General features: G+C 60.7%; 46 protein-coding genes and 6 pseudogenes (2 of these 52 only partly in view). 35 read left to right on the top strand and 17 right to left on the bottom strand.

Annotated features, from left to right (window positions below):
- On the top strand, positions 1–3,364 hold the 3' portion of the coding sequence (locus KY49_RS13880) for an indolepyruvate ferredoxin oxidoreductase family protein (protein ID WP_082062362.1). It extends 281 nt beyond the left edge of the window; only the last 3,364 of its 3,645 coding nucleotides appear in the window; its start codon lies beyond the left edge, outside the window; it ends in the stop codon at positions 3,362–3,364.
- 1,571 nt (positions 3,365–4,935) lie between these two features.
- On the top strand, positions 4,936–6,087 hold the full coding sequence (locus KY49_RS35605; protein ID WP_197083575.1) for a histidine decarboxylase: 1,152 nt from the start codon (positions 4,936–4,938) through the stop codon (positions 6,085–6,087).
- Between the two features lie 400 nt (positions 6,088–6,487).
- On the opposite strand, the gene KY49_RS13875 is transcribed toward KY49_RS35605, so the two are convergent.
- Positions 6,488–7,705 carry an IS110 family transposase gene (locus tag KY49_RS13875; protein ID WP_042585193.1) on the bottom strand — a complete coding sequence of 406 codons (1,218 nt, stop codon included), beginning with the start codon at positions 7,703–7,705 and terminating at the stop codon, positions 6,488–6,490.
- Between the two features lie 237 nt (positions 7,706–7,942).
- On the opposite strand from KY49_RS13875, the pseudogene KY49_RS13870 reads away from it, so the two are divergent.
- The 9 genes and pseudogenes from KY49_RS13870 to KY49_RS39265 all read left to right on the top strand — a co-directional run.
- A pseudogene (locus KY49_RS13870) lies at positions 7,943–9,328 on the top strand (BamA/TamA family outer membrane protein); the annotation flags it as partial.
- 145 nt (positions 9,329–9,473) lie between these two features.
- Positions 9,474–10,028 carry a transposase gene (locus KY49_RS38550; protein ID WP_231636410.1) on the top strand — a complete coding sequence of 185 codons (555 nt, stop codon included), beginning with the start codon at positions 9,474–9,476 and terminating at the stop codon, positions 10,026–10,028.
- Positions 10,025–10,516 (top strand): helix-turn-helix domain-containing protein, encoded by a 492-nt coding sequence (locus tag KY49_RS13860; RefSeq protein WP_042585192.1) that lies wholly within the window; start codon positions 10,025–10,027, stop codon positions 10,514–10,516. Before KY49_RS38550 ends, KY49_RS13860 begins: the two co-directional genes overlap by 4 nt.
- A 29-nt stretch (positions 10,517–10,545) precedes the next feature.
- Positions 10,546–10,755, top strand: a complete 210-nt coding sequence (locus KY49_RS13855; RefSeq protein WP_042585191.1) for a hypothetical protein — start codon at positions 10,546–10,548, stop codon at positions 10,753–10,755.
- Between the two features lie 155 nt (positions 10,756–10,910).
- Positions 10,911–11,186: a hypothetical protein gene (locus tag KY49_RS37240; protein ID WP_156162510.1), complete on the top strand. Its 276-nt coding sequence runs from the start codon at positions 10,911–10,913 to the stop codon at positions 11,184–11,186.
- Positions 11,183–11,428: a hypothetical protein gene (locus KY49_RS13850; protein ID WP_042585190.1), complete on the top strand. Its 246-nt coding sequence runs from the start codon at positions 11,183–11,185 to the stop codon at positions 11,426–11,428. Before KY49_RS37240 ends, KY49_RS13850 begins: the two co-directional genes overlap by 4 nt.
- Before the next feature lie 10 nt (positions 11,429–11,438).
- On the top strand, positions 11,439–11,882 hold the full coding sequence (locus KY49_RS13845) for a hypothetical protein (protein WP_156162509.1): 444 nt from the start codon (positions 11,439–11,441) through the stop codon (positions 11,880–11,882).
- A 4-nt stretch (positions 11,883–11,886) separates the two neighbouring features.
- A complete protein-coding gene (locus KY49_RS13840; RefSeq protein ID WP_042585188.1) occupies positions 11,887–12,234 on the top strand; it encodes a hypothetical protein in 348 nt (115 codons plus the stop codon).
- Positions 12,231–13,597 (top strand): annotated as a pseudogene (locus KY49_RS39265) (phage integrase family protein); the annotation flags it as partial. The gene KY49_RS13840 and the pseudogene KY49_RS39265, both read left to right, overlap by 4 nt.
- 478 nt (positions 13,598–14,075) lie before the next feature.
- Here the strand turns inward: KY49_RS39265 and KY49_RS13830 are convergent.
- The gene (locus tag KY49_RS13830; RefSeq protein ID WP_042585284.1) at positions 14,076–15,089 is read right to left on the bottom strand and encodes an IS110 family transposase; all 1,014 of its coding nucleotides are present in this window, start codon (positions 15,087–15,089) and stop codon (positions 14,076–14,078) included.
- A gap of 723 nt (positions 15,090–15,812) precedes the next feature.
- On the opposite strand from KY49_RS13830, the gene KY49_RS35590 reads away from it, so the two are divergent.
- The 5 genes from KY49_RS35590 to KY49_RS13810 all read left to right on the top strand — a co-directional run bounded on the left by KY49_RS35590 (position 15,813) and on the right by KY49_RS13810 (position 24,703).
- Positions 15,813–16,250, top strand: coding sequence for a C40 family peptidase (locus KY49_RS35590; RefSeq protein ID WP_197083574.1), 438 nt, complete (start codon positions 15,813–15,815; stop codon positions 16,248–16,250).
- A gap of 295 nt (positions 16,251–16,545) precedes the next feature.
- Positions 16,546–18,924 carry a penicillin-binding protein 1A gene (locus tag KY49_RS13825; RefSeq protein WP_082062358.1) on the top strand — a complete coding sequence of 793 codons (2,379 nt, stop codon included), beginning with the start codon at positions 16,546–16,548 and terminating at the stop codon, positions 18,922–18,924.
- A gap of 524 nt (positions 18,925–19,448) precedes the next feature.
- On the top strand, positions 19,449–19,700 hold the full coding sequence (locus KY49_RS13820) for a PAAR domain-containing protein (protein WP_042585186.1): 252 nt from the start codon (positions 19,449–19,451) through the stop codon (positions 19,698–19,700).
- A 334-nt stretch (positions 19,701–20,034) separates the two neighbouring features.
- Positions 20,035–22,308 carry a LamG-like jellyroll fold domain-containing protein gene (locus tag KY49_RS13815; RefSeq protein ID WP_042585185.1) on the top strand — a complete coding sequence of 758 codons (2,274 nt, stop codon included), beginning with the start codon at positions 20,035–20,037 and terminating at the stop codon, positions 22,306–22,308.
- A 58-nt stretch (positions 22,309–22,366) separates the two neighbouring features.
- Entirely contained in the window at positions 22,367–24,703 is a 2,337-nt protein-coding gene (locus KY49_RS13810) for a WD40/YVTN/BNR-like repeat-containing protein (RefSeq protein WP_042585184.1), read from the top strand.
- A gap of 465 nt (positions 24,704–25,168) precedes the next feature.
- On the opposite strand, the pseudogene KY49_RS13805 reads toward KY49_RS13810, so the two are convergent.
- Positions 25,169–25,764, bottom strand: a pseudogene (locus tag KY49_RS13805) (DDE-type integrase/transposase/recombinase); the annotation flags it as partial.
- An 83-nt stretch (positions 25,765–25,847) separates the two neighbouring features.
- Between KY49_RS13805 and KY49_RS38545 the strand changes: the two are divergent.
- Entirely contained in the window at positions 25,848–26,045 is a 198-nt protein-coding gene (locus tag KY49_RS38545) for a hypothetical protein (RefSeq protein ID WP_042585283.1), read from the top strand.
- Positions 26,046–26,149: 104 nt separating this feature from the next.
- Positions 26,150–26,380: pseudogene (locus KY49_RS13795) on the top strand (Tn3 family transposase); the annotation flags it as partial.
- A gap of 86 nt (positions 26,381–26,466) precedes the next feature.
- Here the strand turns inward: KY49_RS13795 and KY49_RS13790 are convergent.
- Positions 26,467–27,771 (bottom strand): site-specific integrase, encoded by a 1,305-nt coding sequence (locus KY49_RS13790; protein ID WP_082062355.1) that lies wholly within the window; start codon positions 27,769–27,771, stop codon positions 26,467–26,469.
- 38 nt (positions 27,772–27,809) lie between these two features.
- Between KY49_RS13790 and KY49_RS38135 the strand changes: the two genes are divergently transcribed.
- The 6 genes from KY49_RS38135 (at position 27,810) to KY49_RS13780 (ending at position 31,500) form a co-directional block, all read left to right on the top strand.
- Entirely contained in the window at positions 27,810–28,205 is a 396-nt protein-coding gene (locus KY49_RS38135; protein WP_197083573.1) for a hypothetical protein, read from the top strand.
- The gene (locus KY49_RS39260; RefSeq protein WP_442854618.1) at positions 28,099–28,398 is read left to right on the top strand and encodes a TOTE conflict system archaeo-eukaryotic primase domain-containing protein; all 300 of its coding nucleotides are present in this window, start codon (positions 28,099–28,101) and stop codon (positions 28,396–28,398) included. The genes KY49_RS38135 and KY49_RS39260 overlap by 107 nt, the downstream gene beginning before the upstream one ends.
- A complete protein-coding gene (locus KY49_RS38970; protein ID WP_442854620.1) occupies positions 28,322–29,491 on the top strand; it encodes a TOTE conflict system archaeo-eukaryotic primase domain-containing protein in 1,170 nt (389 codons plus the stop codon). Before KY49_RS39260 ends, KY49_RS38970 begins: the two co-directional genes overlap by 77 nt.
- Complete coding sequence (locus tag KY49_RS39145) at positions 29,383–29,670, top strand: DEAD/DEAH box helicase family protein (protein WP_331456549.1); 288 nt, start codon at positions 29,383–29,385, stop codon at positions 29,668–29,670. Before KY49_RS38970 ends, KY49_RS39145 begins: the two co-directional genes overlap by 109 nt.
- Positions 29,670–30,323 carry a DEAD/DEAH box helicase gene (locus tag KY49_RS38535; protein ID WP_231636409.1) on the top strand — a complete coding sequence of 218 codons (654 nt, stop codon included), beginning with the start codon at positions 29,670–29,672 and terminating at the stop codon, positions 30,321–30,323. Before KY49_RS39145 ends, KY49_RS38535 begins: the two co-directional genes overlap by 1 nt.
- Before the next feature lie 184 nt (positions 30,324–30,507).
- Positions 30,508–31,500 (top strand): DNA-binding protein, encoded by a 993-nt coding sequence (locus KY49_RS13780; RefSeq protein WP_042585182.1) that lies wholly within the window; start codon positions 30,508–30,510, stop codon positions 31,498–31,500.
- A 112-nt stretch (positions 31,501–31,612) separates the two neighbouring features.
- Here KY49_RS13780 and KY49_RS35580 read toward each other — a convergent pair.
- A pseudogene (locus tag KY49_RS35580) lies at positions 31,613–31,887 on the bottom strand (exo-alpha-sialidase); the annotation flags it as partial.
- On the opposite strand from KY49_RS35580, the gene KY49_RS39255 reads away from it, so the two are divergent.
- The 6 genes from KY49_RS39255 to KY49_RS13755 all read left to right on the top strand — a co-directional run bounded on the left by KY49_RS39255 (position 31,769) and on the right by KY49_RS13755 (position 36,909).
- Positions 31,769–32,173, top strand: a complete 405-nt coding sequence (locus tag KY49_RS39255; RefSeq protein ID WP_442854622.1) for a hypothetical protein — start codon at positions 31,769–31,771, stop codon at positions 32,171–32,173. The pseudogene KY49_RS35580 and the gene KY49_RS39255 sit on opposite strands and share 119 nt — an antisense overlap.
- Entirely contained in the window at positions 32,131–32,682 is a 552-nt protein-coding gene (locus tag KY49_RS38530; RefSeq protein WP_231636408.1) for a tyrosine-type recombinase/integrase, read from the top strand. Before KY49_RS39255 ends, KY49_RS38530 begins: the two co-directional genes overlap by 43 nt.
- A 645-nt stretch (positions 32,683–33,327) precedes the next feature.
- Entirely contained in the window at positions 33,328–33,717 is a 390-nt protein-coding gene (locus KY49_RS13770) for a hypothetical protein (protein WP_231636407.1), read from the top strand.
- A 150-nt stretch (positions 33,718–33,867) separates the two neighbouring features.
- On the top strand, positions 33,868–34,146 hold the full coding sequence (locus tag KY49_RS13765; RefSeq protein WP_042585180.1) for an HU family DNA-binding protein: 279 nt from the start codon (positions 33,868–33,870) through the stop codon (positions 34,144–34,146).
- Between the two features lie 743 nt (positions 34,147–34,889).
- Entirely contained in the window at positions 34,890–35,924 is a 1,035-nt protein-coding gene (locus KY49_RS13760; RefSeq protein ID WP_042585179.1) for a PDDEXK nuclease domain-containing protein, read from the top strand.
- 406 nt (positions 35,925–36,330) lie between these two features.
- Positions 36,331–36,909, top strand: coding sequence for a DUF4337 domain-containing protein (locus KY49_RS13755; protein WP_042585178.1), 579 nt, complete (start codon positions 36,331–36,333; stop codon positions 36,907–36,909).
- 96 nt (positions 36,910–37,005) lie between these two features.
- Here KY49_RS13755 and KY49_RS13750 read toward each other — a convergent pair whose 3' ends face one another.
- The gene (locus KY49_RS13750; protein WP_082062354.1) at positions 37,006–39,393 is read right to left on the bottom strand and encodes a two-partner secretion domain-containing protein; all 2,388 of its coding nucleotides are present in this window, start codon (positions 39,391–39,393) and stop codon (positions 37,006–37,008) included.
- A gap of 608 nt (positions 39,394–40,001) precedes the next feature.
- Here KY49_RS13750 and KY49_RS13745 point away from each other — a divergent pair.
- On the top strand, positions 40,002–41,702 hold the full coding sequence (locus KY49_RS13745; protein ID WP_042585280.1) for a ShlB/FhaC/HecB family hemolysin secretion/activation protein: 1,701 nt from the start codon (positions 40,002–40,004) through the stop codon (positions 41,700–41,702).
- On the opposite strand, the gene KY49_RS13740 is transcribed toward KY49_RS13745, so the two are convergent.
- Genes KY49_RS13740 through KY49_RS34470 form a run of 3 tightly spaced genes read right to left on the bottom strand, consistent with a single transcriptional unit; the run spans position 41,699 to position 42,660 of the window.
- Positions 41,699–41,908, bottom strand: coding sequence for a hypothetical protein (locus KY49_RS13740; protein WP_042585177.1), 210 nt, complete (start codon positions 41,906–41,908; stop codon positions 41,699–41,701). The genes KY49_RS13745 and KY49_RS13740 overlap by 4 nt on opposite strands.
- Before the next feature lie 32 nt (positions 41,909–41,940).
- A complete protein-coding gene (gene tnpB, locus KY49_RS13735; protein ID WP_269433297.1) occupies positions 41,941–42,231 on the bottom strand; it encodes an IS66 family insertion sequence element accessory protein TnpB in 291 nt (96 codons plus the stop codon).
- Between the two features lie 27 nt (positions 42,232–42,258).
- Entirely contained in the window at positions 42,259–42,660 is a 402-nt protein-coding gene (locus KY49_RS34470) for a transposase (protein WP_052495669.1), read from the bottom strand.
- 607 nt (positions 42,661–43,267) lie between these two features.
- On the opposite strand from KY49_RS34470, the gene KY49_RS13725 reads away from it, so the two are divergent.
- From KY49_RS13725 to KY49_RS13710, 4 genes are all read left to right on the top strand, one after another.
- On the top strand, positions 43,268–44,587 hold the full coding sequence (locus tag KY49_RS13725) for a hypothetical protein (protein ID WP_415867719.1): 1,320 nt from the start codon (positions 43,268–43,270) through the stop codon (positions 44,585–44,587).
- A gap of 512 nt (positions 44,588–45,099) precedes the next feature.
- Positions 45,100–46,731, top strand: coding sequence for a sensor histidine kinase (locus KY49_RS13720; protein WP_052495668.1), 1,632 nt, complete (start codon positions 45,100–45,102; stop codon positions 46,729–46,731).
- A gap of 264 nt (positions 46,732–46,995) precedes the next feature.
- On the top strand, positions 46,996–48,015 hold the full coding sequence (locus KY49_RS13715; protein WP_042585031.1) for an IS110 family transposase: 1,020 nt from the start codon (positions 46,996–46,998) through the stop codon (positions 48,013–48,015).
- A 286-nt stretch (positions 48,016–48,301) separates the two neighbouring features.
- Positions 48,302–48,562, top strand: a complete 261-nt coding sequence (locus tag KY49_RS13710) for a hypothetical protein (RefSeq protein ID WP_042585176.1) — start codon at positions 48,302–48,304, stop codon at positions 48,560–48,562.
- 63 nt (positions 48,563–48,625) lie between these two features.
- Here KY49_RS13710 and tnpC read toward each other — a convergent pair whose 3' ends face one another.
- The 8 genes and pseudogenes from tnpC to KY49_RS13675 form a co-directional block, all read right to left on the bottom strand.
- Positions 48,626–50,233, bottom strand: coding sequence for an IS66 family transposase (tnpC, locus tag KY49_RS13705; RefSeq protein WP_042585175.1), 1,608 nt, complete (start codon positions 50,231–50,233; stop codon positions 48,626–48,628).
- A 99-nt stretch (positions 50,234–50,332) separates the two neighbouring features.
- The gene (gene tnpB, locus KY49_RS13700) at positions 50,333–50,620 is read right to left on the bottom strand and encodes an IS66 family insertion sequence element accessory protein TnpB (RefSeq protein ID WP_082062352.1); all 288 of its coding nucleotides are present in this window, start codon (positions 50,618–50,620) and stop codon (positions 50,333–50,335) included.
- A 43-nt stretch (positions 50,621–50,663) separates the two neighbouring features.
- Positions 50,664–50,867 (bottom strand): annotated as a pseudogene (locus tag KY49_RS35575) (integrase core domain-containing protein); the annotation flags it as partial.
- 412 nt (positions 50,868–51,279) lie between these two features.
- Complete coding sequence (locus KY49_RS13695; RefSeq protein WP_042585174.1) at positions 51,280–52,521, bottom strand: O-antigen ligase family protein; 1,242 nt, start codon at positions 52,519–52,521, stop codon at positions 51,280–51,282.
- A 306-nt stretch (positions 52,522–52,827) separates the two neighbouring features.
- On the bottom strand, positions 52,828–53,874 hold the full coding sequence (locus KY49_RS13690) for an acyltransferase family protein (RefSeq protein ID WP_042585173.1): 1,047 nt from the start codon (positions 53,872–53,874) through the stop codon (positions 52,828–52,830).
- A 321-nt stretch (positions 53,875–54,195) separates the two neighbouring features.
- Positions 54,196–55,989, bottom strand: coding sequence for a hypothetical protein (locus KY49_RS13685; protein WP_331456548.1), 1,794 nt, complete (start codon positions 55,987–55,989; stop codon positions 54,196–54,198).
- A gap of 39 nt (positions 55,990–56,028) precedes the next feature.
- The gene (locus KY49_RS13680; protein WP_231636406.1) at positions 56,029–57,207 is read right to left on the bottom strand and encodes a polysaccharide biosynthesis/export family protein; all 1,179 of its coding nucleotides are present in this window, start codon (positions 57,205–57,207) and stop codon (positions 56,029–56,031) included.
- A 252-nt stretch (positions 57,208–57,459) separates the two neighbouring features.
- A protein-coding gene (locus KY49_RS13675; protein WP_157380403.1) for a helix-turn-helix domain-containing protein crosses the window boundary here: on the bottom strand, positions 57,460–57,671 show its 3' end. It continues 697 nt past the right edge of the window; 212 of the gene's 909 nt are visible here — the last part of the coding sequence; its start codon lies beyond the right edge, outside the window; its stop codon occupies positions 57,460–57,462.

Here is a 57,671-nt window from a genome sequence, read left to right as displayed (position 1 = left end):
GCACGTCCGGTTTGTTCCAGGTGTGAATGAGGACCTGGCGGCATCAGCCGTCTGGGGCACGCAAACCGTCGATCTGATCGGCCCGGCAAAGTACGACGGCGTGTTCGCCATGTGGTATGGCAAAGGCCCGGGCGTTGACCGTAGTGCAGACGTATTCAAGCACCTCAATCATGCGGGAACGTCGCGGCATGGCGGCGTAATGCTTGTTGCGGGTGACGACCATGCCGCCTATTCGTCCACGTTACCCCATCAGTCCGACCAAATCTTTGCGGCATGCATGATTCCCGTGCTGTATCCCTGCAGCGTACAGGAGTATCTCGATCTAGGCCTGCACGCTTGGGCGATGTCGCGCTATTCCGGCTGTGCGGTCGGTTTCAAGGCGCTCGCCGATACCGTTGAATCGGCTGCTTCGGTCGATGCTGACCCGTTCCGCTTGCAGATACACTATCCCGAATCCTTCGAGATGCCGGAAGGTGGCCTCAATACGCGGCTATCAACGGATTCCCTCGGCGTGCAGGCGCGAAAGCAAGAAGCTCTGATGCATGACTTCAAGATCGACGCGGTGCTCGCATACGCACGTGCCAACAGACTGAACCAGGTCACCATCGACAGCCCGAGGGCGCGTCTGGGGATCGTGGCGTCCGGTAAGTCGTACCTCGATGTGCTTGAAGCGCTGGAGGAACTCGGGATCGATGGGAGCGCGGCCGCCGATATCGGACTCCGGCTCTTCAAAGTGTCGATGCCATGGCCCCTTGAGCCAGAAGGCGTGCGTGGTTTCGCCCTGGGTCTCGATGAAATCCTCGTTATCGAGGAAAAACGCCAGGTCGTTGAACACCAATTAAAGGAACAACTGTACAACTGGCGCGACGACGTGCGCCCCTCCGTGATTGGCAAGTTCGACGAAAGTGGCGAATGGGGATGTTCGCGCGGTGAGTGGCTGCTGACGTCGAAAGCTGACTTGTCCGTCGCGACGATTGCGCGTGTCATCGCGGAGCGCATTGCGCGTTTCCATACAAGTGAGCGCATAAAGGCTCGGCTTGCCTTTCTGGAAGCGAAGGATAAGGCGCTGAATGAAGCGGTCAACACAGTCCCGCGCCCACCCTATTACTGTTCCGGCTGCCCGCATAACACTTCGACAAAGGTCCCCGAAGGCAGTATCGCTTTGGCCGGCATCGGTTGCCACGTGATGGCGACGGCAATCTACCCCGAATACAACAAGTTGACGACGCATATGGGTGGAGAGGGAGCTCCGTGGATTGGCCAGGCCCCGTTTTCGAAGGTGCCTCACGTGTTCCAGAACCTCGGGGATGGTACATATTTTCATTCGGGCTATTTGGCAATCCGCGCGGCTATCGCGGCCGGCATCAACATTACTTACAAGATCTTATACAACGATGCTGTTGCGATGACGGGCGGCCAACCCGTTGACGGCACGATCAGCGTGCCGATGATTGCGCAGCAGATGGTGGCTGAAGGCGTCAAGCGCATCGCCCTCGTCACCGAAGACCTGAGCCGTTATGCAGACCGTTCGGCGCTGCCGGCAATCGTCACATTGCACGTGCGCAAGCAATTCGACGCAGTGCAGCGAGAGTTACGGCAAGTATCCGGTGTTTCGGTCCTGATCTACGACCAGACCTGCGCCGCCGAAAAGCGACGCCGTCGCAAGAAGGGCGAACTCCCGGATCCGAACAGGCGCTTGTTTATTAACGATGCGGTTTGTGAAGGATGCGGAGATTGTGGAATTCAATCCAATTGCACCTCCATACTGCCGCTTGAAACGGAGTCTGGCCGCAAGCGCACCATCGACCAATCATCGTGCAACAAGGACTACTCGTGCGTAAAGGGGTTTTGCCCGAGTTTTGTTACGGTCCAGGGCGGTAAGCTGAAGAAACAAAGAGCGGATACCTGCGCTCTGGATGATCTGGGTGCTCTGCCCGTACCCAATCTGCCCGCCTGCGATGCGCCATACAACGTTCTCGTCACGGGCATCGGCGGCACCGGCGTCATAACGATCGGAGCACTGCTCGGCATGGCCGCACACCTCGAGGGCAAGGGTGCCTCGGTGCTTGACATGACCGGCATGTCGCAGAAGAACGGTTCAGTCACTTCTCACGTTCGAATTTCGCGACGCCCAGAACAGATTTTCACGCAACGTATCGCTGCCGGCAAAGCCGATCTCGTTCTCGGATGCGACATGCTGACTGCGGGCGCACACGATGTGGTATCGAAAATGCATTTTGAGAGAACACGCGCCATTGTCAATACGCATCAGCAGCCCACTGGCTATTTCACCAAGGATCCTGATTGGCAGTTCCGGTCGGCGGACGTCCAAGCCCTGATCGATGAAGCCGTTGGGGGGCGAACCCAATACATCAATGCGACACGCCTTGCCACGGCGTTGATGGGCGATTCGATCGCGACGAACCTGTTCATGATCGGTTTTGCTTACCAGAACGGGGCATTACCCTTATCCGAGGCTGCCATTCTGCGCGCTATTGAACTCAATGGTGTCGCAGTCGACGCCAATAAGAAAAGCTTTCTTTGGGGCCGTCGGGCAGCGGTGGACTTGGCACACGTAGAAAAAATAGCCTTACCAGAACAACCTGTTGCGATGCATTTTCCCAAAAGCGTGGATGCGCTGATCAAGTGCCACGTCGAATTTCTAACCGATTACCAGAGCTCATCTTATGCAGCGAAGTATAGAGACCTGATTGCCCGCGTAGGTGATGCCGAATCGAAACTCGGGCGCGGAGATAAATTGATTCGCGCGGTGGCGAATTCGTATTTTAAATTAATGGCATACAAGGATGAATACGAAGTGGCCCGGCTGTATACCGATGGGCGGTTCATAGAAAAATTGAAACGGGAGTTCGAAGGCGAATTCACGCTCAGGTTCCATTTTGCACCACCACTCATTGCACGGAAGGATGCGGATGGGCAATTGATCAAGATCGAGTTTGGGTCGTGGGTGGGGTACTGCCTCAGACTTCTTGCAAAATTCAAAATGCTGCGCGGTGGCCCTTTAGACCCGTTCGGCTACACGGCGGAGCGGCGGATGGAGCGTCAATTGATCGTCGACTACCGCGAGGCGATTCTCCGTCTGATTGGTCAGCTGGACGCCGAGCGCCTGCCTATCGCGATCGAACTCGCGACTCTTCCGCAAAGAATTCGCGGTTTCGGGCATGTGAAGGAAAAGGCCATAAAGCAGTATCGCGTCGAATTTTCGAGACTGATGCAACGATATGAAGGAATTTCAAGTGAATTCCACATATTCAATGAGAGCACGAAGGAGCCGATCGAGACAAGTTTCCCGCCACATAGGTCTGTATTGTCGCAACAGAACCGGACCACTCGAACGGCTTAAGTTTTCACGAATGGAACCAGCGCGCTCGCGCGTGTTGGTTCGCAACAATGGTCATTGCGGTCTTCGGTCCGACTCCTTCGATCTGTGCAATGCGTCGGCTTGCTTCACTTGCGCTGAATACCACTTCAAGCGCTAGTGCTCGGATGGTTTCGAATTTTGATGCGACAATGGCGAACCTTTGCGGGTGACGTTCGCGCTGGATTGCCGCAGCCATAAAGCGCAAAGATTGGTTGCCGCGACAGCGAGGCTATAGCGGCTACGTGGTGCGCGAAGTGATGTCGGCCGCCGTCGAAACCTACTTCGACAACGCGCGGGAGTCCCGTTAGAAATTGAGTGGCTGAGAGACAACGGTTCCGGTTATACGGCGGGCGAAACACGGCGCTTCATCCCCGCAATCGGTTTGAACCCATTGGCCAGGTTGGTATGGGATTCAAGGGTAACCGGCGCAGCCGAGAACTTCGTGAAAGCGACAAAGCGCGATTACGTGGAGTTCATGCCAAGGCGGGACGCCGCGACGGCCGTACAAAACCACCCGTCGTGTTCGATCATCACAATGGGCGGTATCTCCGTTATGCGCTGATATATCGCCAGCTACGCGAGTTTCACCGCACCATTAATTCACCAACCGTAGCATGTTGGTGTGTTCTGGACAGTGGGGACAACTCCAGGTACCGGTATTGGTGCGCAAGGGAGGTTGCTCCACGCCAATCAAGCGAAGTTGCAGTGATTGCTAGCGTCTCATGGAGGCGGGCGCTGCGTTACTTATGCGGTCGGCACCTCGGATCCAATCTGAAAGGCGGCAGGCTATGACAATTGCCAATACCGATAAGCCGTTTCTAATGAATGTATTCCGATTGCCTTTCAACTTGACTGGCTTTATATTGGCGATGTGCCAGCTCGTTGTCTGATAATCGTTTTGCACATGACGAAAAGCGATGTCAATTTTTGACTTGAGCTAAGCGCGACGGCGAGAGCTCTCCGCTGTAATTGGCAATCGCGGCCGATCCGGAAGGGACATCCTGCGGATCAGGTGCAGCAATCTGCGAAATTGATTATTTTGACAATTGTTGCATTGTGCTTCTCGGTCGCTTCGTTCAATATTTTATGCGAGTGGATGCTTTTCGTGTGAAAGAATTGGAGGGTAATTCTGGCCTGTTCGACAGATTGCTGCGCCACGGATTTTCGTCGTCATGGTAAGAATTCGTACGAAAATTGAGATGTTTTTGTTGTATTGGATTGATGTCGTCTTAGAAGCTGTGTGATATTTTCAGTAGGCTCAAAAGGCTTATATGGGGTGCGATAGACAGCCTTACAAGGCAATTCACGTCGCAATTGCTTGCCGGGGCGCCAAAAGTGCCTCGGCGATATCGTTGCAAATTCGATAGATCGTGCAAACTATCGCATCTCTATAACACTACGAGCGTACCGACGAGAAATTTCGCGACCTCAGTGCATGGCTGGAAACATAGGGGTTGTCTGAATTTAAAAAAAATATAGGCAACGCCGTCGCAGCTCGAATGGGTCAATATCGGTCTCGACTATATTTAATCTCATTCCGTGAGGGGGTGCATATGCTCAGTGCTGAAGATAAAGTGCTGCTGAATAATCTCTTTGTTTCAATTGGGCGGGCGAATTCGAATTGTCTTGGCTACCCATTTGCTCGCGGCTTTGAATGCGATCAGTTGGGTAAATTCACGCAACTTCCTGCAATTAATATGGGGGATCCATTTGAGTGTGGGAATTATGGGGTAAATTCTAAAATATTTGAGCGAGACGTGGTGGACTTCTTCGCCTCGCTATTCAATGCCGAAGCTGGGTCATATTGGGGGTATGTCACTTGTGGTGGTGCTGAAGGGAATTTATCGGGTTTATATCTTGCTCGTGAGATGTTTCCCGCTGCAGTGACTTATTTTACTCGCGAAACAAGAGGAAATATTAGGAACGCAACGCGCCTTTTAGGCCTGCGCCATGTCGAAATACGGGCCATGAAACACGGCGAAATGGACTATGACGATCTCAAGCTGCAGGCAATGGCAAGGAAAAGGCACGATGCAATTGTGGTTGCGAATATAGGAACTGCAATGAAGGAGGCGCGAGACGATATCGTAAAAATCAGAAGCACACTTGAGGAAAGCGGCATACGTAATATTTACATTCATTGCGATGCATCTCTCTCCGGGCCGTATGCGACATTCATAAAGCCACGTCCAAATTTCGATTTTTATCATGGCGCTGACTCAATTGCCATAAGCGGCCATGAATTTTTCGGCAGTCCGGTGCCGAGTGGGGTTTTGTTGACGCGAAAGAGTCATGTGGAGCACTTGACGGTAGATGGAGCTAATCCCCAAGGACGCGCCTCGGCGATTATTGTGGACTCGCGAAGCGCATACGCGATACTGGTACTTTGGTATGCCATCCGCAGCCTTGGAAAGGACGGCATTAGAAAGCGCATGGAAGTATGTGGGGATATCGCCTCGCAAGCCACACACTTAATGAACACTCTAGGGATTCCTGCATGGAAGAATCCCGGTGCAATTACCGTCGTTTTTCCTGCTGTTTCCGCTTTACTTGAAAAGAAGTGGCAAATCATGACCGCCGACGTCAGCCAAATTATCGTCACTCCGGGCACAAGTATTTTTCAAATCGAATCGATGGCGCGGGAATTGATTGTGGAGAGGCGGCGTGAATGTGGTTTGTCAATGAATTCAGAATATAATAAATGAAATTCTTTGTTAAAATCAAATGACTTGAATTAATGCCACGGGGATCTCAGTGTCTTGCGCGCGGTCGAGGTCGGGGCGCGGCCGGGCCGGCTACCGCACAAGACGAGTGTCCCGGCGTTGCGCATTGGCACAAATATGCCGCACACTGCGCGCGTGGTCGAACTGGTACGTTCAGCTTGGCACGGTATTCGGTTATGCGGATAATTTGCCTGCGGTGCCCCACCGTCAGGAGCCCATCTATGGCCGCGATCATCGGCATGCCACTGTCGCTTCCGAGCCTCCGTGGTCCGCTGCGTCATCGCGCAGCTTAGCCGGTGTCGCTGCGGTTCAACACGAACTAAAGTCGACGAATACGGGGTCGGAAAACATGAAAACAGGAAGCGGGGCGGGTAACGTGCCCCTATGTCTTTCGCCAAGCGTTAGGGGCTGACTTGGGTTGGTAAATGGTGCCGTCACGCAGCATGGCGAACAGGACGTCGCAGCGTCGCCGTGCCAGAGCGATGAGCGCTTGGTTGTGGCGTTTGCCTTGCTGGATCTTGCGTGAGTAATAGGCCCGTGAGACTGGGTCCCGTAAGGCAGCGAAGGCGGAGAGGAACAAGGCGCGCTTGAGCACCTTGTTGCCTCGCCTGGATGGGTGCTCGCCACGGATCGACGAGCCTGAGCGCCGGGTGACCGGCGCAAGGCCAGCGTAGGCCGCCAGATGAGCGGCCGAAGCGAAGGCCTTATGGGCAACTTCGGTCAGGAGTCTGGCGGCGGTCCTGACGCCGACTCCCGGCATGCTGGTCAGGACCGGCCAAAGAGGGTGAGCAAGCACCAGCCGCTCAACTTCGGCGGCGATTTCGTCACGCTGCTTGCGCAAGGCGGCGAGTTGCTGGGCCAAGCGGGGCATGACGATGGTGGCAGCCTGCGTGCCGGGCACGATCACGGCTTGCTCGTTCAGCGCTTGAACGATTTCGGCCGCCAAGCTTTTGCCGATGCGGGGCGCGAGCTTGGTCAGGCGGTTGGCGAGCGTCTTCTCGCTGGCAGCGGCGAGCGCGCTTGGGGATGGGTAGCGCTCAAGCAGATCGAGCACCGCCGGATGGTCAAGGCGCGGTCCGAGAACGCGTTCGAGCGCCGGATGGATCTGGGTGAGCAGGCCGCGAATGCGGTTACTGGTTTGAGTGACTTGAGCGGCGAGATCATCGTCGAAGCCGCACAGCATGGTGAGCTCTGCGAGCTGCTCGTCGGCCAATCGAAGCGAGCGCAGCGTATGCGGCATCGAGCGGGCGGCTTCGGCGATGATCGCGGCATCGCGGGCATCGGTCTTGGCTTCACCGGCATGCAGATCGGCAATGCGGCGCATGGCCAGTCCCGGCAGATAGGCGACGAGTATGCCTTCAGCGCGGGCGACGGCCACGGGAAGTGCGCCGATGGTGGAAGGCTGGTCGACGACGAACAGGAGTCGACCGTGAGTCTTGAGTTCGGCGATGAGGGCGCGCAGCTTGGCCTCGTCGTTGGGTAGCGCCTTGTTGTACAGGCGCTTGCCGTTCCGATCGAGTGCAACGGCGTGATGCTGGCCTTTACCGACATCGACGCCGACGAAGACATCGACGGCATCACGTTGTTGTGTGTCTTGCATCGCAGTTTGTGCAGAGTGAACGGATTGGCCTGCAACAACGGTGGCAAGTCTCGGCATCCACGTTACGGACGGCGTCGGGATATCCCGGCCAAACCCCTATCAGCGATCACCAGCCACCCACCAGGCCCGGTGACAACACCCCCCCGGATCATGACTGCGACTGGGGGCGGGAATCATGCCGGACCTGGCTGGCCAAAGCCCCGATTATCGGGGCGTGAAGATAGTAACGGGGGCACCGCGGGCGAAGCCGCCGCCATCGCAGCGTTGCCGCGGCTTTCGCGCTACGCGCTGTCGCCCGAGCAATACGACGCGTACCGGGCCGTGCACAAGAGGCCGCCGCCGCAGCCGATCCACATCACGTCGATCGAGATCCGGACTAACGGCTCGTCGGTGCCGAAGCAGGTCGTGCGCAACGCGCTGCACGTGAAGCCTGGCGACGTCTACGATCCGCAGGCGGTGAGCGCCGACCTGCTGTCGCTGACGACGAGCGGCAATTTAGAGAACGTCACGCAGCAGATCGTCAACGAATGCGACGAGCACCGGCTCGTGATCGACGCGCAGGAGAAGTACTGGGGGGCGAATTTCCTGCTGTTCGGGCTCGGGATGTCGAGCAGCTCGACGGACGAAGGCGGCTTCCGGCTGCATCTCGGTTACCGGCGACCATGGCTCACGCCGTCCGGTCTCGAATTCCGCGCGGACACGACGCTCGGCAGCGACATGCAATCGGCGTATGTCGAGTTGCGCCAGCCACTGTCGGACACGATCGGCTATTACGTCGCGCCGTACGCAGAATACGTGCGGCACCATGTAAACCTTTACGACGACGGAGACGATATCAAGAAAACGCGATATCGGTTGCAGACGGAGCGCGTCGGCATTGACCTCGGCTTACCGATCGGCCCGCTAGGTGATTTCCGGGTCGGTCTCGCGTATGCGCGTAGCACAGGCTCACCGACCTACAACTTGTGGACCTATGACGATGATCAAACTACGCAGCGGTCCCCGCTGTACCCGAATTTCGTCGGGTACGCGCTGACAGCGCGCGCAAAACTCGTGATCGATCAGCTCAATAACCCATTGTTCCCGCGCAGGGGCTACTACGCGGAATTCCGGATAGAGCGTTCGCTGTCGTCATACGGCGGCATTTCAGCTCCCGCGTTGGCCGACACCATCGGAAACACGCCGTACACCGAGGTCTACGGCAAGGCGATGATCGCACGGCAGTTCGGTCGACACAGCGTAAGCGCGACGATCGAGGGCGGCAAGAGCCTCGGCGGCGCGAACTTCGGCAATCCGCTCGGATACACGCTTGGCGGTTTCCTGCATTTGTCTGCTTATGCGGCAGATCAACTGAGTGGCGATGCACTCTTCTATGGACAAGTCACCTATATGAACCAGCTGGCGACGTTCAACGCATCGCCGATCAAGGCGTTCTACGTCGGCATGAGCGCAGAGTCCGGCAACGTGTGGACGCCCGGCGCGCCGATCGGCAGCGGGGCGCTCAAGCAGAGCTACACGCTCTTTACGAGTCTGATCACGTCGTTCGGGCCGGTATATGTCGGTGTCGCATTCGCGCCGGGAGGGCGGCGCAACCTCTACTTCCGACTCGGTCGCACGTATTGAGGCGGAAACGTCTGGACGTGGCGGTTTGCGCGACGAGGTGCGGGCCTGAGCGAACACTGTAAGGCGTCAATAAACGACGCCCTTCCAATGAAGGGCAGAAGGTCAGAAGCTAAGTGTCCGCGTGGACACATGCACTCAGACCGTGATGACCGAGAAACAAGACCTTCGAAGCAGGCTGGTGGTTGGCCGCAGGCGGGATGGCCGACGGGAATTTGATGAGGCTGCCGTACAAGAGCTGGTCGAGCTTTGCCTGAAGCCGGGCGTGTCGATTGCCCGAGCGGCCATGGACCACGACGTCAATCCGAATCAGTTGCGTCGCTGGATCTCGCGCTATCAGCAGCATATGCCGCGGGCGCCGAGAGATCCGGACCCGATAGTAATCGATGGCGCTTCGATCGACGTCTCCGGGTCGAGAGGCAGAAGTCCGGTGGATATGCGTTCCCCGTCGGACCGTTTTACGTGGCGCTTGACCCGACAAAATGTCGTGCTATGTTGTAGCAACATGACGTTTTGTCGGGTTTCTGGCCGGAGGGCCGCTTTGGAAAAGATCGGAGACGAGGTGTTGTACGTGTATCGGTGTCCCGCCTGCGGCCATCGCGGCGAGACGCGACGGCCGGAGGACGATGCGCACGAGACGGCGCGGCGGCCACCTGCGCGGGCTGCCACGGCCCGGTCACGCTCGAATGGGATGGCGGGGTGACGCTCTCCACCATCGGCGAGCGCGTCAAGCCGACGCCGGCGGACCTAAAAGCGCTGCGCGCGCAGGCCCGCCGCACCCAGGAACAGGTCGCCGAGCAGCTCGGCGTGAACGTGCGCCAGGTGCAGCGCTGGGAGGCCGGGCAGGGCACCATGCCCTACGCGACGTGGCGCCTGCTGCGCCTGACCTGCGCGTTCCACTATCCGGTCGACTTCGTGCGCGCGCCTGTCGTCACCGCCGCGTCGATCCAGAACGGCGACGCCGTCGAGCTGCACGCGCTGGACGGCACCCGCCTGCAGGGCGTGGTCTGGCTGGATCGTGCGCACGATGGTTTGATCGACGAGGAGTCGTACGGCGCGTTTGTCACGGGTTTCCCGGACCAGCCGACGGCCGCGCAAATCGGCCTGTTCCGCATCGGCGAGCGTGTAACCTTCGCGCGCGCCAACGTGATCCGCCTCGAGCAGCGCGTACCCCACGCGCCGGCCGCCTGACGCGAGCCTCGCGCCTTCACGGAGACCGCATGTCGACTTTGACCTACCAACGGCTCACGGCCCGCGCCGAGCGGACGATTCTCCGCTTGGTCGTGGAGAACCGTGAGCACGCAATCGGTGCACTCGAATTGTGGGAAGACTTGGTGACGGAGCTCAACGCGTTCGGGCGGACCATCTACGAGGCTGACCGTGTGCGCCTGCAGGCGCTGATCTACGGCGACGACATGCCGGCCACATAACCGCTTTCTCTTGGAGCCCTCCTCGATGGACCTGTTGAAAAAACGGATACCCGCGCTGGACGATCGACGCCCTTGGTACGGGCATCCTGCACCGCGCCTTCGTCGCGCTGCCGGACACTCTATGCGACCCGGGGCAGGTTGCGCAGGAGCGCACCGTGTTTTTTGAGGCGCCGAGCTCGGCGAGCGCGGCGGCGCACCTCGAGCAACTGCTGGCCGCGGCTTGGGGCGTCGACACGCGCGACTGGACCGCGCGCGGCTTCATCTGCAACCTGTTCGACGCGCGCGAACTGGTCGAGCGCGCGTACGGCCGACGTCGACCTGTCCGTGACGCCGCGTGTCGCCGCGCGATTACGCGCGTTGCTCGCGATCGTCGAGCAGATGTACGAGACGGCGCCCGGTGCGCCGGCGGCCTGACCGCGAGCGAGCCATGATCGACCAGATGCTCTACGCGGTTCGCGAGCGCGTTGTCGCATGGCGCCGGCCGACCGATCTGGAGGTGTGCGAGGAAGACGTCATCGCGCAGCTGCTCGACGCAATCGACGCCGCGCTGGCGGCCGTCGTCGCCGGCGTCGCGGCCGAAGCCGACAATGATGGGTTCGCCCCGCTCGAGCGGATGCTTGGCCAGCTGGCCTTCGTGATCCTGGTCACCCGCACGACGCGTTGCGGCAGTTGATGCAGGCTCAATGGCGATGGTTGACGGATGCGTGCGTGCTGACATGATCGACCGCCGATCCGCACGTGCTGCCCTGCAGACGGCGCTCACCGACGCGATCGCGCGCGACTTCGGTGACGCGCTTCGCATCCACCACTACGTCGACGCGCTGCCGGGCTGGGCCCCGACGCCTGGCTACTGCCACGACCAGGTCGACCGGTGGCTGCGGTCGCATCCCGGCGACACGCCCGTGCGCGGCTGGATCACCGATGTTTGCTTTGATTGCAGCATTCGGTTTGCCGCGCACTCGCTGGTTCGCACGGCTGCGGGCGAACTGCTCGACGTCACCTATACCGCGCCTGGCTACCCGCAGTACTTCATCGCACATCCGGCCGCCGCCGGCGAATTTTTCGCGCTGGTGCGCGGCGAGCCGCCGCTGCCCTTCGTCGTCGTGCCACGTCCCGACAGGAGTTGATTCCATGGCCCGTGCCTCCACCAAGCAATCGCCGGCTCGTCCGGCGCCCCGCCACGTCGATGCCGTGGTGTTCTCGGTCGCGATGCGTTCGGGCGACGTCGAGGTGATCGGCATCCCCTTCGAGCATCGCGGCCGCTCGTGGGCCGTGCACGGCATCGTCGGCTTGTCGGCCGAGGACGCGCCGTGCTACACCGTCTCAGACGTGTTGTCCGGCCGGCATGTGCCCAACAGTGAGGCGCGGACGATCGACAAAGCGCGCGCGGCCGCGATCGCAACGCTCGATGCTGTCCCTAACGAGGCGTGGGCGAAGGCCTTTGGTGCCGACCCGCCAGCGCAAGCCGCTATCGCTTGATCGACGATGGCCAAAACCGCCCGCAGCAGCTGACGCTGCCCCCGCTGCGTGCCTACAGCCGCACCGAATTCACCGCGCTGCGCGCGCGTGAAAGGCCTGCCTCTCGAGACGATCGAGCGGCTTACTTCGATCGCGACGCCGACGACCGGGTCGACGTCGCGCAACTGCTGCGCACGATGCGCGACGATCTGGTTGAGGCCGCGTTGCGCGACGGTTCGCTCGTACCTGCGGGCGGCGATCGACAAATTCGGCGAGCCGCGCCTCACGCCCGTGTCCCTGCAGCTGATCGAGCAGGTGGCGGCGCAGTGGGCGGTCGCCGCGCCGGCGGCCGAGCACCGGTCGGCCGGTGGTTCCGGTCGATCGTTGCAGTGCGACTGGCGGGGGAGGGGATTCGCACGCCCGGCGAGCTCGTCACGTTGGTGAACCGCCGCGGCGGGCAGTGGTGGCGATCGGTGCCGCGCATCGACGCCGGCCGGGCCCGCGTGCTGGTAGCTTGGCTGCGGCGTCACGCCGCGTCAATCGGCGCGGTTGTCGAGCCCAACGTCGACGCCGGCGACGCACTGGCGCCGACCACGACCCGCATCACGACCGGCGCGGGGCAGCTGACGCCGCTCGAGCGCCTGGCGCTGGCGGACGCACTGTCCGGTGCGCACGGTGCGAACCGCGCGCCGATGTTTGCCTATCTGGGCGCCGCACACGACCTGGATGCGGTGCGCGCGTACCTTCACCACTATGACGATCGGCCGGCCACGCGGCGCGCGTATGCGCGCGAGCTCGCGCGCCTGGTGCTAAGGTGCGTAGCCGAACGCGGTGTCGCGCTGTCGTCGATGCGGGGCCAGGATTGCGAGGCCTAAAAGGCGTTTCTGGTCACACCTGGCGAGCGTTTCATGGGCCCGCCCGTCGCGCGCACGAGCGGCCGATGGCGGCCGTTCGCGCCGGCGGTCTGGCGCCGGAGAGCCAGCGCTACGCGGTACGTACGATTCGCGCCGCGTTCACCAGGCTGGTCGCCGTGCGCTACCTGGCCGGCAATCCGCGGGCAGCTGTCACGGATCCGAGCGTCGTCAAGCGCGTGCGCAAGCTGCAGGTCGAGCGGGCCCTGCCGCTCGACCTGTGGACCCGCGTGTGCGCGACCCAGGCCGAGCGCGGCGAGCTGCAGGGGCTGAGCGGGCCGCGCTGGCGCGCCGCACGCGCGCTGCTGCTGCTGGTGATGGCCGACGGCGACACCCCGTCCAGTTGGCTGCTCGAGATGGTTGGCAAGGGCGACAAGCAGCGCTTCGTGCCGATCAGCGACGTGTACGTCGACGCGTCGCGTGCACACTTGCGCGATCGCGGGGCGGATTTCGACGCGGCCGCCGCGGCCGGGCCTGCCGTAGACCAAATAAAAGATGTCAACTCGAAATGCCCGCTGCACAAGGCGCTCGACGCTTGAGTTGACGCCCATTAGCGGGTCCGGTGTCAAGTGAGCAAACAACATCCGCGACTGTCCAATCAGCCGTTTTCTTCGATTCCAATACCCGCATGCAATGGCCGAGCGCGCCCGTTTCTTCAATTCTTGGCTGCGACGGATCGCGCCAGACACCCATCAGGATCAAGCGAGCGGCGTGCAACGAGTGCCTGTCGCCCTGGTGGCTTCGCCACCCCAGAAGAACTTTGGTACCACAATGCGTCCAACGGGTCGTGCAAATTTTAGGGCTGCAGACTTGTCGGCGCCAATCCATGGCTGGCTCGCATTGCGGGCGGTCCGCTTTACTGCACATCGGGGACGGCGACACGGCATCCCATTCAACTTATGGGGCTGCAGCTCCAGTCAACTTACGGGCTTGCCGGCTGCCGTCGAAGCTTCAAACGAAGCAGCGCGTCGTATCAAATGGTCTGCGCTCCTTCAGAATGTGGAAACACGCGCGCGCGAGCTTATGCGCCAGAGCCTTGCGCGCAAGAATCGGATTCGTCTTGGCTTTCTTGCGTTCATAGAATCGCTTGGCTTCGGCGCAAAAGCGCAGCGCGAAGTTGGCCGCCTCGATAAAGGCCCAGGACAGATACTTGTTGCCGTTCTTGGTGTTGCCTTCGCCTTTCTTCTTGCCGTTACTCATGTGCCGACTGTCCACGCAGCGCGCGTAAGAAGCGAAATTACCAGCGCTGTCGAAGCGCTCAATGGAGCCGACCTCGAGCAGAATGACGGTTGCCAGGATCGGTCCGATGCCAGGCACAGTCTTCAGCGACGCGTACTCGGCGCGCGCTTCGACATTTTCGGCAAGCCGATTTTCCAGCAGCCCGATCTGTGTGGACAACGTTTGGATCACCGCCAAGCTGCTCTGCATAGCCAGCGCGACTTCAGCGGGTAGTCCCATCTGGTCGATAGCCTCTGCCGTCAGGCGGTGGACCTGAGCGCCCGAAAGACGCATGCCATGCTGGCGAGCCGTGATGTTCTCGATGGCGAGGATGTGGGTCGTGCGGTTCTGTACGAGTTGCATGCGTTTCCTGGCCAGATCGCGCACGCTGCGCGCCTCGGGCGGCAAGATCGTCCCCGTGGGCAGTATCCCGAGGCGCAGCAGGTGAGCCAGGTAGCGCGCGTCGGTTTCGTCGCCGTTGTGCTTGAGCCCTTCGTATTTCTTGATCGCCGTGGTGTTGGCCAGATGCACGATAAAGCCGGCGGCCTGCAGCCCGTCGACAAGCCAGTACCAGTTGTACGTCGACTCGATCACGACGCCGGTAAGCTCCGCTTGCCATGGGTCGAGGAACGCCAGAATCTTCGCCAAGTCGTTGGGCAGTCGCTTCTCCGCGACCACACGGTCCGTTTCGTCGATCACACTAACAACGCTATTGTTCGAATGTAGGTCAATGCCGCAATATTTCATGTTGGCCTCCACATGGTTAAAGCGGTTGGGCAAACTCACTTTAACCCCGTCGCCCTTTAGGGCGGCGGTGGGAGGCCCGCTAGATGATTTTCAACTTTATTGACGGTCTCACCAAAACAATGTCGTCAACTCGCCTACGTCCGCAATAAATTTGTCAACTCGCGTAGTGGACCAAGTGTTCCGGCGGTAAGCTCCTGATTTCTAGACCGATTCCCGACGCACCGCACGGCCGGTCGAAACGCCGAGTTCCGACGGGACGCCCTCTGCCTCAAGCTCAGTTCGCCCATGCTGGACAAGCAGTGTTTCGGGACGTTCGGGGCCGACTGCGTCCGACTGATCTCGGCCCCCGCCAGTACAATCAACAATTGCAAAGTCGAACTTGTTGTACTGGACAGAGGCATCGACCAACGAGGATCATCACAAAGGTGATAGCAAGTCTCCTCGCCGCGAGTGTCCATGAGTTGGTGCGTGTGCGCGGGGCGCGCCATCCCGCACAACCGAGCAATTCGTAAGGGTTCGGACCATGATGGCTAGGCGATACGACGGCTCGCCCTCATAGAGAATGACCCACTTTGATCCGTGCTACTAAGATTCTTCAAAATCCACCGCAGAAGCCTGACGCGGATATCTGCCACAGCTTTGGCGGTAGCCGCCATTTTTGCGACCGGCAGTACCCAAGCGCAAACTGAGTCTGAAACGGTGAACAAAGTTGGAGACTTGTCGTTGTCCCCGGATTCCACCGGAAATGCGGCCGCTTCAACAGCCCTCGCGCGAGTTCAGGAAGAGGCACTTAGCTTGGTCGGCATACGTTACCGGTACGGTGGCAAGTCTCCCGTAAACGGGTTCGACTGCAGCGGCTTCGTTCAGTATGTTCTGCGTACTGCGATTGGCATACGTATCGGTCGTACGGCGGCGAGTCAGGCGGCGCTGGGCAGTACGGTAACTCGGGCTGACCTGCGTGTTGGAGATCTTCTGTTTTTCAATACTCGTGGTGGGCGTTTCTCTCATGTCGGACTTTATATGGGCAACGGGCGGTTCGTGCATGCGCCGTCTTCTGGCGGCTGGGTGCGCGTCGAATATCTTAATAGTCCTTACTGGACGACCCACTATACGACTGCAAAAAGGTTGAAGGTGCCTGGTGTGGAGGCGGATGATCGGTAGCGTCGCCGCGGATTGAATCGAAAGTGCATATTCGAAAACGAATTCTGATCATGAGCGGTCTGCCGTTACAAGCAGAAATATGCAAATATCGACGCTCGCCAGAACGACATCGCTTGTCGCAACTGCTTCGGGGTGGTGCATACGGCACGCCGGCCTAGGCCGATGACGGATGCTGAATGGAGCGACAGTGGGTCATGCTGAACCGCAATTGCCGACTCTCACAGATTCACGTCCGCATGCTTGGTCATAGTCGCTAGTGCGTACATTGTAGTGCCCCCACATCACGCTGTTGATCATGAGTCTTCGCAAATTCTATATTGCCGTAAAAAGGTCAGCGTCGATCGGCGTACTAGTAATTGCGTCGAGCTTTTCCGCCATGACACATGCCGCGAATGAACCTGTTGCTGCTGAACCAACAATCGACACGCTGACCGATTATCGACCAAAGGTGCCATTGCGTGTCTATACTGCCGATCATGTATTGATAGGTGAATTTGGTGCGGAGCGGCGCGAGCTGGTGCGCCTCAAAGATATTCCAGCCTCGCTGAAAAACGCTGTGTTAGCCATCGAGGACGCACGATTTTATGAACATAATGGCGTCGACTTCCTTGGCTTGCTGCGTGCGAGTATTGCCGATCTAACGCACCAGGGTGTACAGCAAGGGGCAAGCACGCTAACGATGCAGCTTGCGCGTAACATTTTTCTGTCGAGTGAGAGAACTTTTTCGCGGAAATTTCGAGAAATTGCACTCGCTTTCAGAATCGAGCATGCACTTACGAAGGATCAGATTCTCGAGATGTACATGAACCAGATCTATTTGGGTCAACGTACATATGGCTTTGCCGCTGCGGCTCACGCATATTTCGGAAAGGACTTGAAAGATCTGACGCTAGCGCAATGCGCTATGCTTGCGGGGCTGCCGAAGGCCCCCTCGACGTACAACCCGGTGGTCAATCCGAAGCGGGCAAAGGTCCGCCAAGAATACATTCTGCAACGCATGCTTGATTTGCACTACATTACGCGGTCACAGCACGATCAGGCGGTAAAGGAGACCATCGACGAAACGGTACCGGGCTCCAGATTTGGCGCACACGCCGAATATGTCGCCGAAATGGTGCGTCAGTTGATGTATTCACAATATAAGGACGAGGCCTACACACGCGGTTTGAACGTTACAACAACAATCAGGTCATCTGACCAAGAGGCCGCTTACAGAGCCGTGCGAAAAGGCATCATGGACTATGATCGGCGACATGGCTATCGAGGACCGGAGGGGTTCGTTCGCTTGCCCGGCGCAGGCGACGAGCGCGACGAGACAATTGACGACGCTCTGCGCGATCACCCGGATAACGGTGAGATCGTGGCTGCAGTCGTGACGGCAGTTACTCCCCAGAACGTGACAGCCCGACTGCCCGAGGGCAATGAGGTCCACGTCACCGGAGAGGGCCTGCGTTTTGCAGCACACTCACTCAGTATGCAGGGGTCTCAGTCGCAGCAAATACGGCCTGGCTCGATAATACGTATGATTGCCGATGCGAAAGGACATTGGAAGATTACGCAATTGCCGTTGGTCGAAGGCGCGCTTGTGTCGCTAGCGCCACAGAATGGTGCGATCCGTGCGCTGATTGGCGGATTTGATTTCAACAAGAGCAACTTTAATCACGTGACACAGGCGTGGAGACAGCCTGGCTCGAGCTTTAAGCCGTTCATCTATTCTGCTGCCCTTGAGAAGGGCCTTGGACCGGCAACAATTATTAATGATGCGCCGCTATATTTCCCCCCCGGAATGAAGGGTGGAGAGCCATGGGTGCCGAAAGATGACGATCAGCCGGACGGCCCGATGAGCATGAGGCTTGCGCTGGCGAAGTCGAAGAATCTCGTGTCAATCCGTATCTTGTCTTATATTGGAACGGGATTTGCGAAGGACTACGTGACTAAGCGTTTCGGATTCGACGCAGACAGGACTCCTCCGTATTTGCCCATGGCGCTCGGAGCAGGACTGGTCACGCCGTTGCAGACCGCGGGGGCATACGCGGTATTCGCCAACGGCGGCTACCGGATCACTCCGTATCTGGTAGCCAGTGTGACTGACGCGCGAGGCCTGCAGTTGAATCAAGCACGACCGGCGATAGCCGGCACGAATGCGCCACAAGCTATATCACCGCGAAATGCGTTCATCATGAACAGCTTGCTGCATTCCGTGGCGACGGTCGGTACAGGGGCCGCGACCAGCGTTCTGCATCGTTTGGACCTCCAGGGCAAGACTGGCACGACGAATGATGCGAAGGACGGCTGGTTCGCTGGCTATCAGCGATCGCTCGTTGCCGTCGCCTGGATGGGCTGTGACCAGCCGAAAAGCCTGGGTAGTCGCGAGTTTGGGGCGCAACTGGCGTTGCCGATCTGGGTCGACTACATGCAACACGCATTGGCCGGCGAACCGCATGCTGAGCCATCAATGCCAGAGGGTCTGGCAGAGATTCAAGGCGAACTGTTCTATTCGGACCGACTGCCGGGACGCGGCTTTGTCGCAACTCTCGGCGGGGGAACAACACGTCGTTCGCGTCGTCCGTTGGTGCAGCAGGAGAATGCCGACACGGACAATGATGAACCGCAAAGTGTTTCGCCATCCGAGCAGAAGGAGATCCTGGATCAGTTTAGATTGGACAATCTGTAGGTCCTATATTCTGGCATCCAACGCAGTTGGCGAAGTGTCTGCTCTCTATTTGGGCTAGCGTGAGGACAACGATGCTCAAACAGAGTAGCCCCAGGAGACAATCGATGTGACGGACAGCGAGGCGGCCACGCATAAAGGGTGCCTGTCGGCCAAGCGCCTCGAACTCATCGTCTACGGCGGGGAATCTTGCATCCGACCCAGTGGAATTTGGTCAAAATCGGACTGAATGGACAGTTTTTAAGATTTATATTCGATTAATAAACCGCGAAGTCATTTGAAAAATCGAAGTTAAATCGGTCGATCGTTGGCTTTGGTTCGCAGTCGCAGAGGATGGTGCCGGCCATCCCATAGCGCTTTAAGAAAGCCAGTGATCGTAGTTCCGGAAAATCAGGCAGGCGATGTGTCGATTAACAATCGGCAATGCTTACAACAATCAACGATCGTCAAGTTTGAGAGAAAGTATTGCGCCGTGATGTGGCCTTCGGTAGAAACGCTATTTTCAATTTCTCATACGGAGCCGCGTCATGCAGGATGCGCAGGGCCGCGACATGGTGCGCCTGGGCGACACCACCGACCACGACGGCAAGGTCATCGAAGCCACCGACGAATTGAAGCACTTGGGCATTGCCGTGGCGCTGGACGGCCACGGTGTGATGTGCGCGAAGTGCGGTGGCGTCTTTCCGCTGCCGGCAAGCGGCCCGCGCACGCATCGTGGCCGGCGCGTTGGCTATCTCGGCGATAAAACCGGTTGTGGCGCCGTCGTGATGCGCGCCTGAACGGCGAGGAGACCAAATCATGCTGACAATGACCCAATCGCGTACGCTGTCCATTTCGGGCGCCGTGCTCAGGTGTTTAGCTGGACCGCTGGTCAACGCGCTGGTCAGATTGCGACGCTGTGCCTAGGCGCCTCGCGCATTCCTCAATCCCCGCATCACCGATGTGACAAGTGCGTGTCATTGGTGAATTTATTATTTTCCGCTTGATTGGATCCCTATCACACTGGCTAGAATGCTACCCGTTTCTGATAAATACGGACTGGTTAGTACATTTTTGTCTGACTATAGCTAAAAAACTGGGGATCTAGACATGCCAGACAAGGGAGCACCGACGATGCTGTCCGAGGAAATCGTCCCACTCGACGACATCGAGAACATTGCACGACGCCATTTCGTGATGGGGCTCGGTGCAACGCTTCTGGCCGGATGCGGCGGTGACGGAGATAACGCGGTTACAGACGGTGAGCGTACATCGGCAAACAACAGCGCCCAGGCGTCCGGAGTTGCTCCGACTTCTGACGGTATCGACGCAGGTGCGACGTCGGCAGGCACTGCCCAAACCCGCACCTTCACGCATCCTGGCTTGCTGCATACCGAGGCGGATTTCGAGCGCATGCGCACTAAAGTCGGCGCGCACGCTTCCCCGTGGATCGATAGCTGGAACGTGCTCGTCGCCAACGGTCACACGCGCCTGACGAACGAGCCGAACCCGCAGGTCGGCATCTATCGCGGCAATGATCCCACGCATGGCCAGAACTACGGCGCCCTCTACAACGACATCGCCGCCGCCTATGGCGACGCGCTGCGCTGGAAGGTGTCGGACGACACACGCTACGCCGACAAAGCTGTGGAGTATCTGGACCAATGGGCCGCGAAGCTGACGACGCTTGGCGGCAGCGACGTGGCGCTCGCTGCCGGCATCTACGGCTACGAGTTCGCCAACGCGGCCGAAATCATGCGCGGCTACAGCGGCTGGAGTCCGGCCGGACTCGCCGCGTTTCAGGCGATGATGCGCAATGTCTTCTACCCGGTCAGCCATGCTTTCCTGACCCGTATCGACACCGCGATGGACACGCACTACTGGGCCAACTGGGGCCTGGCCAACGTCGCATGCGTCCTGGCCATTGGCGTGCTGTGCGACGATGCCGAGCTCGTCAACGAGGCCATCACCCATTTCAGGACCGGTGGCAGCAACGGCTGTATCCGGCAAGCCGTGTACTACATGCACCCCGGCAACCTCGGGCAATGGCAGGAAGCCGGCCGGGACCAGGGCCACAGCACGCTCGGCATTGCATTGACGGGCGCCATTTGCGAGATGGCGTGGAATCAGGGCATCGACCTGTATGGCTATGACAACAATCGCTTTCTGGCGGGCGCGGAATACGTAGCCAAGGCCAACCTGAAGCAGGCAGACGGCGCGTTTTACACGATGCCTTTCGTCACGTACCAGAACAGCGCCGGCGTCATCCAGACGCAGTTCGCCGCCGGCGGGCAAGGCGACGCCCTGGGGCGGCCCTGCTGGGCACTGGTGGCCAACCATTACATCAACCGCAAAGGCCTGGCGGCGCCTTACACCAAGCGCGCTGCCGAGCTTGTGGCGCCGGAAGGCGGCGGCGGCAACTATGGCCCCAACAGTGGCGGCTTCGACCAGCTTGGCTACGGCACGCTTACCTGCACGCTCGACCCCGGCACCCCTGCCGCAACGCCGACCGGCCTGACCGGCTACGCCAGCGCGGGCAAGGTGGTGCTGTCGTGGTGGGGCAGCAGCAACGCCATCAGCTACAACGTCAAGCGCGCTACCATTGCCGGCGGACCGTACAGCACCATCCGGAGCGGTATCACCGATCTGCTGACCTATACCGATATGCCAGCCGGTGCCGGCACGTATTTTTATGTCGTGACAGCGCAAACGATTACGGGCGAATCGGCGCTCTCCAACGAAGTGAAAGTGATCACGGCGCAGCAGCTGCTCGCGCACCTCGCGTTTGATGAAGGCGGCGGCATCACGGCCGCCGATCGCTCGGGCAACGGGCGCAATGGCACGCTCAACGGCGCAACGTGGGCAGTGGGGCGCAGCGGCAGCGCGGTCTCGCTCAACGGCTCGGGCGCGTATGTGGCCTTGCCCGACGATCTGCTGGTCGATGTGTCGGACTTCACCATCGCCAGCTGGGTGTTCTGGAACGGCTCGCAAACGTGGGCACGCCTGTTCGACTTCGGCACGGGCTTCCACCGCTACATGATGTTCACGCCGCGCGGACGGTTGCGCAACGGCTGGGCTGGCATGCGCTTCGCCATGACGGCCAACGGCCCCGGTGACGGTCCTCCGGAACAGATCATCGACGCCCCCACCGAGCTGCCGAGCAAGCGATGGGTGCATGTGGCCGTCACGCTATCGGGTTCGACCGGCACGATGTACGTGGACGGCACGCCCGTCAGTACCAACACGGCGATGTTCCAGGCGCCGTTCCGCTTGGGCAGTACCACGCAGAACTGGCTGGGCAAATCGCAATACAGTGCCGACGCCACGTTCAACGGCTTGATCGACGATTTCCGTATCTATCGCGGCGCGCTCAGCGCTGCGCAGATTGCATCGCTCATGGCGAATTGATCATGCAGGGCCCGACGGCGGGCCCTGCGATGGACCTCTTCCTTTAAGGATTTCTCCGATGACCGTGTTTTCTCAACGATGGATTGCCGCTGCGGCGATGGCGTGTACGTTATGGGGCTGTGGTGGCGGATCCGATAGCACGACAGGCGTGACCAATGGGGGTGCCAATGCAGCCGCCAATCGTGGCCAGATCGGCGGAAATGGCAGCGGCAGCAACCTGCCGGCGGCCAGCTGGACCAGCGTCAAGTGGGGTGGCGGCGGCTATGTCACCGGCCTGATCTACCATCCAGCCAACGCGAGCCTGCTGTACGCACGTACCGACGTCGGTGGCGCGTACCGCTGGAACGCGACTAGCTCGACGTGGACGCCCATCACCGACGGCATCGGTTTCGGCGCAGGCGAGGGCGATTTCCACGGCGTCGAAAGCCTCGCGCTCGATCCGAACAACGACCAGCTCGTCTACATGATGACCGGCATTACCGTGACGCAGGGTCACAATGGCCGCATCTACGTCTCGAGCGACCGTGGCAACACCTGGACGCACTACGACCTGCCGTTCCCCGTAGGCGGCAACGACAACGGCCGGGCCACCGGCGAGCGCCTGCAGGTGGACCCCAACCATCCGTCGACGCTGTTCTACGGATCGCGCACGGCCGGCCTGTGGAAGAGTGGCGATTCGGGCCGCACCTGGGCGAAGGTCACGGGTCTGTCCTCCGCCACGATCAGCGGCGGCAGTTCCCCGATCGGCGTCGAACAGGTGATCTTCGATACGTCGGGCAAGGGTAGTGGCCAGCCGACCTGGATCATGTGGGCCACCGTCGCCCCGGACTACGCCAACGCGGCTGGCCTGACGTCGACCCTGTACAAGTCCACCAACGGCGGCTTCTCGTGGACGCCGGTGCCCGTCCCGCCGGCGGTGTCCGGCTACTACATCCCGCACGTCGTGCGCACTTCCGACGGCACCTTTTACGTGGTGTTCAACGCGGGCGTCGGCCAGGGCATTGGCGGACCGAGCTATCTCTACAAGTTCGGCGGCAGCAACAACAGCAACTGGACGCAGCTCAACAGCTCCAGCAGCGACGGCTTTGGCGGCCTGTCCGTCTCAGGTCTGGGCTCGTCCGCCCGCATCGCACTGGGCATGACCGGCTGGAGCGACACCAGCAAGACCATCCAGCTATCCGACGACGGCGGCAGCACGTGGCGCGAAATCGAGGCCGGCATGCCGCATACCGGCATTGCCGCGGGTGGCTGCGCCGGCTGGGTCGAGGGCGTCACCATCGACCCGGCCAACCGCGACCACATCATGCACGTCCACGGCGGCGGCATCTGTGAAACCATGAATGCCTCGTCGCCCACGCCGACCTGGAGCCCCAAGGTCGACAACCTTGAGGAAACCGTGACGCTGGCCCTCGTCACGGCGCCGCCCGGTGCGTCGTACAACTTCATCAACAGCGCCGGCGACATCGGCACGTGGGTCAATACGGATCTCTCGACGAGGCCGACGAAAGGCCCCTTGAATACGTGGAGCAGCGGCAATTCGGCCGATATGTCGTGGTCCGATCCGACGTATATCGCCGCCGCGGGCGTCGACAACGCCAACGGCCATGCCACCAAGGGCTTCTGGTCGGGCGACAGCGGCAATAGCTGGTCGACGTTTGCGTCGCTGCCCAACGGCGCAGCGGCAAGCCAGAGCAACGTCGGCAACCTGGTCGTCCCGTCCCGCAACAACGTAATTTGGGCACCGCCGGACTCAGTGCCGTCGTACACGACAAACAATGGCGCCAGCTGGACGACGACCAACCTGCCGGCGTTCAGTGCCACTTGGAACGGCTTCCCGCGTGCCTACCGCCTGGCCGCCGACCGCAAGAACCCGAACAAGGTCTATGCCTACGACTCCGGCGGCGCATCGTGGAGCTGGCAGCGCGGCAAGATCTACGTCTCGAACGACGGCGGCCACACGTTCACGCTGAGCCAGGGCTCGGTGAATGCAAACCTCGCCTGGAATTCGTGGCGGGATACGTCGGTGGCGGTCAATCCGAACGTCGAGGGCGACCTCTGGTTGGCCGACGGCACGGCCGTGTACCACTCGGTGGACTCGGGGGCGACCTGGACGAAGCTCAGCGTCTTTGCGTCGACCAACGACACACCGGGCGCTACCGTGATCGGCTTGGGCAAAGCAAGGACCGGTTCGCCGTACTCGGCCGCGGTCTACGTAGAAGGCACGTTGAACGGAGTCTGGGGCATTTACCATTCCGACGACGGTGGTGCAACGTGGGCGCGCTTCAACGATGACGCGCACCAGTTCGGCGACTCCGGGGTAATGGCCGGCGACTGGAGAACATATGGGCGGATTTACGTCAATGGCGCCGCTCGCGGTCTGATCTTTAGCAATTGAGGTTGATCGGCCTGTCGACCGTCCGGTTGTGGTTTGCAACCGGACGGAGAGCGTGGATGAATGGGGTGCTACAGGCCGCTCGGGGCTTGCGATCGCCGTGGCAGCCATCGCAGCCTCCGCCGCTGGATTTCCGGCCATCGGTCAGCTTATGATGGGTCGAAAATCGGACATCTGAACGGGTTCCGGGTTCATGCGAACATCTCGAAAGTCGTCCGCATGCAAATCGAGCCGTGGACGGCGCTGAAAAAGTGGTCTCCGCGTGGAGTCGGAGCCTGGAGCGACATTCAACTGATTGAGCCGATGGCCAGCGACATTTGATGACGCGAACATCCGCACCACGCCAATCGAGACATGGGGGCGTCTAAAATCGGTTCGCTGTAGAGAGCAGGAGCAAACGGTCAAACAAAGCTACTGGCAAGATGTCCAGTTGACGGTGGACTTGCCCCTGCATGACCGGACACGCGGTCACGCTTGGGTTGGAGAATTTGCTCGCTGGCGAAACTCGGGTGGCGAGCGGTATTTCAATGCGCTGTGCGGATGCGATTCGTTGTAGTGGTCGAACACAATGGCCAAGTTCTGCAGCGCCGGTCTGGCGTAGGGCTTGGGCATCCACGAAACGTAATCACGCTTCTTCGTCTTCACGAAGCTCTCGGTCATCCCATTGCTCTGCGGACTTCTGACGGGTGTCGTGACCGGCTTCAGGCCGATTTCCCGCGAGAACGTCAGCGTCTCGTCGGCAATGTAGCAGGAACCGTTGTCGCTCAGCCACTCGATTTCGCTTTCAGCCTTCAATGCACCGGCGAAACGGTTTTCGACCGCCTGAACATTACGTCGCGCACCATGTCGCCAGTGTAGCCACCCGTGGTCGCAGCCCAGCTCATGGCTTCCCGGTCACAGCAGTCCAGCGCGAAGACGATGCGCAACGGGGCGCCGTCGTCGCAGCGGAATTCGAAACCGTCCGAACACCAGCGCACGTTGCTTCTGTCCACCGCGACCTTGCCGTCGTGCCGACGCGTAGACGCGGCATGACGAGGTCGGCGTTCGAGCAGCAGGCCCAACGCCAGTCGAACCATCGGCACACGCCTGCTTTGATCACGAGACTTATCGTAAGCGCCCGGCAATGTCACCTTGAACAGTCTGGGTGATGGAAGCGACGATCGTGACCACCTATTTTTTAAATGGACACGTGTACGCTATGGACGAGAATGAAACGATTTTGGAGGCGGTGGATCTGTTCGCCGTGATCACCGACTTCTACGGAGTCCAACTCCACGAACAGCTGCGCGAGCAGCGCACGTCACGACCGGGCATCCGAACGCGAAAGCCCGACCCGCCGTTCTGAACAGTACCGCTGTCGCAACACCTCAAAGGGGCCCGCGGGCCCCTTCGTACTTGAGAAAATTACTCAGCATTGCGCCGCCGTTTAAGCGCGGTTTTACACCGCCATCGACAACACTGTTGACGAACCTTGTGATCGCCTGGAACATGCAGCGCATGCAGGCGACGGTCGACGGCTGGCGACGCAAAGGACGACAGGTCGACGACGAGTGGTTGCGCCGGATGGGGCCTGCGCATTTTGCGCACGTGAACTTCAGGGGCACATTGAGCTTTCCCGTCGACCAATACAGCGACGTGCTGCTGGAAGCCGCGCCCTGGCAACGAGGCACGGGATCATGAGGCGTGCCGGATTGCCGGATAGAGACCGACGGCGTATCGGTACCGTTGGCGGACTGGCGTCCGTCCGATGAAGTCGACGTGCGCGATCAGCGCCAATACCGGTCTGCGACAGGATCGTGCAGCACCGCTTCTGCCATGCAGTCACACATCTCTGCGGTAAAATGGATTTCGCCGAGCAGTTCCTCGATCGCCGCTTCCAGTTCTGGGCCGTATGCAAACGGCATGGCGATCTCGTATCGCGTGCGCTGCCGGTTGACGCAACGCATCTCATACAGGGAATGACAGAAATCTTCGATCCAGCGGCGCGCCTTGGACACGCTTCGCACGAATTTGCTGTTGCGCTCGATGACCAGGTGCAGGCTCAGGTGCGTTTGTGGCGTCGACGATGTCGTCACCTCGTCCGCCAACGACTGCGTCTTCGCAGGTTCGGCGATCGCGGGCTGCGTGGGTGCCGGTGACGGCATCACCGTAAGTGCCGACTCGATGCGATGTTGTGCGAACGGATCGGCCGCGTCGATGTAGCGCATGGCCGAACGCACATCTTTCCAGCCAACATACTCCATCAGCATTTTCAAATCCCAGCCGTTCGAGTTGGCCCAGGTCGCAAAGCCTCGCCGCAATGAGTGGCTGCTGTAACTATTGGGCGTAGGTAGTCCAGCCTCGCGAAACAGCGTGCGCAACAAGGGAACCAAGCTGCCGGCATGCAACCCTTCGTCGCTCACGTTTCCCCAGCGGTCGACGCGTCGGAACACGAACCCGTCGGTCAGGCCAGAGGTGGCAATCCAAGCTTCATAGGCGGCCACCGGGCATAGCCGCGACAGCGCGGGCGCCTTGAACGTCGTGCCAAGCTGTGCGCGATCGCCTTTCGTGCGCGGCAGGAACAACGTCATGCCGCGGCCCGCCTCGACGGTCACATGCTCGATCCGCAATCGACTGAGTTCATCCGAACGAAAACCACGCCAGAAGCCCAGTAGCACCAGTGCTCGGTTGCGAATGCACGCGAGGCGGCTTCGCTCGTCTGCGGCGTGGGCGATCTGTCCATCAAGCCAGGCGGTAAGCTTTTCGAGCTGCGTGAGCTGCATCGGCCTGGCGCGCTTCTCGGTCGCAGGATGCAGTGCCGCGATCCCCTTGAGTACCTTGCGCACGTGCGGCGTCTTCGTCGGATCCGCGAAGCCCTGCGTCTGATGCCATTGTGCGAGTGCTGCCAGACGCGCGCGCAGCGTATTGACCGACAGGGTTTCGGCGTGATCGGCAAGGTACCGTGCAATTGCATCGGCGCTCGCTGGCAGGAAGCCACCCCATTCGACCTCGAAATGCCGGATCGCCGACTGGTAACTGCGACGGGTATTTTCGCGCGTCGCGGCTTCGACGTAGCGATCGATGGCAGACATGGCTCGTGGGTACAATCGGGCAATCAATATCGGAGACGATGATATGCAACATCGAGCATGTGCGCCAGTCGGGTTGCGAGATCGGGAATGCGGTTTCGGCCGATGAAGCGATGAACGAAGGCAAGCCGTCCCATGTGGGCTGGGAAAACTTCACACGCGAAGAGCCGCTCGCCGAGCTCGTCTGCCTGCATGCTGAAAATGTCAGACTTACCGCCTTGCTGCCGACCACCGTGCCGACGCCGGATAAGTCCGCGCCAGCGGTCCGGCACGAACCGTCACCGGTACGGCGAAACTCCAGTGCCCCCTGTACTTTCGCCAGACCAAAAAGTGCAACTCTTCCGGCGGCTGTTTCGCGGCCGCACGGACGTCTATCCGCTTCGCTGGGAAAGCCGCAATTCCGGGAAGTCGGGCTACGCGCCGGCCTGCGCCAATGAATGGCGAACAGGCATTTGCGACAAGCCCCGCATCTGCTGCGCGGACTTGTGGGCATCGCGTGCTGTTGCCACTGGAGGATCAGGTCATCTACGCGCATCTGGCCGGCGGTCATACGGTGGGCCTCTACCCACTGATGCCGGACGGCACCTGCTACCTGCTCGCCGTCGATTTCGACGAAGAAGGCTGGCGTGACGATGCGATGGCTTTTCGGCAGTCGTGTGAAGAGCTGGGCGTGCCCGTTTCGCTCGAGATTTCTCGCTCGGGCAACGGCGCGCATTCGTGGATCTTCTTCTCGTCGGCCGTCACCGCGCGCGACGCACGACGGATGGGGGCGGCCATCATCAGCCACACCTGCGCCCGGACCCGGCAGCTTGAGTTGTCGTCTTATGACCGGCTCTTTCCGAACCAGGACGTGCTCCCCAAAGGCGGCTTCGGCAACCTGATCGCACTGCCACTGCAGAAACTGCCCCGCGGGCGCGGCTGCAGCGTGTTTGTCGACGAGAGGTTCCAGCCGTATGCGGACCCGTGGACGTATCTGGCAGCCATCCGGATGATGGACGGGCGCGACATCGAGGGCGTGATTTTCCGGGCGACGGGCGGCGCCCATCCACTCGACGTCGCGTTCATCGCCGAAGAGGACCAGGTCGAGCCGTGGAAGCCCCCGCCCACGCTGCCGAAACGATTGGCCGGACCAATGCCGGCGTCGCTCACGCTGACGCTCGCGAACCAGCTCTATTTCGAGAAGGAGCAGCTTCCGCAGGCACTGCTCAATCGCCTCATTCGACTGGCAGCCTTCCAGAATCCGGAGTTCTACCGGGCCCAGGCACGCGGTTTCAGCGTATGGGACAAGCCGCGCATCATCGGTCGCGCCCGGAACTGCTCGCGCCACATCGCGTTGCCGCGGGGCTGCCTCGACGACGTCCTGACGCTGTTGCGCGACAACGACGTCACTTGCGACATCCGCGACGAGCGTTGCGCGGGCGAGTCGCTCGTCGTGTCTTTTGCGGGTACGTTGCGCGAGGATCAGCAGACGGCCGTGGCCGATCTGCTGCGGCACGACACCGGCATCCTGCATGCGCCGACGGCGTTTGGCAAGTCCGTGACGGCGGCCGCGATGATTGCCCAGCGTCGCGTCAACACGCTCGTGCTCGTGCATCGCCGGGAGTTGCTTGACCAGTGGCGCGAACGCTTGCAGTCATTTCTCGGGCTCGATCCGCGGGCGATTGGCACGATCGGCGGCGGCAAGTCGAAAGCGACCGGCCAGATCGATGTCGCGATGCTGTAGTCGGTGTGGCCCCCGATGGTACGCGCGGCGAGCTGTTGCGGCGTTACGGCCAGGTCATCGTCGACGAATGTCACCACGTCTCTGCCGATTCCTTCGAGGCGGTGCTCAAGGCGGTTCAGGCACGCTACGTGTTGGGCCTGACCCGACGCCGGTGCGGCGCGACAGCCAGCACCCGGTGATGTTCATGCTATGCGGGCCGATCCGGCATGCGGCGCGGCTGCCAGCCAACGCGCCGCAGCGGCTCGAGGTCTTCCCGCAAAGGCTCACCTCCACGGTGGACGGCGCGGCCGACGCGCCAATCCAGGCGGTGTTCGCACAGCTCGCGCAGGATACCCCGCGCACGCAAATGATCGCGACGGCCGCTCGTGAACAGTCCGGACAGGGGCGTAACGTGCTGGTGCTCACCGAGCGGACGGACCATCTCGAACGCCTGCAGCAGATGCTGCAAGTCACGGTGCAGTCGCTGTTCGTGCTGCATGGACGGCTCGGCAGAAAGGCGCGCGCCACCCAGTTGGCAGCCCTTGACGCGCTGGCCGGGGACGCGCCGCGCGTCGTGCTCGCACCTGGCAGGCTGGTCGGGGAAGGCTTCGACCACCCGGCGCTGGACACGCTGGTGCTGGCCATGCCGGTCGCGTGGAAAGGCACGCTGCAGCAGTACGCCGACCGGCTGCACCGCGAGCATGCAGGGAAGACCGGCGTGCGAGTGCTCGATTACGTGGACGGCGGCCACCCGGTGCTGCTGCGCATGTGGGAGAGGCGCCAGCGCGGCTACCGGGCGATGGGCTACCAGGTGTGCCCGCCTGGAGAGGTGCTCCAGCTGACGCTCGCCTGAAATCGGGCAAGCGATTCGCGTTCCGTACCGTTTCCGGCCGTTCGCGCCGGTTTTTGGCCCATCACATTGGATAACCACCGTTTATCGCATATGAGAAACCGCCATCTCACGCCGCACTTGACCAGCCGTTTCGGTACGTATATACATGGTATGTAATACGGTACGATATTCAAAGGAGGCCCCCATGGCTCGCGCCGGCCTGACCCGTGTGGACGTCAAGCGTGCGCGCGATTCACTGATCGCGCAGGGTCTGCACGCGTCGATCGACGCGATACGTATCGCACTTGGCAATACCGGCTCGAAAACCACCATCCATCGGTACCTGAAAGAGCTCGAGGAAGAAGAAGGCGCGTCGCTGACGCGCGCGGCGTCGCTGTCCGACGCCATCCAGGATCTCGTCGCCCGCCTCGCGGCCCGCCTGCACGAGGAGGCGCAGGCGCGCGTCGATCAGCAGGCGGCCGCCGCAGCCGCCCAGCGCCAGCAGGCCCAAGCCGAGATCGCTGAGCTCACTGGCGAGCTCGCCGCCCTGCAGGCGCAACTGGCCGACGCGACCGCCGCGCTCTCGAGCGAACAGGATGCGCACGCCGAGACGCGCTTGGCGGCGCAGCAACGTGCGATCGACATCGAGCGACTCTCACAGCAGGTGCATGATCAGACCGTGCGGTTGGCCGAGCACGAAAGCTTCCGCCAGTCACTCGAGGAGAAGCTGAGGCACGCGCACGACGCGCTCGAACACTACCGGACCGCCAGTCGCGAGCAGCGCGAACAGGAAGCGCGCCGGCACGAGGCGCAGGTCCAGCAGCTGCAGGCCGAGCTGCGCCAGGCCAACCAGACGGCAATCGTGAAGCAGAACGAAATTACCCAACTGAACAAGGACAATGCGCGGCTGCTCGCCGAGTCCGGCGCGGCGAGTAAAAGTCTGCGAGAAGCGCGGGCACATGGTGAGCAGATACGGGAGGCGCTCGACCGGATGCTGGCCGATCACGTCCGTCTCGAGACCGAACGCGATGCGCTGCGCGCGACGGTCAGCGCGCAGGCGGGGGAACTGGAAAGCGCGCGTGTGGCGCTCGGCACCGTGACGGCGGAGCGGACAAAGCTGGCGGCGCAGGTCGACGCCCAGCTGTTGCTGCTGGCGGACTATCGGGCGCGCTTGGGTCTGGACGGCGCAGCAGGCTGAAGCGCCAGAATTTGTATCCGGAGGACACGGTTTCGCGAAATCGGCCTCTTGCTAAACCCGTGATTTTGCGTGGAATTTCGAACGAAACCGCCAGATTGCACGAAAAGATTACCCCAATGAAGAAGCCGCCGGACAACGGTGCGATCTTCAGGTCGAACGGCCGCCCACGCGACGCTCGGTCGCGCCGCCGTCGAGCGAGATCTTGCGCCAGAAGTCGGTCGGCGGCGTCGTCGTGTCGCCGGCCGGCAGATCACAGAAATCGTAGTAGGTGACCATCACCGCATGCGCGTCGTCCACTTGCACCGATGGGTTGAAAGCCGCGTGCCCAGTTGGCGTGTTCACCTGCAGTGGCACGCTCCAGGTTGCGCCGCCGCCGCTCGACGTCGCCGCCGAGCAGGCGAGCACTGAGGGGGGGGGGGCCAATGTACGCGATGCGTTTCTGCTGCTGTTCGCGTACGCGACCCGCGCTGCGCCGCGCCGAGTTCGCCGCGGCGACCACCGGCGCCTGACGCGCAGCGCACTCGACGGCGCGTGGAGCTTGCGCGTGATTGGCAAGGGCCGACGCGCGCGGACCGTGCCGATGCCGCGCCTGTTGATCGATGCGCTGCGCGCGCAACTGCGCACGCGCCGGTGCCGCTCACGCTCGAAGCGGGGCCCGCCGACACGCCGCTGATCGCGCACCTCGCGACCGGCGCGGCGCTGCACTCGGACGTGGTCGGGCGGTTGTTCAAGGCGATCTGTGCGCGGGCCGCCGACCATCTGGCGACGACCTATCCGAACGCGGCCGCGGACTTGCGCCGCGCCAGCACGCACTGGCTGCGCCACACCTTCGCGAACCACGGGTTGGACGCTGGCGCCGACATCCGCGACATGCAGGAGCTGCTCGGCCACGCGAGCCTGGGCACCACCACGCGCTACACGAAGGCGGACGCGACGCGCCAGTTCCAGTCGGTCGAGGCGTTCTTCAATGCCGCCATCGATGGCGCGGATCCGCCGGCGGCCGCACCCGCGACGTCGTCGCCGGCGCTGGCCGCCGCGATCGCGGTGACCCAGCTGGTCGACGTGCACGTGACGCTACGCGTCGAACCGAACCGAAGTGAGCGGGCGGGCGTGGCCGGGCGCGCGTACTCGAGCGCGAGGTGCTGGCCGGCGTCGCGCGCACGCCGACCCGCGACGGAGTGACCGTGCTGCAGGTGCCGTCCGACACCGACGACGGGTTCGACGGCGCGTCGACGACCTGCCGGTCGCGATCGCGCTGACCGCCGAGCAGCACCGCTGCACGTCCGAGAGCGACGCGCGGGCGGAGGTGACGGGGCAGCGCTGGCACTGGTGAGAACAGGTGCCGTATCGCCGGTGGCATGATCGGATACGGCGTCAGCGCGAGTCGCGCCGACCAACGCACCGCGGCTCACGCACCGCTTGACCGGCGCGGTGCCGTACCCAGACGGGGGCGTCGGCTCGTCGCGGCAATCCTCGCGTGCGCGCCCAACTAACTGCTCAGCACCTATTCGGGGGACGTGGCCGATCCGCGCCTTGGGCCAACACGCACGGGCTGCCCACTCGCACGAACTAGCCGCTCGATGCAGGAAGCGATGTGCGTAACATGCAGGCGAGGCTCGGTCACGGCAGCATTGCGACGACAATGCGCCACACCCCGGACGCAAACGAGCATCGGATCCCACTCGCCGACCAACTGCCCAACGCGGTGATCGCGTCAGGCGGCGGAGCGCCGACGCGGAGATAATAGGGCCCCTGCCAAATCATTACAAAGGAGCCGGATTGCGCGCCAGTTCATCTCGAGGTCGACGGGCACTTACGAAGTCACAGTTGTTGCCGTTGCCGGCCGACCAGGTTCGACATCTTTCGCTGAAGCACCATCTCGCACTGGCTGTGCTCCGCGCTGGCCGTGGCGACTTACAGACGATCACGACGTTGATGCACGTCCTGTACCTTGCATTTTTTCTGCGTGACGCCGGTGCTGCGGATTCGGCGTCGTACCAATGTGCCGAAGCCGCGCTCGACGCGTGCGTGACGCGCGCCGAGCACGGCGAACCTTGGTCGTTAAGCGCCAGCGAACATGCGGCGATTGCCCAGATCGTTGTCGCCCATGATATGCAGCTGTCATCGACGCCGGTGTATCGCTACCTCGATGCGTGGGAGCGTGTGCAACACGCAAGCGTACCTGGCGGGTGCTCACCGATTTCGAAGGCCGGCTGACTGTCCTCAGCGCCGTGCAACGGCAGAGCGCACTTCAGTATTGGGCGAGATGGTGAGCAGCACGGCCGCGTTGCGATTGCGGTGAGCGTTTGCCCCGGCGTCGCTCAATGCGGTAGGGTTGACGTCCGATTCATCGAACGAGGTTGACTCATGAACAAGCAGGAACTCATTGACGCTGTCGCGGCGGATACTGGTCTTAGCAAGACTGCCGCCGGAGAAGCAATTCAGGCCGTACTGGACGCCATCACGCGCACTGTCAGCGAGGGCGGCACCGTGCAGCTCGTCGGTTTTGGCTCGTTCTCGCAAGGGCAGCGTGCCGCTCGGACCGGCAGAAATCCGACGACGGGTGCAGAGATCGCGATCGCAGCAGCGACAACGGTGAAGTTCAGTGCTGGCAAGGCGTTCAAAGATGCAGTGAACGCGCCTTGAGTAAGCGCGACGGTCGGCCAGACGGGTAAAGCAGATCTGCACGGCAGAACGTGCAGACATCTGCACAATCGCACGGCTGGTCGGCCATTAGCTGGATGCCGTGGCGGCGCGCATCGCCGATTCGCAGGTCAAATGGGCGAGCGCATCGCTTCGCGGGCCACGTCTCTCGTTCTAGACACTGTTGAACGTATCAACCCCCGCCCTGGGCCAATCGAATTCTGGGACAGGGAGGGCGTTGCGTGAGGGCATACCACTTCGTCGAAGTCGCGGCGCTCAATCGCAGAACTGAAGGGGAACATAGTAAGGACTATGTTACCCTTCATTTCGGGACATAGGCGAAGCCTCCGCGTGCGCGGCACACCCCTCGGGGAATTGCGCGCTCCCACCGCGGCGAGCGAAAAGCGGGGCCGGCACCGTTCCGGCGCCTCTGGAATTCTGGGGCGGGCGACGACGTGCCGGTGAGCGGGTTCATTGGGCAGTGCGTCGCACGCGGGCCTGGAGGTGCCTCGATCTGGGCGCGGCGACTGGAGGGTGGCTTTGTCTCTGGCGGTGCCGAAGCTCAATTGCGCGCGCACATTTAGCGCGGTGACAGACGAGGGCCTCGGCGGGCCGGTGGCTGAATTCTCTCCGCGGTGCGGAGAGAATTGGGCGAGCGCCTGGCAGGGTTCCGCCGTTGCCGAGATTCCGGTAACGTGGCCACTGCTGGCGCGCGCCGGCCCGCCGATTCCTCCCTTCCAGACAAGATGACCGAACTCGTCCCCGCATCCCTCTTGACCGACATCCGCCGCATGATCGATTCGGCACGCGCCCGAGCGGCGGCGGCCGTCAACGCGGAACTGACCCTACTTTATTGGCAGGTGGGTCGGCGCATTCGAGATGATGTGCTGGGCGGGGAGCGCGCGGGCTACGGACAACAGATCCTCCCCGCGCTCGCACGGCAACTGAGAGGCGAGTACGGCCGGGGGTGGAGCGAGGCGCAATTGCGCCACTGCATCCGCGCGGCCGAGGTGTTTCCGGACGAGTCAATTCTCTCCGCACTGCGGAGAGAATTGAGCTGGACCCATCTGAAGATGTTGATGTACGTCGACGACCCGCTCAAGCGCGACTTCTACATTGAGCTCTGTCGTCCCGAGCGCTGGTCGTCGCGGCAGTTGCAGGAGCGGATGCAGTCGATGCTGTTCGAGCGCAGCGCGCTGTCGCGGCAACCCGACGAAGTGATCCGGCGCGAAGTGGCGCACCTGCGCGACGCGCAGCAGATGACGCCTGACCTCGTGCTGAAAGATCCGTACATCCTCGACTTTCTCGGACTCAACGACCACTACCTGGAGCGTGATCTGGAAGACGCGATCCTGCGCGAGATGGAACAGTTCCTGCTGGAGCTCGGCGCGGGCTTTACGTTCGTGGCCCGCCAGAAGCGGCTGCCGATCGACGATGACGACTTCTATCTGGATCTGTTGTTCTACAACCGCAAGCTCAAGCGTCTTGTCGCCATCGAACTGAAGCTCGGTTCTTTCAAGGCCGAGTACAAGAGTCAGATGGAGCTGTACTTGCGTTGGCTCGCGAAGCACGAGCAGGAGCCGGATGAAGCGTCGCCGATCGGTATCATCTTGTGTGCGGGAAAAAAGCAAGAGCAGATCGAATTGCTTGAACTCGGCAAAAGCGGCATCCACGTGGCCGAGTACCTGACCGTGCTGCCGCCGCGTGAGACGCTGCAGGCGAAGCTGCACCAATCGATTGCCGCGGCACGTGCTCGGCTCGACGAAAAGGGGGAGTCGTGATGATGGACGCCTGCTTATCACGACAGCACGATTGTCAGTTCAAACTGGCGATCCGCCCAACGCGTGTCGACGACTGTCCTCTCTACAGCGGCGCCACGGGGAGTTGACACCGATCTTTGCGACGTCGCACACGGGGATGCCTTTATTTTCCTCTACAGCCGCCGGGCCCGATGTTCGCCGCGAAATCGATGCGCGGCAGGAGTGGCACGCCGATTGCGGACAGCGCCGCGCCGAAGCGCCCATTGGCCGGCGCGCAAACTGGGCCACCGCTGTGACGCACGCGCGTTCGGTGCCTAGGGTGTCGAATGTCGAGTGGATGGTTGGCTCTGGCGTTGCTCGAATTCGCCCTCGTGCCGGATAATCGCCGCGTTATCCCGACAAAGCGCGTATCACGCGGATGCCCCGGATGTCTGAAGAATACGAAGTTCATGGCCCTCACGACCATGCGGTGGAACATCACGCGGCTCACGGTGGCGATCAAGGTACGTCGCGCATCGCGGTGCTGACGGCCGTACTTGCCTGCTTCGGCGCGATATCTGCCTATCAGAGCGGTGCCGACGAGAGCCTCGCGCTGCTGTACAAGAATGACGCCGCGATCCGGAAAACCGAGGCTGCGAACCAATGGGCCTACTATCAGGCGAAGGGCAACAAGCAGAACCTCGCCGAACTCGGTGCAGCGTTGAGCCCGGAGATGTCGCCGAAGCGAAAGCGGTTCGAGACAGACGCCGCGCGATACCGCGCCGACAAGGAACCGATCCGGGCACGTGCCGAGGCGCTCGAAAAGGAAGTCGAGAAGAACAACGCCGCAAGCGAGGAGCGGATGCACCGACACCATCGATGGTCGCAGGCGACGACCGTCATCCAGATCTCGATCGCACTTGCGGCGATCACGATCCTCACGCGGCGGTCATGGATGCAGGGTCTGTCGATTGGCGTGGCCGCGATTGGCATCGTGATGGCGGGGTTGGCGTTCTTTGGGATTTGATTGATGGCGAGACCGTCACTGTCGGGGTCCCCTTGATTTTGCTGCGCTCTACCGGGGAAGACCTGACCGATGAGCGAGTGCGCGCCGGATCGCGGCTCAGTTTCCGCTGACTTGCCAGGCGAGAACGGGGTGCGTCGCACCGGCTGGCATCGCCCAGACACCACCGGGCGAGAAATCCCAACCTACGAAGCTTGCCGGGTTGGACATCTGCACCGTGGTCAGGCCGTTCGCGGCCGCTACGCCAGGACCACCGTATGTTTGCCCGCTCGTCTCTACGTTCCAATAAACGTCCGAACCAATCGTGCCGCCGTTCGCGATGCCCGCAAGTTGCGTGGGGTGATGCGGGTCGGGCTCTGAACCTTGGACATAGCCCGTCGCAAATGATTGAGTGATGACCCCGTTGTTGTTCGCGACGAGGCCTCCGGCGGCAAAAGAGTATGGGTTCCCGGTGGCGCGACCCGTCGCGTACGATTGCGAGATCGTGCCGTTGTTGGTGCCGACCAAACCGCCCGGGTCAGCGAAGCCCCAGGGCGGCACTACGCCGGTCACGTTGCCGGTCGCATAGGACTGCACGATTAGGCCGGAGTTCACGGCGACGAGACCACCATTCGTGCCATTGCTCCCTACCGTCGCGCTACTGCCGGAGCGCTCGATCGTACCTTCGTTGAACGCCACAAGGCCTCCGGCCGGGTAGGCATAGAGTCCGGGCTGGCCCACTTCGCCTGAAACGTAGACATTCGCGACCACGCCCTGGTTGACTGCTGCCAGAATGCCGCCGCCCATGGGGCCGCCGTCCCCGCTGCTGGAAGTCGCGAATGTGTTCGTGATGTTGAGATTGCGAACGACGCCGGTCTTGCCGATCGAAGCAAACAAGCCGTTACCGACTTGCGCGTCACTGATGGTATGCCCCATTCCGTCAAATTGGCCGGTAAATGTGTAGTACCCTTGCCGGCCGTTGCCAATACCTATGACGGGCTGGAAGGGATTTCCGCCTTGCGCTGCAATGTCTCTGCCCAGCGCGTAGTTGCCAGCATAGTTCGCACCCGGTCCGTTGAGACTATTGAGGTCATCCAGCGAATTGATCAACTCGTATGCGGTGAGTTGAGTCTGCAGCCCGCTATACGCAGGCGCTCTCCAGGCCGCATTGCCAAGCAGCGTGCCCGAGGTGTAGTGGCCGTTCATGTCGTAGAGCAGGTTCACGATGCCCGTGCTGTTCGCCCAGTCTACGGTGCCGTTGTTGATGACGCTGCCTCCGTTGTCGATGCCGGTCGCGTCGGCGCGCAGCGTCAGGTTACCGCTGCCCTGGTTTTTGATGGTCACGCCTTTGTCGACCCTGAGCGTGCGATATGCGCCGAGCGTGAGCGATGCCCCGCGTTTCCAGCGGAGATTCGACGCGACGGTGATGTCACCGCTCTGGCCATGGGCGCCCGTCGTCTGCAGGTTGACCGAGGTGCCCGCGTTCAGGCTGCGCACGAAGGCGGTCGCGGCGGGTGTGTCGATCGTGAAGCTCGGCGTCGAGATGTTCCAGATGCCGGCCAGCACGACCGGCGCGCAATGATCGAAGGCAAGCCTGCCGGCGGCGGTGTCGACCGTGCCGCCGCTACCATCGACGTTGGTCGCCCGGATCGGGTTGGCGAGCTTCACCGTGCCGCTGTCGGCGACGAGCCAGATGTGACCGTCGCGCGTGGTGGTGCCGGTCGCGCGCAGCACTTCATGGTTGCCGGCCAGCGCATAGACATTGCCATCCGCCGACTGCAGGCTGATCTGCGCGGCTTCGATCGCGCCGCGATTGAGGACCGTCCCGCCGCTGCCGGTCTGCACGAAGACCTGTCTGCCGCCCGACGAGTCCTGCAACAGCACGGTTTGCCCGGCAGCGAGCTCCGCGGTGCCCTTCGGCGCGCCGATGTTGCCGAGGTTGTCGACCTCGCGGCGAGCGATGAGGAACACGTCGCCGCCCGTCGAGCCAATCCTGCCGAGATTCACCACACTTGCATTCGAATTGCCCGTGAGGATCAGCGGACCGCCGTTCATGAACGCGGCGTTATTGGTGTCGAGCGTCGAGGCGACAAAGCGGCCGCCGGTCGAGACGACGCCGCCGGGTCCCACCACGATGCCTTGCGGATTGATCAGATAGACGCTGCCCGAAGCCGTGAGCGTGCCGAGAATCGTTGACGGGTCGCCGCCCGTGACGCGGTTCAGCGTCGCGCCCGTGCCGTTCTGGACGATGACGCGATTGCCGCTGCCGATCGAGAAGCTGGCCCAGTCGATGACGGCGCGACTCGACGTCTGGTTGATCGTGAGCGATGTCGCATTGCCGTTGATCGAACCGGTACCGGCGACGAACTGGCCGCCGCCCGGCAACAGCCCGGCCGCGTGGACGCGCGCCGGCAGGCCGAACGACAGGGCGATGACGATCGATGCGAGTGCCGGCAGCGTCGTGCGCCGTGGGCGGCGGGAGTGTCCTATCCATGAGGCGTGAGGCATCGTGGTTAATCCTTTTATCGGGTGCGCAGGCCGTTCCGGCCAGCGCACCCCTCGGTGCTGCCAATAGGGGGGCAATGCATCAATGTTCCAATAATCAGACCAATATGTGTAGGGAAAGCCGCGCCTTAATCGGTCAACATGTCGGTGTTTTCGGTTCTCGTGTGAAGTGAGGGAGCCGCCGGTCATGCGATCGAGCGTGGCAGCGCCCACGCATTGCCCGCGGTGGCCACGATGTCCTTCGGAATGGCATGACAAAGTGCCCCGTCTCGACAATGGGGGTACGTCTCGACAGTGGGGTACTTATCGCGTCGCTGGCACGGGTGGTCGACAGCAGCAGCGATAGTGCCGACGGGGAAGGCGACGCTTACGGTAGTCAGGCCTTTCGTAGCGCGTCACGCACTCCGCAATTTACGACATTCCTTCCAGATTTTCGGCCCTTTTGAGCGCCTTCATGGATTCGGCCCGATAACCTTTCGGGCAACTGTTGGCGGGCTGGTTCAGCAAAGCACAATCTATCAATGCGTTGTCTGCGGCTTCGATTCGAGCGAGCATGCATGAGGGTCGCGTCTGCGAGGCTGCTCGGGTGCGTATGGGCCGCGTTGCTCACCATGTCTACACTCGCCGCTGCACAGCAATATGAAGGCGTGGCGCCCATTCGGCCGCCGTCGCGACCAGCGTCGGCGTTGCCGTCCTTGCCCTTGCCGCCGCCTGACCAATCAGAGCGCATCGCGATCGCTGTCCTCCACGGCCTCGAATTCGTGGCGACCGACAGCACGGCTGGCGAGTCGGCCACCATGAAGATCGCGCACGGCTCCATCTTTTCGATTGGCGCTCCCGCGCTCGACGAAGGCTTTCTGCGCCGCTTCGATGCCGACCTCGGCAAGCCGGTCACGTTCGGCCGGCTCGCGGATATTCGCGCAGCAGTGGTAAAGCGATTTCGCGCAGCCGGCGAACCACTCGTCGACGTTTATCTGCCCGAGCAAGACGTGACGGCGGGCATCGTGCGGATTGCCGTCGTGAAGTTTCGCGTCGGCAATGTCGTCGCCCAAGGCAATCGCCATTTTTCCGATGCGTTGCTCACAGGCGAGATGCCGCTGCGCCACGGCGCGCTCATTCGCGACACCGACGTCGCGCTTGGGCTCGCGTTGCTCAACGCGAATCCGTATCGCCGCGTCGACGTCGTCTATACACCCGGCACCGCACCCAATACGACCGACATCGTGCTGCAAACAGAGGACCGCCTGCCGCTGCGTGTGAGCGCCGGATACGACAATGCAGGCGTCCCGCAGCTCGGCAGGGACCGCTTCTTCGCGGGGGTCGATTACGGCAATCTGTTCGGACTCGATCACGACATTGCATGGCAGACCACGGTCAGCAACGACTTCTTCAGCGGTAATCCCCCGATAGAAGGACGGCCCAACCGGCCGCGCTTCGTCGCGCATGCCTTCAGCTACGCTGCGCCGCTGCCCTGGTTCGATCGCGTCGAACTGTTCGGGCTCTTTGCGCAGTCCACGCCGAGACTGCCGGATAGTTACAGTCAATCCGGCATCTCTGCGCAACTGAGCTTTCGCTATGACTGGCTGCTACCCGCAGTAGCCGGATGGCAGCAGCAGGTGCAGTTCGGCTATGACTTCAAGCGCTCCAACAACGATCTCGAGTTCGGCGGCATGCAGGTTTTCGGTTCGAACACACACACCCATCAGGTCGTGCTGGCATGGCATGCGACGCGCACCGACTCGTATGGACAAGCGGACGCAAACGTCACGCTGGTCGCAAGCCCCGGCCATCTCGACGCCGACAACGAGCCCGCCGCCTACAACGCCGTACGGATGGGTGCCTCGCCGCGCTATGCATTCGCCAAAATCTCGGGACAGCGCGTCGTCACAATCGGCCGGGGATTCAGCCTCTCTGCGCGCGGACTCTTTCAGTGGACTGGGAACACGCTTTTGCCGGCAGAAGAGATCGGTCTTGGCGGCGACAGCAGTGTGCGCGGTTATGAACCCTATGCCGTCCAGGGCGATCGCGGCTGGAATGTCCAGACCGAGCTGCGGGCACCCTCGCTCGTCTTGGGCAACAGCGGTATCGTGCTGCAGGCATTCATGTTCGTCGATGCAGGACACGTGTGGAACCGCAGTGATCAGCCGACTGAGAACGGCAACGCGGCGCTGGCCAGCATCGGTGCTGGCGTGCGCTTCGAGCTTGAACGATTCATCAGCATTCGCGCTACATTCGGGCAGCCGTTGAAGGCCGCAACGCCTCATACCTCAAAAGCGCCGCTGGCGCAGATCTTTGTGGTGGTCGGCAACTAGTGTTTCCGCCGGCCCCGGGCCCCACCGACCCACCGCGTCTTCAGCCGAGTCGCGACATTCGCCGACAGCCCCGTAGTGTCTTCACTCGACAGGACGCGCAACGCTTCGCTCATGTCACCCGCCCCGCGCAAGGCATCGCGTTCGGCGCGCGCGGCGATCAGGGCCTGATACTCCTCGGCACTCAGCTTGACGATGTCGTTTGGCATGGCCGATTAGACCATGCCGACACGCCTGATGTTCAGCCGATTCGCTCGTAATAACGTTGGGGGTGCTTCTGGATCACGGCGAGATCGATTCCGTCGAGCAGCCAGTGCAGTTGCTCGACGCTCAACGACACCGTCGCGCTTCCAGTCGGCCAGATGATCCGATCGGCCTCGAGCCGCTTGAGGAACAGCCAGAAGCCGTTGCCGCCCCAACCGAGAATCCTGATGCGGTCGCGGCGCCGGTTGCTGGACACGAACAGGGCCGATGCCATCGGGTTCAGGCTCATCACCTGTTCGACGAGGACCGTTGATGCCCATCCGGAAATCGACGGGATCGCGATGCAGATGGACCTTCAATCCTTCGTCGAACTAGAACACGGCAGCCTCCCGAGCATCTGGACGATTGTCGTCAGTTCCTCAAGGGTAATCTTGCACAGCTCCAGTGCGACGCACCGGGACCACCGATAGCTCAATGTGAGTCTCGTGAGGCGGCTCTCGTGGGGCTTGACCATCTCGGTCCGGCCTTGCTCGCGCTGGTACTTGGAAATCCAGGTTCGGACGAGGTTCGGATTGATACCATGCTCCATGGCCGTCCGTGCGATCGATACGCCCGGCTTCAGACACGCCTCTATCAGCTCGCGCTTTGCAACTTCGTCGTATTTGCGCCGCCCGTCTCGCTTGCGATTAACCACCAGCCGGCTCTGCAAACCGTCTTCTTGCTCGTTCATGTGCACCTGCCCACGTTCATTGAACATGGACACGTAGCCTCTGTGAATCAGCCCGGCCGTGCAATGGCGTTCTTCAAAGAGCGCTTACGGAGTATCCGAATGATTCAGCGACATGTCTTTCGTCGAATGCCGCCAACTCGGCGTGCCTCGCCACATTTCGTTCTGCCGGTGCGAATGGTGCGTATCAGAAGAAGGGAACCAAACGGCCCATCTCGCCCCGCCGTTAGGGGAAGTCGTTCATCACATATTAAATATGGACTCCATATATAGGTATCGTGATCAGTTAATGTGTTCATCTATGTGACGAGGAAATTGTCCGTTCGGCCTGTCAGGAACGTCCTACAGATTGCTGATTGGGGGACTACGGAAATCTCGTCGCTTGCCTATTTCGCTCGACTGCGTCCGAGACGATACTGTATTCAACGGTAGCCGAGATTCATGTCGAAATGCCAAGGCGCGGATTGATCCGGAGACCGCAGGGGAATAGTTCGGATGCCGATGCAAACGTTTGCTTCGGATACCTATATAAATAATTGTTGAAGTTGTTCGAATATATCGTTGATTCCTTTGCCGGAGCGGGCGTCCAGGATAGACGAATTTTTTTGTCGAGCTTGTCTCGGCGATGGAGACCATCATGAAGCGTCGTCAATTTCTCAGTTGCGTCACGGCAGCGGCTACCAGCTATTTGTTGGTGGGATGCGGCGGCGGTGACTCCGATGGCAGTGCTGGTGCCGTGAACGTGCAGTCGGCCAAGGCCATGGCAGCAACGTCCTCCGTGTCGGCCAACGGTACGACCGTTCCGCCTGCCCCGTATATCATCGACAAGTCGAATATCCAATGGACCTTGTCGAACGGCTACATTTATAAGAACGGCGTGCGGGATCCGAGCTCGTACAATGTGAGCCTGCTGCTATGGTATGGAAGTCTCGTCTACCAGTGTGGAACGGGAAATCAGTTTTATGTATGGAGTCCTACAGGAAATTGGGTCAAGTGCGCAGATCCTCGCCTGACCGTCGCCGCTACGGCAGGCATGTTCTATGGCATGAACGGGCACTTCGACTATCCGTTCACGCCGGCCAGGGTCATCAGCACATTGCGGGACCTCGGCTGCACAACCTATCGTGTCGACTGCGCGAACACGTCGAATTACCTGGGGCCGGTAGTCGCGCTTGCACGGGCGTTCCAGCCAGTCGGGATGACACTGTTCCCGTGCATCCTCTGCGGCCTGTACGAGGCGAACGGTGTACTGTATACGAGTGAGCAGGCTGCCTACGATGCCGCGCACGCGAATGCCGCAGCGATTGCAACAGCGCTCAGTCCGTATGGCATTACGATGTACGAATGCGGCAATGAGCTTACGCGCGATCCGGCCGTCATTGTCAGTTTGACTTGCGCGGGAAACAAGACCACGGACTTCAGGAATAACGCCTGGGCTGTCATGCGCGGCGCCATGCGCGGAATGATCGACGGCGTGAAGTCCGTACAGCCGACGGCGAAGTGCGGAATCAACTTCTGCGCAGCGGATATTGCGGCGGCCGACATGCTGTGGGATGGCTTTCAGCCGGACGGCTCAGGCGGCCATCCGACCGTGCGCTGGGATATCACCACGTGGCACAACTACCAGTCGTACGGAGATATTTTCAACATCGGAACGGACGGCCAGAGTGCGGGTTTCAACTTGCCGATCTACTGCAAGGCGCGCTATGGTGTGCCGTTCATGATCACCGAGTGGAACACCGGCCCTGAACAGACGGAAACGTTCCGCGCGAACTATGTCACGCAGCAGATGGGCGAGTTCTATGCATCGCGTAAGAGTGCGGCCATTCAGTCCGTGATCTACTACGAACTGTGCAGCGGTGACACAACGTATGGAATTACTACCAACTCGCTGCAGCCGATCCAGCCGACCTACAATGCATTCCAGAGTTTTGTGGCGGGACATCTGGACAATTGAGATTGGCAATGCGCCGCTTGTGGAACGTTCCAAGCATGGTTGTGATGACGTCAACGGAACGGGAGGCATCAACATACCGCCGAGTCTCGCTCCCCGGCACCGCCAATGTCACGCCCAGCCTGCGCGGCGTTTCGTGTTGACCGGCGGCCTCGGAAAGCTTGGCCTGGTGAATTTCTCCATGTACGACCGCGTCAATACTGCGTTCTCCGCCTGTCCGCCTGCGCGCCGGCAGAAATTCGACGAAACTTTGTGGTAAGTGAAATCCGGGCAAGGTCAGGTGCGCTTTGTCCGGATTCTGACGCCAATCCCCCGCATTCCGACTTGCACCAATGTCGCGCGCGTACCGATTGCTCAGAAGAATGTATCATCGTCAATACTTGGGCCCACGACCACATCCACAACCGGCGCGGCAGGCACCGAGGCGGACACAAGTGGCGTGCAGGTTTGTCTCCCCTGAATTGCGCGAAAAGCATCCAGGCCGGGGTGGGGCAAGCGGCAAGAAGGAGGGGGCAATGAATGCGATCAACGAGTTCTTCGTCTCCGCAGGGTTCATGCCGCGCGGCTACGGCTTTCCTTCGTCACCCATCCAGTTGTGGGTTGACGCGATCTCGGACGTGGTGATTACGCTGTCATGCTACGCAATTGCCGTCGTGTTGTGGATCTTCGCGCGGCGACGTACTGCATTGTCATTCAGTCGGCCGCTCCTGATGTCCGCCTTTTTCGTTTTTGCCGACGGAACGACACACCTCACTTCGGTCCTGAACATCTGGCAGCCAGACTACTGGCTCGCCACCTGCGTCAAGGCTGTCACCGCGATTGCGTCGCTCGCGACGGTCGCGCTGGTCTGGCCGGTGACGCCCAAGGCACTAGCACTGCCCGGCGCGAATCAACCGCAGCGGGCGAACGACGACACGTTGCGCGAAGTTGCCGCACCCCGCAAAGCAACAGAACACCTGCACGCGCTTACCATCACCCCGATTCAAATCGTCGAGAGTCAGTACTTTAGTGGCTTTTTGCGCGATATTGCGGCGCGCAACGAAACCGAACGCGCATTGCGCGACAGCGAAAAGCGCTTTCGCGCCACTTTCCAGCAGGCGGCCGTCGGCATTGCGCATGTCGCACCAGACGGCCGCTGGCTGCGCGTCAACGAGAAGCTGTGTGACATCGTTGGCTACACGCGCGAAGAGTTGTTGTCGCTCACGTTTCAGGACATCACGCACCCTGACGACTTGGGGGCGGACCTCGCGCAAGTGCGTCAGGTGCTCGACGGTCAGATCGATACGTACACGATGGAGAAGCGCTACCTGAGGAAAGGCGGAAGCGAGGTGTGGATCGCGTTGACTGTTTCGCTGGTGCGCGACGATGCGGGCACGCCGGACTATTTCATTTCGGTCGTCGAGGATATCCAGCGTCGCAAGGTGGCCGAGGAGGAGCTGCGCGAACGGACAGCGGAACTGGCGCGCTCCAATCAGGATCTCGAGCAGTTTGCCTATATAGCATCGCATGACCTGCAGGAACCGCTGCGCGCGGTGTCGGGGTCGCTGCAATTGCTGAAGCGGCGGTACGAGGGAAAGTTGGACCCGCGGGCCGATGAATTCATTGGGCATGCGGTGGACGGCGCTGTCAGAATGTCGGCGCTGATTGGAGACCTGCTCGCCTATTCGCGTGTCGGAAGGCGAGAGGATCCGCGCCAGTTGACCGAATGTGACGAGGCCCTGAGCTCGGCGCTCAAGAATTTGAGCGTGGCGGTTCGCGAAACGGGGGCTCAAGTGACACGGGGTTCTCTGCCGACTGTCCTTGCGAATTCCACGCAGCTTACGCTGTTGTTCCAGAACCTGGTGGGAAACGCGATCAAGTTCCGCCGCCAGGACGTGCCCGTGCAAATCCACGTGGGAGCAGAGGCGCGCGATGACGCGTGGGTCTTCCGGGTGGCGGACAATGGAATTGGGATCGAACCGCAGTACTTCGAGCGCATCTTTCTTGTTTTCCAGCGTCTGCACACTCGCCAGGATTACCCCGGAACGGGGATCGGACTCGCGCTGTGCAAACGTATTGTCGAACGCCATTGCGGCCATATCTGGGTCGAGTCCGAACCCGGAAAGGGCTCCACTTTCCTCTTCACGTTGCCTAGAGACCCGGTATGAACGTTCGCAACGGATCTGTCGCCAGGCATCAGGTTTGCGAGTGACGTGAAAAAATCGTAAGCGCTCAATTCCCCACACCTTGAGGAATCGTGTTGTTACCGTGTAACGTTGAGTTACCGGGTAACGATTTCGAGGAGAATTGAAATGAACGCGTCCCACCCGAGGCAGTGAAAGCAGAGGAAGTGGGTGGATCCTCACGGGCCGACGGCATCGAAGTGCCCAGGTGGAAAATGCAAGCATTTCCCGGCAACCGGAGGATCCACGATGAACAGTATGGCCGTAGGCGTAGATATCGCCAAGCAGGTTTTCCAGGTGCATTACGTCGATCAGGAAAGCGGAGAGATCGTGAACAAGCCGATCAAGCGGGCAAAGTTTCTGGAGCACTTCGCCAACCGTGCGCGGTGCCTGATCGGAATGGAGGCGTGTGGTGGCGCGCACCACTGGGCCCGTCAATTGACGAAGCTGGGTCACGAGGTGAGGCTGATGCCGGCGCAGTTCGTGAAAGCGTTCAACATTCGCAACAAGAACGATGCGGCGGACGCGCGGGCGATTTGGCTGGCGGTGCAGCAGCCGGGCAAGCCGGTGGCGGTGAAGAGCGAGATGCAGCAGGCGATGTTGGCGCTGCACCGCATGCGTGAGCAGTTGGTGAAGTTCCGCACGATGCAGAGCAACGGACTGCGCGGTTTGCTGACGGAATACGGCGAGGTGATGAGCAAGGGCCGGGCGAAGCTGGACAAGGAAATACCGGCCGTGCTTGGCCGGATCACCGAGCGCTTGCCGGCGGCGCTGATCGAGACGTTGCGCGAGCAGTGGAACGGGTTGGCGAGGCTGGACGAGCAGATTGCCGAAATCGAGCGCCGGATGCGCGACTGGAAGAAGGAAGAGCGGGCCGTAAAGGCGATCAGCGAGATACCCGGCGTCGGGTTGCTCACGGCCACGGCGGCGGTGGCGATGATGGGCGATCCGAAAGCGTTCAGCTCGGGGCGAGAGTTCGCGGCATGGGCCGGATTAGTGCCCAAGCAGACCGGCTCGGGCGGCAAGGTGAACCTGCACGGAATCAGCAGGAGAGGCGACACATATTTGCGCACGCTGCTGATCCATGGTGCGCGAAGCGTGTTGACGCATGCGAAGGAGCCCGGCCCGTGGGTCGAGCAGATGAAGAAGCGGCGGCCGATGAATGTGGTGATCGTCGCGCTAGCGAACAAGATGGCGCGCACGATCTGGGCGGTACTGGCCCATGACCGGCCGTATCAGAAGGACTACTTGAGCGTGAAACCGGTCTGAACGGCTCAGGCGAGGTAGAAGACCAACGTTTAACACAGGGTGAACGTCGAAAGGTTGCGCAGCAATCGAGTGTGATGACAAGTCAGGTAGGACCGGGACTTGCTAAACCTGAATCACGTGACGAGCTTCGAGCTCGCCAGGAGAATGAGGGGCGAGTCAGCGGATTTCATAGAGGCCCGCAGCGGCAGGATCGGCTGCAACAAGGCCGGATATAGAGCTGCAGCCATCCTGTCTGTCTGAACATTCGAAAACTGTTGCAAACGGGACGCGTTCATATAGTTGCGTGATGGCGCAGACGACAGCACAGCGGCAGGCCGCCTATCGAGCGAGGCGAACCACGGCGGGCAAGGACGGCAACGGAGATCGGCGGCTGGACATGTGGGTGAGCACGGAAGCCGATCTTGCCCTGGTCCGCTTGGCGCGGCACTACGCATTGACGAAGCGTCAGATGCTGGAACGGTTGATCACGCGAGCGGACGATGCGATCGTGCGCCGGATCGAGCCTGACTCGCCGCAATGGGACGTCTATTTCGACGCCGGACGATAGCTTCACCGTCTGCCGTTACCGGGTAACAGCAGGCGAAGTGCGGATAGATCGTCGTCAAGTCACTCAAGAGGACGTCGGCATAGCCGCTTGTCGTCTGGCGAAGTTGAATGGCAACAGGTCAGTGATGTCGGCAGCCGGGGCACGCTGCGGCAACTCGGTCAGCACGTGCAGCAGCCAGGCGTGCGGTTCGACGTTGCAGGCGCGGCATGTGAGCATCATGCTGTAGACCATCGCGCTCGCCTTCGCGCCTGCGACCGTGTCGCTGAACAACCACGACTTCCTCGCGGTAGCGAACGGCCTGATGTCGCTCTCGATGACGTTGTTGTCTATGGGCAGACGGCCGTCGTCGACGTAGCGGATCAGATACTGCCATTGCCGGCGGCAGTAACCGATCGCCTCGCCGAGCAGGCTCTGCGGGAGAACCTTCGGTGCCAACTCGTCAAGCCATGCTTTGAAGGCGGTCAACAGCGGCACGCTGTGCTGCTGCCGCAGGCGATACCGGTAATCGGTCAGCATTTCGCCTTCGGGCAGCGTCTGCTTCGCCAGCGCCTCGACCTGGTACAGCGCCTGGAAGAACTCGAGTGCCTTTGTGATGCGGGGACTCGGCTTGTTCTTCTGGCCCTTGAGCGCGTCCGTAAACAGCTTCCTCGCGTGCGCGAGGCATCCGAGGTGAGTCGCTGTCTTGATCGTGCGCCAGGCAGGCCAGCCGTCCGTCATCAGCGTGCCAGCGTAGTCGCCAAGGAAGGCGCGCGGATGTTCGCCACCGCGTCCCGGCTGATACTCGAACAGCACGACCGGCTGCTCGCTATCCGCGTCGCTGCGGTACACCCACATATACGACGTGTCCTGTGCCTTTCGCCCCTGTTCCTTGAGGACCTGGACCGTCGTCTCATCGCCGTGGATCAGCCACTGGCCCCGCAGAACCTGCTTGAGGGCATCGTAGATCCGCGTATAGTGCAGCTCGGCCGGGCGGATGATCCAGCTCGCCAGCGTCCCCCGGCTGACCGCGATGTTCGAGCGCGCGAGTACGTCCTCCATCCGGTACAGCGGCGTGCCATCGACGTACTTGCCGGCCGTGACCGCGGCGATCATCGAGGGACTGGCAAGGCTGCCCGGCAAGGGCTGCGCCGGCATCGGCGCCACCACGATCGGCGTACGCACGCCGTGACGTTCGCAGTGCCGGCACGCATATTTGGCGCGTGCGTGCTGCAGCACCGACACCTTGGCCTCCATGTGCAGCCGCTCGCTGACTTCCTCGCCCATGCGGTGCAGGGACTTGCCGCAGCACGGGCAGGTCTTCTGGTCTTCGGGCAGCTCATACTCGATACGCTCGCGTGGCAGATCCGCGGGCAGCGGCTTGCGACCACGCTTGCGGGGTTCGGGCTTGTCGAGCCCCGGCAGCCCGGTGTCCGGCAGCGAAGGCACGTCACTGTCGTCTTCGTCGACAGGCTCGGCGTCGGCGGCCTGCTCGGCCTCGTTGAACACGCGGTCCCGCCGTTTCTCGCTTCTCGGCGCATACTGCCGGGCCAGCGCGAGACGATATTGCTCTTCCAGCGCATCGAGACGCTTGGTCAATTCCTCGATCCTGGCATCGCGTTCGGCAAGACCGGTTTCGAGTTCATGAATGTAGGCCTTGGCGGCCCGCGGCAATCCGGAGAGATCGGCTGTCATGCGCTCCACGATAGCGACGCGCGACGCCGCACAGGTTTACGGAGATTTGTAACAGCCGGGGAGGTCGTTGTTGACCCACAACATCCGCGACGCCTGGCCTCAGCTCGTGACGCAGTATTGCCGCGTGGGATGGCGGTGCACCGCGTCGACATCGACGCCGTCAAGCAGCAGGTGAAGTTGCTCGGTCGTGAGTTCGATCACGGCCTGCTGACGGCGGGGCCACACGAAACGGTCCACCTCGAGTCGTTTCAACATCAGCCAGAAGCGAGCACGGTCATAGAGCAACAGCTTTACGCGATCCCGTTTCCGGTTGTGGAACGCGAAGACAACCCGCGCGAGCGGGTCAAGCTGCATCGACTGCTCGACACTGAAGCGCTTGCGTTTCATCGTACGGCTCCTTTCATACTGAAAAAGTCCGCCGAAAACTCGCTTACATCATGGCACTGTTTACTGGGGGCCGCTCATCGGTTGCTTCAGTTGAACAATACCGCCGCTTGAACTCGTCGGGCGTCAGGTAGGCCAGACTTGAATGCGGCCGGATGGAATTGTAGTGACGCCGCCACTGCTCGATCACGACCTTCGCTTCCGTGCGCGTTCGAAACCATTCCAGGCTCAGGCATTCATCTCGGAACTTGCTGGTCGAAGCCGACGCTCAAGCGCATTGCATTGCGTGGGATCCGGTTGCTTCGGGCGACCGGGCGTCGTAACCTGCCGAATTACGCTCCGCCAATGAACGGTTGCATCCGACTGCTATTGACCGAAAATTCCGAGAATCCGGCTCATTACCGAGTCATCGAGGGTTGGGAAACGGGTTATGGTTTGCGTTCTGCTAGTGGTCGGCACAATTCGGATCGGCCGAACGATGGATGTCGCGGCGACGTGCGGGCACATTCTCCGGAATTTCGGTCCTGTCGAGCATGAACGTCTCGCGCACATGAGGTGGGGGAGGATACATAGAATCAATGCAGAGCGCGTGTTGCGCAGCCCTGTCCCGAGCGGAGCGCCGGTCGCGATTGGGCGCGACGCGAGAGGACCGGGCGCGGAAATCATGTCGGCTCCCCAGCTACCGGAGTGCGATGACGGGCGGGATGCACGCCGACATAGGCGCGCGATGCAACAAGGAGCGATATGACGAGCGACAATATGAGCACGTTCGACGGCGTTGTCAGGCGGTGTTCGCTAGTGGCCATCGCCAGCACACAAACGGCCGACAATTCCACAAACTGGAACGCGACAAAGTTGAATCGCCCATTCTCGAGCGCAAAGGCCGCGCCTCGCTGGCACCACGAGATCAACGCCCAATAGAAGCGAATGAAAAGGAACAATCCGACTATTCCAAGTTCAGCAAGGAAACTCATGTAAGAGTTGTGGGCATGAGAGTCCGAGTGCACGGTCACCGCGCCGACTGGACGCCCGAAAAGGCCGAAGTAGTTAATGACCTGTGGGATCTGATCGTCGAATGAGCCGAATCCCAGACCGACAATCGGACTTCGCAGAAAGTAAGCCAGAGCCCGCGGCCAGAGCCACTCGTACCTCACTTGCAGGTTACCTGCCTTGGGATTGGGGTCGTTGATGGTGAACGCATATCCCATATAGTTTATATTTGGATTTGTATAGTGAATGGCAATTGCGATTGACGCCGCAATAAAAATCGAAATCATCAAAGCCAGGATCCAGCGCCTCCTGCCGAGGATCAAGTACAAGAGCATCATGCCGACACCAACCATCGATCCCCGGCTGTAAGTTGAAACAAGCATCAGAAAATTCATGACCAGCAGTGCAAGCAGAACACGGCTACGGTCATTCACGTAACAAGCAACGCCGAGACAAAACAGCATCGCGAGAAAGCCGCCCGCTGCGTTGCGCGCTATGAAATAGCTGCCAAAGGTATCGGCCGGGTGAATGAATATCGACAGGAGACCGTTTTGCGCGAGGTACCAAAAATAATATGGCAAATTCACCAACACGGCCGAAACGAAGAACCACTTGAGAGTCTTGTTCAGGTCCCAGCGATGTGTGTATGCGCAGCCGGCGAAAATGGGAGCGTAGGATACGAAGAAATTGCCATCGTACCGGTAGAAATCATATTCGATAAGTGACACCGGGTCGTAAATCAGAGTCGATATCAACGCATATGCGCTGAATGCGACAAGAGGCCCGATGAAATCCGGATAGGTTCTGCCAAAAAAACGCCACCAGCAAAACACGATAGGTGCGAACCCGATCGCGCTGATCGGGACCAGGTTGGTTACCGAAAAATACAGGGCAATCAGGGATATGTAGGGCACGGCATTAGCTCAACAGTGGTTCAATTGTCTGGCGTCGAGATGGTGTTTGGGCGTCGTGGAACTCCCATGGTTTTTGCGCATGATGAATCGCCCCATGCATGCCCGACCGCGCGGGCCATTTTTGTCGCTCAACGCGTCCTTTCGAAAAACGTACTTCGCCATTGCCCGTTTGCGGTTGGCGAACCCAGTAGTCTCCCCGAACCAATGCACATAGACGCCATCGTCGCTGCGCTCCAACGTCAACGCGACACGTGGCGGTTGCTCTTGGGTCGACTGCGTGGTTGACGTTCAACCAGAGGATCTTCGTCAGTCGACCGCCCCCATCGGGGTCGCAGGCCGGGCAGGTTTTCGATCCGGGAACCACCTGCGAACGGAGCGTTTTGCCGCGGCATGCACCGGCTTGTCAACGAATACATACAGTGCTGCACCGGCGCCTAGCGCGAAGACAAATGTGAACGTTGCGCCCGCAGCGGAGGTGATGGTCATTCCGTCAAAAATAATCGGGAATACTTTTCGAAGCCCCTCCACCACGTAGGGGTGACTAAGATACGTTGCATAACTCGCATCACCGACGAAAATAACCAATTTGGCGAGCCGGCCATTTGAAAACCATGATTCCAGGCTGGTGGCCAAGACAACAATGATGAACGACGGAATTCCATTTCTGACAATCGGGCTGAATGGAGCGTGACTCCACTCAATGTACGCCATCAGGGAGTATGAGGCAATGATTGTCGCGGCTGCTATGATTGGATTTACCTTGTAGCCCCTCCTAAAAAATTCCCAAGCGAACATGCCGATCACGAACTCCAGCATGCGCTCCGACGAATAAAAAGCTGTTGCGGTGATCGAGTCTGCTGAAGCTCGGCACAACTCGAAAATTACAAATACAAGGCCGGAAATAATCAATGTCCTATTGTTCTTTGCAAGCAGGGCCGCTGACGCGATGACGTAAAAAAACATTTCGTAGTTCAAAGTCCACCCAACGAACAGCAACGGGTGTACGAGCCCGCTCGGCTTCTTGTATGGGATGAAAAATAACGACATCAGAAGGTCAGGCAGTCCGCCGCTCGGCGAATTCAACAGATTCGGCCGCACAATGGCGATGACAAACACCAGCAGCGTGAGGAACCAGTAGAGAGGTGCGATCCGGACGATTCGCGATGCCAGGAAGAACGACGGCGATTGGGTTCCGGTGTTGACTACCATTGCGATAACGAATCCGCTTATCACAAAAAAAATGTCGACGGCAAACTCGCCGAACGCATTTCCCGTCGGAGACATGATATGAAAGTACACAACAGTGGATGCTGCGACGGCGCGAAGGGCAGTGAGTGATCTGATATTGTCCATGGCGTTACCGACGACGAATTGATTCGTTACCCGCCAGACCGGGGTGACGGTCGGGGCCGCTGACACTTCGATCTTTCGACCGTTGGCCTGAGCAGTATGGCGGCATTAACATAACGGTGACAATCGGTGCCGATTGAAGGCGGCGTGAAATCCAGAAGTTTTGACGTATTTTTCCGATGGGTGCGGGCCGATATCATTTGACTGATACAGAGAAAATACCCAGCTGCCTGATTCTTTTCTAAGTAATGATGATAGGAATGAGTCAGCTCCACGGGAATCAGGAATCGTTACGCAGACGCGATCAACGGGACCTTTGGCAACTTAAGCCATAACAGGCCTGACAACTAGATAAGCAAGATGTTTCAGCGGCATCTCTCCCGACGAGTTTCCGTTGGGCAAGTCCGGAACCCTGAAGGATATCGACAAGCGGTTGGCACTCAAATTCGTCGTGACCGCATCGGGTGGCTCGGGGCGCCCCGTCAACGCATCGATAAACGACACCTCGAACCGATTCTTCGACAGCTGCGGGAGCCCGCGCAGGTTAATCGATCGCCAACCAGGCTCGGACTTGATCTGCAACACGACGTTTTCGCCTGCAGAAAGCACGAGCCCTGTCACTTTCGGTCCGAATTCGGTGCTGCCTTCGAATGACCGAAGCGCTCCGGAAGCGGTCCTGTGAAGCACGACCAATGACAATCCTGAAACGTTGTAGTCACGCGGGTTGCCGCGGTGGGTCAGATGGAACGGTTCGTGGCCCTCCCAGTGGTAAACCATCGAAACGTACTTGTCGGGATGGTTCCAATTGTGCTCGAGCGCCCAGACAGCAAAGCGGAAGTAATAGGTTGGCAGGTAATGCGGGTCAATCATGTACCGATCGCCAATTTCCGTCTGCCAGATCCCCATTACTTTGCCATCCGCAACATATCGGTCATGGAGGATGGTGAGCGCATCGATTCCGAGGTAGTGAGTATCGAGGTAGTCTACCCAGTCGATCATGCGTGCGTTGAACAACGCACTCCGGTACTCGAGCCATTCCACAAAGGTTTCGATTCCCCCTTGGTCTGGCCACCCGCCATAGACCACAAGCGCACCATGCTTCCTAATGATGCGTGCCGCAGGAATGTGGATGCGCTCTACGTAGTCCTGCAGGGCAAAGTCGTACGATTTCGCAAGCCTAGGATTGGCGTTGAACCCCGGACCATGCCAGAAGCTCGATTGAGATTGTCCGCCGGACATCCTGCCCCCGGCTTCGTTCCAGACCTGGAAATGCGTGATGTTGTACGGGGGGGCGGAATATTTCCTGACCGCCGCCTCAACGTAGCGTTCCCAGGCTGCTACGTCCTTGGGTGCCGATTTGCTGTCGCCAGGCAGACTCGCGTTCCATATCGGCGTGTAGCCCAGCATCAAGAGCGTCTTGATGCCACCCCGCTTTTCGCGCAACAGAGCGGCTGGCAGATCAGCGTCGTAGGCCGGGCCGGTTTTGTCGACGTCAATCCGGGAATTGGCTGAATAACGCTGACCGGGGCCGACGGAATCGCGTGCCCAGCTCAGCCCCATCTTCTGCCACATCATGACGTCGTCGTGCGTTCCCGGGCCGCCGTTGGCTCCGATTAGTTGCGTCATGCTTCGTTGGCTGGCGACCCGGTGCGCCATCCGTGCCGGTGCGAGTTTGGTCGTGGCGAAAGCCCCGTTGAGCGCGGAACCAGTGATCGCCGCAAGCGCGAAGAGTGCGCTGCGACGACCGTGCGAAGGACCATGTTGCTTTGTCATCGAGCTTCCTTTTGACGGGTAAAAGTCGATTCGGAAAACGTCCGCGTTCGACTTCATGTACCGACGAAAACAACGGTTCGTGTCAGACTGCGTCCAATCTTGTCGGCCGTGGGTGATGCAGCTGCAGACGCGCTTGTCGCTCAGGAACTGTCGACGGATTTGGCGCCATGTCGGTGAATTCGTGCCAACCGAGCGAATATCGCGGCGGAATGTCTGCGATAGCAAAAAGCTCGGGGCAGACGCCGATTCGATGCGAAATGTCGCCGGGCCGACCAGCGGCGCTGAAATGGGCACGTGACGTCGCCGCGTTTTGCGCCAGCCGTATTCCGGGTTCCGGACCGACATGGGCGTTGCGTTTGTTGCGGGGCGCCCACGCATGGCGCGTCACTTCGCAACGATCCCGCCTGTGAGGCCGGCGTTGATCGCCGGAAGCAACAGGCTCAGCACCCGGTTGAAGCGTACGAGGCCACTATTGTCGACATAGACGACATCCTTCGACTGGAGATCAAACTGGTTCGCGAGCAGCATCGACACCGGCGAGCTTGCATCGAGGTGGTAGATCTCCGGCGTGACGCCGGTCTGACGGATCACATAAAGTTGCTTCGCATCAGAGGTCGTCGCACTGATGAAGCCCGCCTGATTGAGCGCCTCGCCGAGCGTGAGGCGGCCGTCCTGATCGGGGAGAACGGCCGTCGGCCTGTTGACCTCGCCCATCACGAATGCGGCGTTTTCGCCACGCGTGCCTACACGCAGCACGTCTCCCGGTTTGAGCATGATGTTCGCGGGGTTGTTGCCGCGGGCAATCATGTGTGTGATGTCGAGCGCGTGCGATTTTCCGTTGCGCGTGATGATCACGTGGCTGCGATCGGCGTCGGGACCGAAGCCGCCTGCGCGGTTAATGGCCTCGGTCAGCGTCATCGGTATGTCGTTGATGGCCTGCGCACCGGTCGAGCGCACCGCACCGTCCACATAGATCTGCGAGGCGCGATAAGAGGCCACGCGAACGGTGACCTCCGGGTCCTGAAACGTGCCGCTGAGCTTCGCGCGGAGCTCGTTCTGAACTTGGTCTGCAGTCTTGCCCGCCGCATGAATCTGCGTTGCGTACGGGAACGTGACGTTTCCTTCGCTGTTGACCACGAAGCCGGAGGCCGGGTCTGCCGATTTGGCCACCTGGACTTGCTGACCGGCCGCAGCCGCAAGCTCCGGATGATCCCAGACGACAATCTGGAGGATATCGCCCGGTCCGATCTTGTAAGGGCCGGGTTTTCCGGAGAGTTCGTGATCGCCTGCGGCATCGTTGGCGTTCACCTGCGGGGCGCGCAATCGCTGGATCAACGTCAGATCGATCGGAACGATCGGGATCTGCTGGGTGCTCGTGACACTTCCGTTTTCGGACGTTGTGACTGGCAGCGTGGGGGGCGTCGCCATGTGCTGGCCTGGTGCGACCGAACACGCGCCAAGTGCTGCGCACAACGTCAGGGCAAGAGCCACTCGCACGCGGGCGTCCCCACGAATCCGCTTGGTTTCAAGCATTGCAAGCTGTACGTATCTTGTTTCGTTCATGCCTGTGTCTCCCGAACACGGGTCAGCGTGAATTTCGTATTGGACTTCTCGGATCGTTGCCGCAGGCGCGCATACCCCTGAACAATGAATACCGAGACGTTTACAGATTTGTGTAAGTATTCCCGGCCGCCAAATGCAATGAGGGTCGGCTTCTCTCAAATCGTGTTCCATGGACCTGGCCAGAGGGCGCTGATCTCGCTGATTCGGCGCGGGCGTCAGACGGTCGCGAGTTGTGTTGGCAGCTCCACGCGCCTACTGGTCACGGGAGAGCTTCCGGTAGGTGGTAGGCGACACGCCATAACGTTTGCGAAAGAGCCGTCCCAGCCGGTCGCCATTACCCATGCCGCAGCGGCGCGCAATCTTGTCGACGGGAAGTGTCGTATTGACCAGCATCGCGCAAATGGCTTCGAAGCGAAGCTGCATCAGATATTCGAGCGGCGTGACATTGAACTCGGTCTTGAAGC

The sequence above is a fragment of the Burkholderia sp. MSHR3999 genome (assembly GCF_000833595.1).
GTDB classification, from domain to species: domain Bacteria; phylum Pseudomonadota; class Gammaproteobacteria; order Burkholderiales; family Burkholderiaceae; genus Burkholderia; species Burkholderia ubonensis.
Note: the sequence above shows the minus strand (reverse complement) of the source record. Positions and strands in the feature narration are given on the sequence as shown.

Coding starts and splice junctions, on each gene's coding strand:
- KY49_RS35605 (WP_197083575.1), top strand. CDS start 4,936: ATGCTCAGTGCTGAAGATAAAGTGCTGCTGAATAATCTCTTTGTTTCA.
- KY49_RS13875 (WP_042585193.1), bottom strand. CDS start 7,705: ATGCAAGACACACAACAACGTGATGCCGTCGATGTCTTCGTCGGCGTC.
- KY49_RS38550 (WP_231636410.1), top strand. CDS start 9,474: ATGACCGAGAAACAAGACCTTCGAAGCAGGCTGGTGGTTGGCCGCAGG.
- KY49_RS13855 (WP_042585191.1), top strand. CDS start 10,546: ATGTCGACTTTGACCTACCAACGGCTCACGGCCCGCGCCGAGCGGACG.
- KY49_RS13850 (WP_042585190.1), top strand. CDS start 11,183: ATGATCGACCAGATGCTCTACGCGGTTCGCGAGCGCGTTGTCGCATGG.
- KY49_RS13845 (WP_156162509.1), top strand. CDS start 11,439: ATGGCGATGGTTGACGGATGCGTGCGTGCTGACATGATCGACCGCCGA.
- KY49_RS13840 (WP_042585188.1), top strand. CDS start 11,887: ATGGCCCGTGCCTCCACCAAGCAATCGCCGGCTCGTCCGGCGCCCCGC.
- KY49_RS13830 (WP_042585284.1), bottom strand. CDS start 15,089: ATGAAATATTGCGGCATTGACCTACATTCGAACAATAGCGTTGTTAGT.
- KY49_RS13825 (WP_082062358.1), top strand. CDS start 16,546: ATGAGTCTTCGCAAATTCTATATTGCCGTAAAAAGGTCAGCGTCGATC.
- KY49_RS13820 (WP_042585186.1), top strand. CDS start 19,449: ATGCAGGATGCGCAGGGCCGCGACATGGTGCGCCTGGGCGACACCACC.
- KY49_RS13815 (WP_042585185.1), top strand. CDS start 20,035: ATGCTGTCCGAGGAAATCGTCCCACTCGACGACATCGAGAACATTGCA.
- KY49_RS13810 (WP_042585184.1), top strand. CDS start 22,367: ATGACCGTGTTTTCTCAACGATGGATTGCCGCTGCGGCGATGGCGTGT.
- KY49_RS38545 (WP_042585283.1), top strand. CDS start 25,848: ATGGAAGCGACGATCGTGACCACCTATTTTTTAAATGGACACGTGTAC.
- KY49_RS13790 (WP_082062355.1), bottom strand. CDS start 27,771: ATGTCTGCCATCGATCGCTACGTCGAAGCCGCGACGCGCGAAAATACC.
- KY49_RS38135 (WP_197083573.1), top strand. CDS start 27,810: ATGATATGCAACATCGAGCATGTGCGCCAGTCGGGTTGCGAGATCGGG.
- KY49_RS38535 (WP_231636409.1), top strand. CDS start 29,670: ATGTTCATGCTATGCGGGCCGATCCGGCATGCGGCGCGGCTGCCAGCC.
- KY49_RS13780 (WP_042585182.1), top strand. CDS start 30,508: ATGGCTCGCGCCGGCCTGACCCGTGTGGACGTCAAGCGTGCGCGCGAT.
- KY49_RS13765 (WP_042585180.1), top strand. CDS start 33,868: ATGAACAAGCAGGAACTCATTGACGCTGTCGCGGCGGATACTGGTCTT.
- KY49_RS13760 (WP_042585179.1), top strand. CDS start 34,890: ATGACCGAACTCGTCCCCGCATCCCTCTTGACCGACATCCGCCGCATG.
- KY49_RS13755 (WP_042585178.1), top strand. CDS start 36,331: ATGTCTGAAGAATACGAAGTTCATGGCCCTCACGACCATGCGGTGGAA.
- KY49_RS13750 (WP_082062354.1), bottom strand. CDS start 39,393: ATGCCTCACGCCTCATGGATAGGACACTCCCGCCGCCCACGGCGCACG.
- KY49_RS13745 (WP_042585280.1), top strand. CDS start 40,002: ATGTCTACACTCGCCGCTGCACAGCAATATGAAGGCGTGGCGCCCATT.
- KY49_RS13740 (WP_042585177.1), bottom strand. CDS start 41,908: ATGCCAAACGACATCGTCAAGCTGAGTGCCGAGGAGTATCAGGCCCTG.
- KY49_RS34470 (WP_052495669.1), bottom strand. CDS start 42,660: ATGTTCAATGAACGTGGGCAGGTGCACATGAACGAGCAAGAAGACGGT.
- KY49_RS13725 (WP_415867719.1), top strand. CDS start 43,268: ATGAAGCGTCGTCAATTTCTCAGTTGCGTCACGGCAGCGGCTACCAGC.
- KY49_RS13720 (WP_052495668.1), top strand. CDS start 45,100: ATGAATGCGATCAACGAGTTCTTCGTCTCCGCAGGGTTCATGCCGCGC.
- KY49_RS13715 (WP_042585031.1), top strand. CDS start 46,996: ATGAACAGTATGGCCGTAGGCGTAGATATCGCCAAGCAGGTTTTCCAG.
- KY49_RS13710 (WP_042585176.1), top strand. CDS start 48,302: ATGGCGCAGACGACAGCACAGCGGCAGGCCGCCTATCGAGCGAGGCGA.
- tnpC (WP_042585175.1), bottom strand. CDS start 50,233: ATGACAGCCGATCTCTCCGGATTGCCGCGGGCCGCCAAGGCCTACATT.
- tnpB (WP_082062352.1), bottom strand. CDS start 50,620: ATGAAACGCAAGCGCTTCAGTGTCGAGCAGTCGATGCAGCTTGACCCG.
- KY49_RS13690 (WP_042585173.1), bottom strand. CDS start 53,874: ATGGACAATATCAGATCACTCACTGCCCTTCGCGCCGTCGCAGCATCC.
- KY49_RS13685 (WP_331456548.1), bottom strand. CDS start 55,989: ATGTCGGTCCGGAACCCGGAATACGGCTGGCGCAAAACGCGGCGACGT.
- KY49_RS13680 (WP_231636406.1), bottom strand. CDS start 57,207: ATGAACGAAACAAGATACGTACAGCTTGCAATGCTTGAAACCAAGCGG.